The following is a 57671-nucleotide window of genomic DNA, read 5'->3' on the forward strand; positions in this document are numbered from 1 at the left end:
AAAGAGGACATTTTGATTAGTAAATACCCCGGGACATTTTGATTAATAATTTGCAAAATCTATTAAAATCCGAAACATAAAATGTGATAAAATAATTTAATAAGATATAGGAGTTATATGCAAAAAAAAGAAATACTAATAAAAAATGAAAAAATATTTTATATAGAAGAAAATAGTGGAAAGCCAAAGGTTCTTTTTCTTCATGGCTTTAATTCATCACATAGTTTTGCACAACAAGTTTACAAAATAACAGATAGAAATTATGATGTTGTTGCTTTTGATTTTCCTGGTTGTGGATTGAGTTCTAATAATGAAACTATAACCATTGAATATTATCAAGAAATTGCAGCGGAATTTGTTAAACAAACGGGAATTTCCTTTAATTTAGTAATTGGTCACTCTCTTGGTGGAGCAAGTGCTCTGCACTTATTAAATAATAATTTAATTCCTAAAGCATTACTTGCTGCTCCAATAAATTACAACATTTTAGGGACTATTGCTAAAGAAACTTTAAAACAATCAAAAGAAAGACTTAATAAATGACTTCTGCCAAAAAACTATGAAGAAGCATATGAAAGTTCAGATAACTTAGTTTATGAAAATAAAAATAATTACAAAAAAAATTTAGAAAAAATAGCAAATGTCTTCTTAACAGTTACCAAAAATAAATTCTCTGTTTTTAATAATTTGGTAAGAAAACAAATTATTAATTCTTCTTATTTACAAAAAAATATTAAAAATCTTTACTCTGTTAATAAAGATTATGAATTCATATCAGGAACCAAAGATATGTTTGTTCCTTTTATTTCTGTGGCTAAAATAGCTAGTGATTATAATAAAAATTTTATAGGACTAAAAAATTGTGGTCATGCTTTGTTTTTCGAAAAACCTTATGAAATAAACAAAAGAATTGAAGAAATTATTAAAACACAGACTAATTAATTTATGTCTGTGTTTTTTTATAATAATGCTATACATTAAAAATTATTATTTTATCTTTTACATAGATTTTCTTTTTAATTTCTTTATTATCAATATTTTTTATTATATTAGGTTCGTTTAAAGCTTTAGCAAAAAGAGAATCTTCTGTATCGCTTTCTTCTTTTTCTATTACCGCTCTAACTTTTCCATTAATTTGAATAGGTAATTTAATTTTCTTATTTAAAATTAAATTCTCTTGCAAAATTGGTCATGATTGCTTGCTTATTTCGTTTGCTTGTAGTCTGCTTAACAATTCTTCTGAAAGGTGTGGTGCTAAAACAGAAAGCATTATACAAAAATCAATTAACATTTGTTTATTGGAAATTTTTTCAGTTTTATATAAACCATTTATGAAAACCATAAGTTTACTAATAGCAATATTGAATTTTAAATTTTCAATTGCAATTGTAACTTCTTTAATAGTTTCTTGTCATAAAGAAATCATCTCTGAATCATCAAAGTTTGCATCAATTAAATCATTATTTGCGAATTTATCTAAAATAACTTCAACTCTATCTAATCATCTTCTTATACCTTGGATTGCATCTGTACTTCATTCTTTTGTATCAGTTAATGGTCCCATAAACATTTCATAAACTCTTAAAGTATCTGCACCATATTCGTTTACGATATCATCTGGGTTTATAACATTTCCTCTACTTTTAGACATTTTTTGCCCATCTGTACCTAAAATCATTCCTTGATTTACAACCTTAAAGAAAGGTTCATCATTAGGTAAAATCCCTATATCATAAAGGAATTTGTGTCAAAATCTAGAATAAATTAAATGTCCTACAGCGTGTTCTTGACCACCAATATATAAATCTACAGGAAGTCATTTTTTAAATCTCTCATATGCTTTGGGGCTATCTATATTTAAATATGTTCCATCTTCATTTTTGAGAATAAAAGCTAAAAAGTATCAAGAGCTACCAGCTCACTGTGGCATTGTATTAGTTTCTCTTCTGTATTTTTTGCCATTTTTTTCAAAGTATAATCACTCTTTGTTATTTGCTAAAGGAGACTCTCCTGTTTTAGAAGGTTTAATATTTTGCATATATGGTAATTCTACAATTCCTTCATCTATGTAAATATTATCTTCTTCATCAAAATAAACTGGGAATGGTTCACCTCAATATCTTTGTCTTGAAAAAATTCAATCTCTTAGTTTGTAACTTATTTCTTTTTCAGAAATTCCCTTTTCATTTAATAATTTATAAATTTCTTCTTTTGCTTTTAAAATTTCTAAACCATTAAACTCTTCTGAATTAATTAATTTATTATCTTGTACAACTTTAATTATCTCTAAATCATATTTTTTAGCAAAATCAAAATCTCTTTCATCTTCTCCAGGAACTCCCATAACAGCACCTGTTCCATAAGAATTTAAAACATAGTCAGCAATTCAGATTGGGATTTTCTTCTTATTTAAAGGATGGAGAGCATATAAACCTGTAAAAATACCGTGTTTTTCTTTATTATTGGAAATTCTATCTCTTTCACTTAAAGTTTTAGTAAAGTCAATAAATTCTTTTATTTTTGGATTATTAATAATTAAATCTACTAATTTATTTTCTGGAGAAATAGCAATAAAAGTAACACCAAATAATGTGTCAATTCTTGTTGTAAACACTTCTATAGTTTCACTATTATTTTCAATATGAAATTTAATTGTGTGACCTTCAGATTTTCCTATTCAGTTTTTTTGTAATTCTTTTAACGAATCAGAAAATTCTAAGTCATTTAAACCTTCTAACAATTTATCTGCATAATTAGTAATTTTTAAAACTCATTGTTTCATTGGTTTTCTAATAACTGGAAAACCACCTCTTTCACTAACTTTATTTCCTTCGTTATCAGTTATCACTTCTTCATTAGCAAGAACGGTCCCTAATTCTTCACACCAATTAACATCAACTTCTTTTATTTCTGCTAAATTATGTTCATATAATTTTTTAAATATTCATTGTGTTCATTTGTAAAATTTAGGATCAGTAGTATCCACCTCTTTAGATCAGTCATATGAAAAACCTAAACTTTTTAACTGTTTTTTAAAAGATTGAATATTACTTTGTGTAAAAGAAGCAGGGTGATTTCCTGTTTTTAGTGCATATTGCTCTGCTGGTAAACCAAAAGCATCTCATCCCATTGGATGAAGAACATCAAAATTATTTAGTCTTTTATATCTTGCTATTATATCTGTTGCTGTGTAACCTTCTGGATGTCCAACATGCAAACCTGAAGCGGATGGATATGGAAACATATCAAGAACATAAAATTTTTTTTCTTTATTTTCTGTTGTTTTAAATGAATTATTAATTTCTCAGTGTTTTTGTCATTTTTTTTCTATTTCTTTGTGATTATACATAATATTATTATTATATAAAAAAAACAATTTTGAAAAAATTTATTTTTGTGTTTTAAATCTTTTCAAAATCATTTCTTTTTCAATTGCACTTATTTCCATTTTTTTAATTTCAGATAACTCTTCTTCATATTTTTGTGCAAATTCTGAAGTTGGTTTTATAACTGGTTTTTTAGGAGCAAATAATTCACAAGCTTCATTTGCTTTTTCAATAGAAATTTCATAAGTACCTATTTTGTTAGCTAATTTAATAGTATCATTTTTGTTAAAAGTTAATAATGGTTTATATATTTGTAAACTTGTTTGACTACCAATAACATCCATTGATTCCATAGTTTGAGATGCAACTTGCCCTAAATTTTCTCCATTAGATATAGCTATGTAACCAAATTTTTTAGCTAAAATATCTGCTATTCTATAAAAACTTCTACGCATTAGATTTATTTTATAAGACTGGTCAGAAACTAAACCGATGTAATTCATTAAATCTGTATAGTTTATTTGAAATAATTTAGAACCACCTTGATAATTAGATAACAATTGAATAATTTTATCTACTTTTTGAACTGTTTTTTCATCAGTGTGTGGTGGTGTTATAAAAGACAAGAAATCAATATGCACACCTCTTTTCATCATTTCAAAAGCTGCAACTGGAGAATCAATTCCTCCAGAAATTAAATGTAAAACTTTACCAGAAATACCAACAGGTAAACCATCTAATCCTTTATAAAATTTAGAAAAAACATAAGAATATTTTTCTCTAACTTCAATATTGATTTGTTGATCAAAATTTTCCAAATCTACCTTTATTTCCTGTTTTTTTGCAAATAATTCGGTAGCAACTTCTTTTATAATTTCTTGTGAATTTAAAGGGAATTTTTTTCAGTTTCTATGACAATTTAATCTAAATTTTAAAAGATTATCATCAAATTGTCTTAAAACTTCTTCTTTTATGCTTTCTATATTAGTTTCTACTCTTTTTACAGGAGAAAAAGAAGAAATACCAAAAACTTTAGATAAATTTGCTAAAGTTTTTTCGCTATAAGGTAAATACATTCTATCAAAACTTACTTCTGGAATTTCCCCTGTAATTTTTATTATGTTTTGCTTCAAAGTGTTTATAAATTGTTTTCTATTACCACCTTTTAAAACTAATTCACCATATCTTATTAAAATTAAATCATACATATTATATTATTTCCTTTTCTAAAAATTTTACTATATTTTCTAATGCTTGTGGATAGTTTCCTTGTCTATGCATTTCTTCTGCTATTTTAAAACTGGCATCCAGTTTGTTTTTAGAACTCCTAAAAACATTCATATTTTTATATAAAAAATTTAATATTTCTTTGTATAAAAAATCAGTAAATATTTCTATATTATTTGTCAATAAATCATTTAACTTTTTAATATAAATTATTTTTTGGTCATTTTTTTCTTCATTTTCTATCAATAGAAACAAATTCAATATTTCTTTTTTGAAATTTTCATTTATATTTTCTTTATGTTTATTTACCAAAAAATCAGTAATTATTTCTTTTTGTAAAGAAAAATTGTTTAATAAATTCTTTTCTTTTAATTCAAAAAAATAAATATTTTTTAAAGCGATTAACTTAAAATCTATAATTATGAATTTTTCAAAAATACTTTTTATTTTTTCTATTTGTTCAAGATAAGTTTCTTTATTTAATAAAATATCTTCTAATAATAAATTTATATTATCTAATTCTTCTTTTGCTTGTATAAATGCTGTATTTTCTTTATTTTCTATGAAAAGAAGTAACTCATTTTTTTTCCTTGCTATTCTATTTTTTATAATCAAAATATTTTCTGTTACTATTTGTTTAGATCTTTTTTCTTTTTCTATTTTTTCTTTATTTTCTAATGTTAATTTATAAATAAATTTTAAATTAATATTAACTTTTTCAATATCAATTTCTTTATGTGCTTTCTTGACATTATTAAAAAGAATTTCTACTTGCTTTTTGTATTCTTCAAAAGAAAAAACTCTTTCCAATTGAAATTCTTCTTTGTTTTCAAAATAAAAATTTTTTAATGATTCAAAAATGTTTGTTAAATTGTTGTCTATTTCGTTAGTAAATTTAACTACATAATTTAAAATTTTAAATAAATGAATTATATTTTCTTTATTTTCAATTAGTTTTTTGATATTTTCTTCTTTTTTATAGTTTAAATAATAATTTTGAGAAATAAAAACATTGTTGTTTGATATTTTTTTAATTAGTTTGTCTATTTTTGCATGAATATATTTTATTTTGTCTTCATTATTTTTAACAAATGTATTAGCTTTATGAAGATCCTGAGTCATTTTATTATAGTATCCTAAAAAAAACTTATTATTTTCAAAAATATAGTTATATTTTTCTTTTAGTTCTTCTAATATTTGAACTCTATCTGTAAAATAACTATTAAGTTTTAACTCTATTGCTGCATAAGAATGATTTATAATATTTGCTTTTTCAATTCTGCTTAAAAATTTAGTTTCTTCTTCGTTTTTATCTTTATGTTTTTTAATTATTTCTTTTAATTCTACTTCTTTTTGTTTTTCTTCTTCGTTTTTTAAATGTTCATGCTTAAAATAAATTTTTATTTGATTTATTAAAATATCAATTTCGTTTTTTATAGAATTGTTTCTTTCGTTTTTTTTAACTTGTTCTTTTTTATTTCTTTCTTTTTCTTTTCTTCTTTTTTGTAAAACAAAAATAAGGATAATTAATCCAGTTATCAATAATAAAACTAAAAATCCCAATAAAAAAAATAAAAAATACTTCATTTGCTATTAAATTATACAAAAATGATGTAAAATATTAAAGCAATAAACACAGCTAAATAATATATATTAATATTTTTTAAATTTGTTTTAAATTTGGAAGTAAACTTTGCTGGATGTCGAAACCATTAAATTTAAAAAAATAATATGGAATTATTTCTTAACGTTTTTTGCAGAAAGAGGAAAAATGTCAAGATATACTGGTCCAATTTTCAAAAAATCAAGAAGATTAGGATTTTCAATTTTAGAAACTGGTAAAGAATTTGCAAAAGGTAAAAAAAGAACTTACGCTCCTGGACAACACGGACAAAAGAAAGTTAAATTATCTGATTATGGATTACACTTACACGAAAAACAAAAGGTTCGTTTTATGTATGGTTTAAATGAAAGACAATTCAAAAACACTTTCTTTAAATCTTCAAAACGTAAAGGTGTTGCTGGAACAAACTTCTTACAAATGTTAGAAACAAGGTTAGATAATATTGTTTACAGAGCAGGATTTGCTACAACAAGAAGACAAGCAAGACAATTAGTAAATCATGGTCACTTTACTTTAAATGGAAAAAAAGCAGATATTCCTTCAATGCAAGTTTCAATTAATGATGTAGTTGAACTAAAAGAAAAATCAAGAAAAAACGTTCAAATTACTGCAGCACTTGAATTAAAACAAAAAGCAGAATGAATTGAATATAAAGATTTTAAAGCTACTTTAAAAAGATTACCAGAAAGAAGAGAATTAAGTCAAGAAATCAATGATGCTTTAATTGTTGAGTTCTACAACAAATAATAATTTCAACACAGGAATTCTCCTGTGTTTTTTTTGTCAAAAACTTGCTTTTTTTTTTTTTTTGTAAAATCTAATTGGTATCTAATAATTAAATTAGATAGAAAGGAGGCAACCTATGATAAACTTCTTTTATCCAGGTGGTAAAGGGCAACCAGATAACGACCCTAAGGGCGCTGGTTTTCCTTCTTCTACAGGTAACCCTTCCGGTAGCGGAAGAGGAAACAACAATTCCAAAAAATAAAATTTCTACTTTGTTGCAATTAGCTAAGAGCAAAATTAGTTAATTGTTGTATTTATAATTATTAGATACCAGTAAATACTCCTAGTATATATTTTAGTAGAAAAATTAAAAAACGGTGTTTGAAAAGAAAAATGAAGAGGGACAAAATAATTATGTTCCTCTTTATTTTTCTTTTTTTTCTTTTTATTATTAATAGATCTATAATTAAAATATAAGGAATTGAAATGAAAAAAGATAAAAATCACATTGATACTATGAAACCATTTTTCCCGGAAGAATCAATAACATTTGATAGATTAGAAGATGATTTTCACAAACATCCAGTCATTATTTTTTATAACGAATGAGAAGAAATATATTATTATTTAAAATGTCGTAGTTCTATAAAACATAAAAATTTCAGACACGAACTTAATGGTGAATATCTAATTAAAAAAGCAAATAACGGATTACTAAATCATGATAGTTTTATAGATACTGCTCAAATTTATAAAATTTTTGAAAAAGATTTATTTAAAGTTTTTGATAAAAATAATTTACTTTATCTAGATACTAAATTTCTAGATTTAGATGATATTAAAAATATTTATTTTATGCTTTGAGATAATCTCAAACAAAATCCACCTTATGTTTCTTTAAGTGAAATTTCTATAAAAAATGACCAAATTACTGCTAAAACACTTTATTGTCATAAAGATTTTTTAACCAGAGATCTTAATCATTTTAAAAATTCAAATAACAGTGAAGAGTCAATTTTAGAAAAAGAAAAATTAGTTGTAGATATCATAAACAACAGAAATACATTAAAACAAACTTTATTAGAACTTAAAAACATTTATTTAGGTACAAATAGCGAATATAAAGAATTAATGGAAGAAATCGATTATTTTGAACAACACAAAAGTTCTATAATTAATAATCATAAATCTTTCATTGAAACTAACGGTTTTAATTGTCACCATTATTGTGCATCACAACTAAAACAAATTTTTCTTGGTTTAGAATCAAAAATAGATGTATCTAAATATGCAACAAATAATTTTAATTGCTTTCAAATGGAACAAATTCGTTTAGGTTTAGAAAAAAATTTAGATATTTCTCTTTATGCTAATCCAATTTATGATAATTGACAAATGAAAGAAATAAGAGAAGGATTATTATCTAATATAGATGTTCTAAAATATGCTGATCCAAAAAATTCATCTGAAGAAATGAAAAATATTCGCTTAATATTACAAAAAAATAAAAATCAACATTAGTTGATTTTTTGTTTAATGTTTTTTACTTAAAAATTTTACAAATTCGTCAAAATGTAAAAAATTATTGTTTATTTTTAAGGTTTGCAATTGTTCTGGATTAAATAGTTTTCTTGGAACTTCAAAAGCGATATAACTAAAAGATGGTTCTACATAATTTGCTGTTTCATCTGCTGGTTCACTTTCATTATTTGCTTTTAGTTTAGCATTTAATTCTAGATTAGTAGAATAAAAATTTAAAGTATTGTTTTCTTTTTGAATAATTGAATATAAAGGAAATTCCTTTTGTTTTGAATTTAAATCATTGTAATTTTAAATAGTGATTTAAATAAAGTATCTAATGTTTTTGTATGAACAAAGTTATTTAATACATAAAAATTTTCTTTTAAATTTATTTTACTTAAATAAAAAGCTAATTTTTGATAATTAAGCAAATTATTCATATGTTCTATTTCTTTAACGTTATCATTTTTTTCATATTTTATAACATAATCAAATAAAGTTTGTTTAAGATTATTTATATCTTTTTCTTCTTTTATTAGATAAAAATACTTAAGTTGTGTTTCGTTTGAACTAACATTTGAGTTGCTTAAAAAAGTAAAAGTTTCGTTAGATTTAATAATTTCTTTATCACCTAAATTGTTAAACTCAATTTTATAATTTTCATATTGAGTTTTTTCTTTGTCTTTTTCTGTTGTTGCACAAGAAACCACTGAAGTAGCAAAAATGGGAAAGCTAGCTAGTGAAGAAACTGAAAATAATAATTTATTTTTTAGCATAAGATTTCACCTACAAAAATAGTGTCTATAATTAATAAATTGAAATATTTTTTCTTCATTTTTCCGTCCTTACTTTTGTATTTACATAATAATTATATAATAATAATAATGTAATATATTCAAACATTTTTATAAAATAATCTAAATTTATTCAAATAAATTCAATAAATACTTTATAAAGTAAAAAAAGGAATAAAAAAAGCAGCAACTCCCTATTTTCCCATCTCTGGTATCTTCGGCGTAAAAGGTCTTAACTACTGAGTTCGGAATGGTATCAGGTGATCCCCTTTGCTATGGTCGCTTGTATATATATTACCATAAATTGTAAATTTGTCAAGATTTTTTTTAATTTTTTGTATAAATTTACAAAATTTAAAAATTAATTATAAAAAATTTTTTTTATTGTAAAATTTAAACAATTAATTAAATTTCTTTTTTTATTTTAACTTAAATTAATATATTAGGAGACATATGAAACCAACAAAATTATTTGCATTAGGTGGAATGCAAGAAATAGGTAAATCTACCCTTATAATAGAACACGAAAACGACATAGTAATAATTGATGCAGGAATTAAATTTGCTGATACTTTTGCTACTGGAATTAAAGGAATAATTCCTGATTACTCTTATTTAAAAGAAAATCAGCACAAAATTAGAGGTTTATTTATAACTCATGGACATGAAGATCACATTGGTGGTGTTACTTATCTACTACAAGAAGTTCATATTCCCAAAATTTTTGCACCAAGAATTGCTATTCAATATTTAAAAGCTAAATTTGAAGATAGAGGAATTAGAAAAAAAGTAGAATATGTAGAAATTGAAAGAGATGCTGTTCATACTTTCAATACACTAGAAGTAGATTTTTGAACTGCTCAACATTCAATTCCTGATGCTTTTGGAATAAGAGTTAAATCTCCAAATGGTTCCATTATGTGTACAGGAGACTTTAGATTTGACTATACACCTATTGGAAATCTAACTGATTTTAGCAAACTAGAACAAATAGGTAAGGAAGATTTAAGTGTGCTTCTTTCTGACTCTACAAATGCAATGAGACCTTTTCATTCACCAAGTGAAAAAGATATCTTAAAAGATATAGAAGCTCATATGATGGATGCTAAAAAGAAAATAATAATTACTGCTTTTGCTTCTAACTTAACCAGAGTTAAAGTTATTATTGAACTTGCTGCTAAACTTGGTAAAAAAGTTGTAACTTTTGGAAGATCAATGGTAAATGGAGTACAAATAGGAAGAAAAATGGGTTATATTGATGCTCCTAACGATGTTTTTATTGATAAGAAAAACATTTCAAAATACCAAGATAACGAACTTGTTATTTTAACCACAGGTTCACAAGGTGAACAGATGGCTGCTTTAACCAGAATGTCACAAGGAAAACATCCACAAATAACCTTAAAACACGGAGATATGATTATTTTTTCTTCTTCTCCAATCCCTGGAAACAGAATCAAAATTGAATTATTAGTTAATAAACTATACAAAACAGGTGCTATTATTAAAGAAAATGGAGTTGATGGTTATCTTCATACTTCAGGTCATGCTTATAAAGAAGAACACGAAAAAATCTTTAGATTAACCAAACCAACATATTTTGTTCCTTACCATGGAGAATTTAGGATGTCAGTAGTTCATGGGCAAACTGCTATTGAAAACGGAGTAAATCCCAATAACCTAATAATTCCAAGAATAGGTGAAGTATTACATTTAATAAACAAAAAACTCGTAACTACAAAGGAATTTATTAATCCAGGACCAATTTTTATTGATGGAGATGTTGTTTCAAAAGTTAATGTTTCTTTAATGAAAGAAAGAGTTGCTTTAGGTGAAAATGGTTTTGTTTATATTGCTATCGCAATAGATAGAAATAAAAACATTATAGTAGGAAAACCAAGAGTAGTTTCTAGAGGTTGCTTCTATGTTAAAACATCCACTGATTTTGTTGAAGAAATCAAGAGATTAGTTCATGGAGTTGTTTTATTTACAATAAAAAATAAAGAAGATTGAACAGTTCCAGAATTAAGACAGTTAATAAAAGATCGTTTAATTCCTTTCTTTTATAAAGAAAAAAGAAGAAATCCTATAATTATTTCTTCCTTCTTATTTACAGATGATAAGAAAAATCCTTTAGAAGGATTTGAAAGGCAAAAAGAAACAGAAGAAGATAATGAATTTGTTAATGAAGACGATTTAGATGAATAGAAAAATAACACTTTCTCAAGTGTTATTTTCTTTATTCTTCAATATCTATTTGTGCCAGTTCAACAACTAATTCATCTTTTGAAATTGTTAATGAATCATTTTTTAAATCTTGTTCAATTTGTTCTAAATATAAAGCTTTTTGCTTATTTGTTTCCCTTTTTTTAGAAAAAGCAAATAGTGTTGCTGCCGCTGTTAAAAATGCCATTATTGTAGTTATGATTGAAATGGTTACAAATAATCAAACTGCTGTTAAATTTGGGTTTTTAGCAATAGCATAAGCAGATAACAATCCATTAAATGCACTCATTAAAATTAAAGCAATACTTACAATTAAGAAAGTTCATTTGGATCTTAAATACTTAGTAGTTAAACTTTTCATACTTTTTTTAGTTCTGTTTATTTCATTTGAATAATCCATAATTATTCTTCTCCTTCGTTAAGTGAATATTTATTACCAAGTATTTCAGAAACTCTATCAAAAAATAATAAATCTTTATTTTTTGCTTCTGCATATTTTCCTTCATTTGCTTCAAAAAGAACTTTTTCTAAATAAATTAAATTATTAACTTTTTGATTTCTTATTCATTTTTTCTTTACAACAAATAAAGCTAATAATCCATTTAAAATAGCTAAAGAAATTCCTATTCACAATGTGAAAATTGGTCATTGATCTACTATTTTTCCATCAACTTCTGAAGTGAATAAAAGGGCAAATCCTTTAAATTCTTCTAATCTAGAAGAAGCTAGTTTTGCAACTCCCATTAAACCAGAAAAGAAAGTAAATAATAATGAAAATAGAGCAGCTACTCAAAAAATTATTTTATAAATTTTTGATTTTATATTAGTTTTTAAAGTTATATAATCAATAAATTCTTTTGTAGAATCAAATAATTTTACATTCATTATTTTCCACCTCCTAAAATAAATTTCTTGATTAATTGCCCTTTTGAAACTTGTTTTTTAGCTAAAAAATCTTTTTCAATTTGATTAAATTCTTTATCAAATTGTTCTTTTGAATAATTTTCATCTTCTCTTAATTTATATGTTATATATGTTATTTTTCTCATTGCTTGTTTATAATCTTTAAATTTCATTACTTCTCTATAAATAGATAAAAATAAATTAAATAAAAAGGTTAGAACAATAAAGGAAGCAAGTACAATTGTTAAACCTAATTCATCAAAAAATGATTTTCTTGTTTCTGCTGGAATAGAATTATAACGATTTACTTCTATAACAATAACTGTTATCGCAATTGCAATAATAGTTAAATTTAAAATTATTAAAGCTCATTTAATAAAATTATCTAAAATAGAAGAATATTTTGCTTCTTTTGCTAATTTTCTTTTTTTGCTTTCTACATATTCAAGCAATTGAATATTAATATTTTTCATTTTTCCTCCGACGGCACATATTATACTTTATTTTTTAAAAATAAAATAGTAAAATATATATGAGTTTTAAACTCAAATTAGGAGAAATTTTTTATAAATATGGATCAATTTATCAAAACAGTGAGTAACCAATCCCTATGGGGAGCAATAATTGCTTCTATCGGGATTATTACAATAGGTTACTTATTCGCAAAATTTAAAATTTTAAAACAAGAAGGTAAAGGAATTATAAATCAAATTGTTTTATTAATTGCTTTACCTGCTCTTGCACTAAACGGTTTTATGAAAACCATTACAATTAAAAGTTTAATTGAACAAGCTGTAATTCTTGGAGTCGCTTTTGCTTTTTACATAGTGCTGTGTATCATAGCACTAGTTTGAGTTAAATTTGTAAAAGTTCCCAAATTATCCAAATCTAAAGTTGTCAAAACTTTAGGTGGCGAAAATGTTACAGAATCAAGAGCTTTAGTTATTTGAATGATGTTAATTTTTGGTTCAACAACATTCTTTGGACTACCTATTATTCAAGCAGTTTATGACAAAAATGGGGTTTTAGCAGCTAACATCTGAAACATTCCATACAGAATTTTCCTTTATTCTCTATGTTTTATGTTGATGTCTGGTCTTAAATTCAATAAAGCAAACTTTTCAAAATCAATTAAAACCGCTTTATTAAATCCAATTGTTATCGCTACATTTATTGGTTTAATTTTATGATTAAGTCAATTAATTCCTGGTGGTACTTGAAATGTAGTAGATAAAAACGGTAACAAAACAGGAGTTATACTAGGGTGATTTGAATTAAGTAAAACTCTTCCTGCGTTACACAAAATAATTCAAACTCTTTCTGGTTTAGCTTCACCATTAATTTGAATAACAATTGGTATGACTATTGCTACAGTTCCTTTGAAAAACGCAATACAAGATATATGAGTTTGAATATTTGTAGCAATTAAATTAATAGCAATACCATCACTAGTTCTATTAATAATGTTACCTTTAAAATATACAGGAGTAGTTACTAGTCATGTTGCAAGTTCAATGGTTATTTTTGCTGCAGTTCCACCTTCAACAGTTGTTATTGCTTATTCAATGAAATATAAAATGCATGAAACTTATTCAGCACAATGTTCTGCTTTAGCAACTCTTTGTGCTATTGTAATGATGCCTGTTTGAATAGTTATTTTAGGATTGGTATTTTAATGGCAAATATAAAAGTTATTTGTTTTGGAGTAAGAGAAGTGGAAAAAGAAATTTTCCACAAATTTAATAAATACAATTATAAATTAGAACTTCGTTCTGACTCGTTAAATGAAAATACTGTTGATAGTGTTAAAGGTTTTGATGCAGTTATTACAAGAGCAAGCGATAAAGTTAATGCTGCTGTTGTAGAAAAAATTCATTCTTTTGGTATTAAATACATTTTAGCTAGAATTGTGGGTACAGATCATATGGATTTAGAAAAAATGAAAGAACTAGGAATCAAATCAGCAAGAGTTCCTTCATATTCTCCAACAGCTATTTCAGAATTAGCATTTTCACTTGGTGTAATGTTAAACAGAAAAAGTCTTCACTTTGCTCACAAAGGTTATAATAAAGATTTTACCGTTGATCCTTTTGGTTTTGCAAGAGAATTTAAAAACACAACAGTAGGAATTATTGGAACAGGAAAAATCGGATATTGAACTGCTCACTTTTTTAAATCAATAGGTGCAAAAGTTTTAGGATTTGATCCTTTTCCAAATGACAAGGCAAAAGAAGTACTGGAATACACCAATTTAGATGACCTATTAGCAAAATCAAATATTATTTCATTTCACATCCCTTATATTAAAGGTCAAAATGATAAAATGATAAATAAAGATTTTATTTCCAAAATGAAAGATAATGCTATTTTAATAAATACGGCTCGTGGTCAAATTCAAGATGAAAATGCTTTATTATGAGCTTTAGAAACTAACAAATTAAGTGCTATTGCTGCAGATGTATTTAACAACGAAGGTGAAATTTTCTTTAAAAAACACCAAAAAGAACTTCCAAATGAAACAGTTCAAAAATTAATGACTTATTATCCAAGATTTGTTGCAACTCCACACATAGGTTCATATACAGATGAAGCAGTTGCAAATATGGTTGAACAATCTTTTGATAACTTAAATGAATTTTTAACTACCGGAGATTGTAAAAATAAAGTTTACTAAAAACAAAAAGTTAACAATTATTTGTTAACTTTTTTTATTCTTTACTTATAAATAACCTTATTATCCTATACATAAGTCATAAATTATCTAAATATTTTGTTTCTTTTAGATAAAGATTTTCTTTTAAATTAGAAGGTAATATTAGCTGTGATTTTGCTTTCATTATTTCTTGATCAGAAATTCAAGCGTCTTCTGAAACAAAATCTATTAAATTAATTTTGTCTACCATTTTTTTATAATTATTTTTGTTTAAATATAAAGAATTAATGAGTAAACAAAGTAAAATATAAAATTTTAAGGTTTTAAAATTATTAATTTTTTGAATATCTATTTTATCAACAAAAAGTTCTTGTGTATTTGCCAAAACTATTTCAATATCTTTATATTTATAAATTTTATCTCGTTCTATTTCTATACAAAAATCCTTTATTTTTGCTTTTAAATCATAATTTTTATCATCAGAAATTAAAGTAATACTTTTTATTATAAAAAAATCATCAAAATATAATTCTAAACCTTTTTCTCCTATAAAAATTACTTTATCAAAATCTAAATTAGATTCTATGAAATTTAGATTTTTTCTGTTTTTAATAAATTTAAATCCATTAATTACTGAACCAATTCTTAAAGAAAATAAATTTATTAATAATATTAAAGCAAAACAAATTAAATTACTTCTATTTTCATAATAAAAATATAATAGTCCAAAAATCATAACTCTTCTTAATGCTGCAAATAAAAAGAATATAGAAAATATAAAACAAAAAACAATAATATATATAATCACTTCTTTATGTGGTGCTTCATTAATTTTGATTAAATAAAATATAGATAAAAATAAGGTTAAAATGAAAATAAAAGAATCTATAAAGGTAAAGAAAAATAATTTAAATCTCGAACTTAAATAAGTTAATTTTTCAACTTCATTTTTTAAACTAAAGAAGTTTGTCTTCATAATTTCCCCTCAATCTTTTTCAATTAAAATTCATTATAAAAAACATTTTTATTTTATTTTTATAGTCATTATAATCTATTTCTTTATTTTTTAAAATCTGTATTTTAATGGTTAAAATTAAAATGTATTTTATTAATATTCATAATATAAAAGGAAAAAATAAAATTGGTAACAAATAAAAAAGAAGTGAAGCAATTACACTACTTGCAGCTAACTTATTGTAAATCTCAGTTCTAAAAATTAAATCAATTATCAGTAAAATTAAAGGAAATATAAGGATTAAAAAATTAAAAGTTAAAAAGAATATAAGTCTAAAAAATGAATAATCATTATTTATTCATTTTAGTATTTTTTTAATTTCTTTATTTTCCATCATTTATTCTATTTTTATAAATTTCAGAGTAAGCATTTCTGGCTGTGTAATATTTAAAATCAAAAAGTGCTTTTTGCATATTCGACATCATTGTTTTTAAATCTAAATAACCTTTAAAAAAAGAAATAAAACTATTTTTTCCTAGTTCATTTTCTATTTCTTTCATTGTTTCTTCCATTATTTTTATATTAGGTATCACTTCTTGATATAAAGTTTCTATTAAATATCTGGATAAAGAAATAAATTTATCTGGAAGTATTCCTACTTGCAAAATTAATTGACTACTTAAAAGAGATAAACTACTAAGCAAAAATGATGAAGCTTTTAAAATTGTTGAAAGTGGTGTTTCGTTATCTAAAACATCCGCCGGATAACCTATAACTTCTGAAAAAGTTTCTAAATTACTTGAAATTTCTTTTTTTGTTTCGGTTAAAATATGATCTGATAAAATTTTTTCATAAAAAATGGTAACTTCTTTTAAAAGTTTTATTAAACTTTTTCCGTCTTTAAATTTTTGCAAATATTCTCATTTATTTTCATTCAAAAAGTCCATAATCCTATCTCATCCTGCATCAATATTTTTTCCTAATTTTGGATCTCACGGTTTATCATATAATAATTCCATAACAGGAATTACAGCTCTACTTTCTATTTTTATCGGTAAATCTATAATCATAATATTCCTTCTTTCCCTTCATTTTAAAATGAAGTTACATAATATATATAATTAAATTATAATACTTAAATAAAAGTGTACTATTTAAAAAAGCAAAAAATTATATTTTTTTATTTTTTTATTTCAAAATTCCTTTTTTTCATAATATATGTAAATATATTATATCACTTTTAAAAAAAGAAAAATACCTTTTTATATAGGTATTCTCTATATAAAATTAATTTTTGTTTTTTGAAAAATACAAATTTAGTGTGTATCAAAGTGTTATTTTATAAAAATCTTTTTCTCTTCTATTTATATAGTTTTTATCTTTAAAAATATATGTACTGTTTCCAAATAAATAAATAACAAAACAAGAAAAATAAATATTAATTAAGGAATTAAATAATTCAGCATCAGTCATTTTTTCTTTTTTAATTAACTCAATTTGTTTATTTAATCTTTTTATTATAAAATCTTTTCTACTTTTGTTTTTTCTATAAAAAGTTAAGTTTTTGTATTTTTCTAAGTCTTTATTTTGTTCTCAAAAATTAATTAATTCTTGGATTGGATTTTCTGTTTTTTCTTTGCTTTTTGTTTTTCTAGAAAGTTTTATCTTATAAATAACAAAAATTAATATGAAGTAAATTATGAACAAAATACTAAAAATAATCGATAAGATTCAATATACATTAGTGCTTTCTTGATTGTAAGATTCAATTGTAGACATTACTATAAAAAATATAAAAAAGGAAATATTAATAATGATTTCTCAAATATCTATAAATTCAATCAAACTATTTGTATTTTTTGTATTTTTTTGCGCTTTTCAAATTCTTTTGTCTATTTTTTCTAAAAAAGTTTTTTGTTTATAAGACACAAAGAAAAACAATGAATTTAATAATGAAAAAAGCATAAATGCTAATAATATTAATAAAAATGATTTCATGATTAAAACAATGGAGATAAAATTGATGTTATTGATAATACAGCATTAAAAGCCGCAGGAAATCAATATGTTGATGCAGAAATAGTTGCACCGCTAGCAATTAAAATTGGTTTTAATATATTAGAAATGCTATGTCCTAAAGTATAAATAGATGATAATGAATAAGTAGCTTTTTTAATATTAGCCATTTCTTCTTCGTATTTAACTAACGCTAATTTTATTCCTGCCACAATAGAAGCAGAAGCAGTTGCTCCAACAGAACCAGCTATTGCTATTGGTAAGGCTCCAACAAAACCGAAAGAAGCAAGAGCAAAACTTAAAGCGGAAGTTCCGGCTAACACACCAGTAAAAATAGATAATGTTTTTTTAGCAGTTTTTAATTTTTCTATTAATTCTAATAATTTTTCTTTTTCTTCTCTTAATTTTATATTTTCTGCATAATTTTTATAAAAATCATAGTCTGTTTGTGTATAACTTTTTATTTCTTTTAATTTTAATATTTTAAATAAAGTTTCTCTATCTCCAGCTAAAATTAAATTTGTTATTGTCAATAATTCTTCTTTATTTTTGCTGTGTAAATCATTATCTAGATTAGTGTGAGTGAGTCTTGAAATAAAATCAATATGTTCTTCAAGTTCTTCTAGTGTTAATGGTTGTGCTTCTAAATTTCTAAATAATTTATTAGCATGTTCTAAATATTCTTCTAAAGAAGGTTCTACTTCTTTAGACAAATCTTCTTCTTCTAATAATTTAATATTTTTTTCTATTCTTATTTCATCTTTTATTAAAAAATTTGTATCTATAACTATAAACTTTATGATTTTTTTCTCTATTCTATTCATTTCTCTCCTTAAAAGAATAAATTTTATTTAGTTTCTTTTTTCATTATTTTTTTAAAGAAAGTTCAATCTTGTTGTTCTTGGAAAACTTCTCTTGGTTTTCTAAATTTAATTTTAGGATTTTTATTTTTTTCATTAAAATTATCAAATTCTATAGAAGATAACAATACATAAATAAAATATGCTAAATAAGTAAGTAAAGGAACTAAAACTGATAAAGTTACTATATTTAAAGGTCATCTTGTTAGTTTTCCCAAAGTCCCTATTCCAGTTCTACCAAGGTATAACCAATTAGGATCTAATGCTATTTTTAATTTAGGGTTATCTATTTTTTGTAAAATTTCATACATTATTCAAGAAACAAAAAATATTACTATTCCTAAAATTAACATCATTACAAGTCCTTGTGTTATTACCGTAATGTTTATTTTTGCTTTTTCACCATATGCAATATGTGTTAGAACTGGGATAAAAATTACAAATCCATGAGTTAATATAAAATCTCAGTAAGCATAAGTGTCATATCCAGAGTCAAACCCTGCTCTTTCATATTCTATTGTCCCTGGTTGGAAAGAATTATAAATTCTGTCTTGATTAATAAATTCAGGAACAGGTCCTAAATTTACAAATAAAAATCCTACTATTCCACCTAAAAAAGCTAATATACTAATATATTTAATATTGTGTGCCTTTTTGAAAAGGAAAATAAATCCAAAATAAACTATATAAAATCTACATAAATGTAAAGGAATTAATTCTCATTTTCAAGGATAATCGCGAACCAAAAATAAAATTATTCTAAAAATATTAAATATTATTACAAAAGCACCTATCACCATAAATAATTGATCTTTGTTTAAATTTTTTAAATATTTTTTATCTGGGTTTGAATTAAAATGGTTATATATTTTTGATTTATAAATTCAAACAAAAGTAGTTGCTAAAAGAATTAATGCAAAAATTGAATAAAATAAAATCTTAGACTCTGCAAATGTAACTACATTTCTTCTTCAATTAAAAAAATCTAAAAATTGCATTTTTTCTCCTTTCAAATTTTTGTATATAAATTATAATACTATTTTTTGTTTTTAAAATCAAATATTAATATATAATATAAATGCCATTAAAACAAAAACCTTGTAACCTGGTCAGGACAGAAATGTAGCAGCCACATCGAGAAGTGTTGTGTTTAGTGGTTTTTTTATTTTACTTAAAAATCTTTTTCAGTAAAGAAAACTTTTTGTTATTAAAAGGTTTTTTTACCAAACTTAAAGGTTTAAATACAAATTTATTTATAAAAAAAGATTTTTGATGGCTAAAAGATTTAAAACCGCTATATCCCCTGTATTTCCCTAGTCCTGAATTTCCAATGCCACCAAAAGGTAAATATGAATTTGCCACATGTTCTGTTGTGTTATTTATAATGATTGCTCCTGCTTGTAATTTTTTTATTTTATTAATAATTGATTTTTGTTTACTAAAAAGATAAAGAGCAAGTGGTTTTTGTTGTCTTTTAACAATATCAATTGCTTCTTCAATAGTTTCAAAAGAAATAACAGGCAAAATTGGTCCAAAAATTTCTTCTTGCATTATCGTATCATTTAATGATGCTTTATAAATAAAAGGTTCTATTATTTTCATTTCATGATTAGTTTTTAACTCGGTTGAAATAACTAATTTCAATAGTCTATTATAATGTTTTTCACTAATGATTTTAGGTTCATTTTCGAGGTTATTTTTTAGTTGATTTTGTACATATTCTCTGTATTTTTGTATAAATTCATCTTCTATTTTTTTATCTATTAAAACATAATCATGAGTTGTACATGTTTGCCCTGAATTTAATGATTTACCATAATAAATTTTTTCAACAACTTTATCTAAATTTACATCAGAACAAATTATAGTTGGTGATTTACCACCTAATTCTAAAATAGTTGGAGTCAAAAATTTGGAAGTTTTTTCTAAAACAATTTTTCCTACATTTGTTGATCCAGTAAAGAATACTAGATCAAACTTTTGATCTAAAAGAAAATTAGATGTTTCTAAAGAAGAATCAGCACAATAAATGATTTTATGATCAAAATTTTCATTAAAAAATTTCATTAATCATTTAGATGAATATTCTGAAAATTCAGAAGGTTTTAATATTACCCTATTTCCTGCGCCAATAGCATTTATAATAGGTACAATAGAAAGCATAATCGGATAATTTCAAGGGCTAATAATCAAAGTTTGTCCATATGCTTCATATTTATAACTTGATTTAGATGGAAATAAATAAAAAGGTGTTTTTACTTTTTTAGAACGAGATCATTTTTTTATATTTTTTACATATAGATTTATTTCTTTATAAATTAATGCAATTTCAGAAACAAAGGATTCTAATTTATCTTTGTTTAAATCTTCTTTTAAAACTTTAAAAATTTCTTCTTCTTTTTCTTGAATGAATCTTTTAATTTTCTTTAAAATTTCAATTCTATCTTTAATACTTAAAGGACCAAAATAAAAAAAATCTTCCCTTTGTAAGTGATAGATTTTTTCTAATTCTTTTTGATTTATCAAATTTTTACCCTTTTTTCTTTTGATATAAACATTTTATCGGATGAAGAAATTTCATAAGTTTCTAAAAATAAATCATTATTTCCTAAAATAACATTAGCACGTACTTTTCCTGGTGAGTGAACATCTGATTCCAATTGTCTTTTTGCTGCACCTTCTTTTAAAATAATTCTTCAACTTGTTGCTCAGCTTTCAAAAAAGTTTTTGGCATCAAAATCTTTTTCTTGTTTTGCCGCTTCTAAAGCGCAGTCAAAACCACCTAAATCTGCAATGTTTTCAGAAACAGTCAACTCTCCATTAACTGGTCCAAAGTCTGTTTCTACTTTATCAAATAAATTAATTGTTGCTTGTGTTCTTTTTGCAAATTCTTCTCTATCTTTATCGGTTCATCAATTGTTTAATTTTCCTTTTTCATCAAATTGAGCACCGTGATTATCAAAACCATGAGAAATTTCATGAGCTATTACACAACCAATAGAACCATAATTATAAGATGATGGTCTATTTAAATTATAAAAAGGATCTGCTAAAATAGCTGCAGGAAAAACTATTTGATTTTTTAATGGATTATAATATGCATTAACTGTTGCAGGAGACATTGATCAATATCTTTTATCTTCTGTTTTACCAAATAAAGATAATGCATATTCAACTAAATATTTATTAAATTTAAGCGCATTTTCAAATAAATTTCCACCTTCTTCATAAGTTTTAACTTTAAATTTTGAATAATATGGTCTAATCACTTCTGGAAAACCAATCATAACTTGAATGGTAGATAATTTAGTTAATGCTTTTTGAATAGTTTCTTTACTTAATCAATTGTTATTATTTAGTCTTATTTTATAAACATCAATCATATTAGAAACCATATGTTCAATATTTTCTTTTGCTTTTTTACCAAAATAATTTTCAGCATAATACATGCCTAAAGGCATTCCAAAATATTCATTTGCCATATCAAAAGCAAAATTTTCTAAGTTTCTATAAGTTTCAATAGAATAAACTTTTCTACCAAATTCCCCTGCTTTAATTCTAATTTCTTCACTTAAAAATTTAGTTGTTTGTAATAAGTTTCTTATAAATAAAAATGATTTATAAAATTCAAAATTTTCATCGCTAAAAATTTTGTCAAAATTTTCATAAAGTTTTATATTAGAAACTGAAACAGCTTCTACTTTTTGTGAAACTAAGCTTTCTAATAAATCAGAAATAATAAACTGTTTGGTATATGAATTATATTCTTCTTTTGATTTTAGATTATATAAAGCAACATAATTTGCTTGTTCTATTGATGAAAGAATATAATCTTTATAAATGTCATCAAATTTAATAGCATTTGATATTAATTTATTTGCTTCTTCTTCTGTTTTACCATAGTCTTTTAATAAGAATAAAATCATTTCTTTTCAAGCATTCAATAATTTTTCTGACTCTTCTTTGTTTGAATAACTTTCTTTGTTTGGTAGTATTGTTTTAAAATCCCCAAATCAAAAAATTCTTTTTTCATTATCAATAAAATCTTCGTATAAATCTTTTTCTAAAGGTAAAAACCCATATAAAAGTCAAAATTCTTTATCTTGTGAAAATAAATCTTTAAAGGATTTTAAACTTTCTAATTTAGATAAATATTGTTTAACTGGTTCTCAACCAAGTTCTTTTCTTTTACTTTCATTCATTAACATTGAAAAGTATTTAACATATTCCAACATCATTGAATTACCATTTAAAGAACTTGTGTCTTTAAGTCATTTTTTTGTTAAATCTTTTAAAAGTTTTTCTAAGTTTAAATCCAGTTCAGAAAAAACACTAATGCTTGATTTATCTTCTGGTATTTTTGTATTTTCTAATCATTCTTTATTTATGTGACTGAAAAAGTCATCTTTTAGTAATGTTTTTTTCATTTTTTCTCTTTCCTTTATTTGTGATATTTTATATTATTTTTTATAGCAAATGCTCTATAAATTTGTTCTGCAAGTAAAACTCTAAATAACTGGTGTGGAAACGTTAGTAAAGAAAAATTTATTTTTTGAGCATCTATTCTGTCTTCAATAACCCCGTTGGAACCACCAATTATAAAAGTTATATTACTTTTGTCAATTAAATTAGAAAATTCAAAAGAATCCATTTGTTTTCCTTTTAAAGAACAAAGGAAAACTGTTGAGTTTTTTGGAATTAATTCTAATATTTTATTTGTTTCTTTTTCCTTTTTTATTTCTATATTTTCTTCTTGTAATTCCTTTATTTCTATTACTTCTATTTTTGAGAAAAAACTTATTTTTTTCTCATATTCTTGAAACAAAGTTAGATAATTTTTTTGAAGTTTTCCTACTGCAATAATAGTTATTTTCACTATTTATTTCTCATTTTTATATAGAACATTAACATTTGAATATCCGCTGGATTAATACCACTAATTCTAGATGCTTGCCCTATAGTTGTTGGTTTGATTTTAATTAATTTATCTCTTGCTTCATTTGCTAAATTATCAACTTTTTTATAATCTATATCAGTTGGAATTTTTAATTTTTCAAGTTTTAACATTTTTTCTGCATCATGCACTTGTTTTTGTATATAACCATCTAATCTTGCTAATACAACAAGTTCATAAGCAAATTTAAAGTCTTTCAATATTTCAAGATAATCCACATCAGGTCTTGAAACTAACTGGAATAAAGATTGTCCATTAATTGCGTTGTATTTAATTGCTAAATCACTTTTAGAAGAGACAAAAGTGTTTTTTAATTCTTCAATTTTTAACTCTATTTGTTTATATTTATCAATAACTAAATTATACTCTTCTTCGCTTATCATATTAGATTTTAAAGCGTAATCTTTCATTCTTCAATCAGCATTATCATTTCTTAACAATAACCTGTATTCTGCTCTTGAAGTTAACATTCTGTATGGTTCGTTAGTTCCTTTTGTAACTAAGTCATCAATCAAAACTCCTATATAACCATCACTTCTGAGAACTTCAATTGGTTCTTCTTGTTTTAAATATTGAGATGCATTTATCCCTGCTATTAATCCTTGTCCAGCTGCTTCTTCATAACCACTTGTTCCATTTATTTGACCACCAAAAAATAAACCATTAATATTTTTACTTTCAAGTGATTTTTTTAATTGTAAAGGATTTATGGCATCATATTCTATCGCATAAGCTCATTTAGCTACTCTTGCATTTTCTAAGCCAGGAATTGATTTAACCATTTCTTTTTGCACTTCAATAGGCATTGAAGTTGATAAACCATTTATATACATCAAATCACCTTTAGCAGTTTCTGGTTCAAAAAATATTTGATGTCTTTCTTTGTCTTTAAAACGAACTATTTTGTCTTCTACAGAAGGACAATACCTTGGTCCAACTCCGTCAATTAGACCAGAATACATACTGGATTTATTTAAGTTATTCAAAATGATTTCGTGTGTTTTTGGAGTTGTATATGTTAAAAAGCAATGAATTTGCTTTTCAAGAACTACTTCATTTTTAAAACTAAAATGAAGGTTGTTATTTTCTAAAATTTCTTCTTCTATTTTAGAAAAATCTATGGAATCAGTTCAAATTCTAGGTGGTGTTCCTGTTTTTAATCTAATGAGTTCAAATCCGTTATTTTTTAAAAACATTGAAAGTTTATTACTTGTTCTTTGTCCATCGGGACCACTTTTTTGAATTTCATCTCCCCTTAAAATTCTTGAGTCCATATAAGTTCCTGTTGTTAATACTACAGCATTAGCATAACAAACATTCCCTTTTTCCGTTTTAACTCCTTTTACCAAGTTGTTTTCAAGAATCAATTCTTCAACAATATCTTCTAAAATATCGATATTTTCTCTTTGTTCAATATCTTCTAATATTACTTTTGAATATTTGTCTTTATCAATTTGAGCCCTCATCGCTCTTACTGCTGGTCCTTTTGATTCATTTAGCATCTTAATTTGAATCATTGCTTTGTCAGCAAAAACACCTTGCACTCCACCAAGTGCATCTATTTCTCTTGTTATAATCCCTTTAGCAGGACCACCAATCGATGGATTACATGGCATTGAAGCTAGTTTATTTTTATCTAAAGTTACTAGCAAAACTTTGAAGTTTTGTTTTGCTAAAGCATATGTGGCTTCAATACCTGCATGACCACCACCAACTACTATCGCATCATATTTATTCATATTTTTATATTTTAAATTATTTAAGCAAATAAAAAAGAAGATTTTTTATTTTTTCTTCTTTTTATGCACTTACAATATGAAATAATTCATCATTTACTCAAACGATGTCTCCAACCTTAATTTTTGAACCTCTAGTTACTTCGCTATTGTCATTGATTTTAACTTGGTTTGTTGCTAAAAACTCTTTTGCTGCACCACCAGAATCAATAAAGTTCATTTTTTTTAATAGTTGGCTTAATTTTATAAATTCTCCTGTTATTTCTACTTTCATTTTTTTCCTTTCTATGTAGTTCCTATTAATTGTTTATTATTTTTATTAGAAGGTGAAACTATATAAACTTTTCTTATTTTTTTATCTACAAAAATATAAACCAAACCTTCATAAACTGAAATAGCATCTTTTAAATATCTATGATTTATAGAAAAGTTTAATTCATTATTAGAACTTTCAAACTTCATTTCTTTAGTTTTTACAGAAATAAACCCTGTTTCTTCTTTATTTCCACTCATAGTAAATTCTTCTTGGTTTACACTAACATTTAATTTGAAATATTGATCGTTCGATAAAATAGAAGCTTTAGATATTAATTCACTAAGTTCTTTTTTATCAATTTCAATTTTATAAACTAAATCATCTATATTCGGAAAAACATTAGAAATGTCTTTATAAGGAAAATCAATAACTTTACATTGTATTTTTGTATTTTCAACAATAGTTTCTATTTTATTATCTTCAACATAAATTTCTAACTCTCCTTCATAGTCGTTAGGAATGAAATTTTTCAAATTTCTAGCTATTATAGAAATATCGAATTCAATATGAGATTCAATAGAAAGTATTTCTGTTGATATTCTATATCTATCTGTTGCTGAAATTCTTAAATTACCATCCATAGCATTTATATTGATACAATCTAAAATAACTTCAGAACTATCGATTGTAGCAGCAAAACTAGTGTCCTTAATTGCTTTTTTGAAGTCTTTTGAATGAATTGATATTTTTTGACCTGATAAATCAAATCTAATGTTCGGGAAATCTTCGTCATTTTGAATATTAATTTTGTATAAATCATCTTTGTTTTTAATAGTTAAATTTGTATCTTCGATTTTAAATTCTAGAAACCCTTCGGTTTTTTTAATTATATTTTTTAACATTGAATAATTTATCAAAAAGGAACCTAATTCATTTATATTTTTTATGTTTTCAGAAGAAATGTGTCCAATTATAGAAATTTCTCCATCTGAACCATATAAATATAATCCTTCTTGTCTTAATTCAATTTTAACACTTCTTAAAGAAGGGATAAAATTCAAAGTATTTATAGAAACACCAATTCTTTCAAATTCTTTTTCAAAATATTTTTTTTCAATTGTAAAATTCATTTTATTTTTCCTTTTATATTTTATTATTTTATATTTATTTTATTTTCTAATATATTATTATTAGTAATGTTAGTTTTAGTTAGTTTTATCTTTTTAACCTAAAAATAGGCAAAAAAGATGTTGATTAATTAAGAAACAGTTTTTACTTTGTTTGTTAATGAATTAACTGCATTTTTGAGTTCATGGGATGTTTCTATATCTTTTTCTATTTTTTTATAAGAAGCCATAATCGTTGAGTGATCTTTACCACCTAAATAAATACCAATTCTTTCATAACTAAAAGAAAGCAGTTCTCTAATTAGGTAAATTATCATTGATCTAGCAATAACAATTTCTCTTTTTCTTGATTTACTTCTTACTTCTTCTTCTTTTACTCTGTAATATGAACAAACGCTTTCAATTATTCTATCGTGTGTTATTTCCCTTTCGAAATGAACGGTTTCGTGGAAAATATTATTAAGAAGGTTTTCATTGAAAGTTAAATCTTTAGGTGAGTTTTTTACAGAAAATTTAATTTGATTTAAGGCTCCTTCAATTTCTCTTATGGAGTGATAAAAATTTCTTGTTAAAAAGCTTAAAGCTTTGTTGTCTCACTTGTTTAAATCAAAGTTTTCTTGTTCAATTTTAAATTTTAAAATCTTGAGTAAATCTTCATTATTAGGTTTTTTTATTTCTAAAGTTAAACCACTTTGAAATCTTGTTATAAACCTATCTTCAAATCCACCTAAAAGTTCTGGTTTTTTATCAGAACAAATGATAATTTGCTTTTTATTATTTTTTAAATTATTAATAATATTGAATAAAAATTCTAAAGTTTTTACTCTTGAACCAAGCATTTGAACATCATCTATTAAAAAAATATCGACACTTTCTAAAAAAGAAGAAAAATTGTTTATTTTTTCTATATCTTTTTCTTTTAATATTAAAGAAATTTGGTTAGTAAAGGCATCAGGGTTTAGAAAATAAGATTTAAGTCCTACTTCTTTTGCTGCGTTTCCTAAAGCGTTTAAAAAGTGGGTTTTTCCTAATCCTGATTTTGAGTGTATGAATATAGGAGTAAATTCTACTTTTTTAGTTTTTAACAAATTATCAGCAATTTTTATTAAATCTTCGTTAAATTTACCTGTTACTAAATTTTTAAATGTTAAATCTGATAATAAATTATCTTTAAAATCTATGTTAGCGACAAAATTGTTAATATCTTTTGTGTTATTGTTGATAATTTGTTTTTCTTTTTCTTTATTCACAATAGTGTTTTCAAGAATAATTTCCACAGCTTTTTCACTTTTTAAAGTTTTAACAATAGCAGATGTTAAAAAACTCAAATAATTTTCTTTAATATCTTTAATAATTACGTTGTTTTTAGCGATAAAAACCACAGAAAAATCATTAATTTCTTTTAGTTTTAACTTAGAAAAATATGTGGAAAAAATAATAGAGTCATTAATCTCTTTTTCAATTTCTTTTAATATTTTTTTATTTGTTTTTAACAAATTTTCTTCATAGTTATTAACAATATTAGACATAGTTATTAAATAATAAAATAAAAAAATAAAAAATGTTAAAAAATAAAAAATAATTTTATAAATAATTTTAGAAATAACAAGATTGCCACATTTTTAAAACCTAAATAAAGGCAAAAAAAATATGATTTAACATATAAAATAATAAAAAAATTTCTTTTTTTCCTTTACAAAAAAAGTTGTGAAAAAAAGTTTTTTTATTTCCTTTTTAATCTTTATTTTGTTATAATTTTAATATTTAATTAAAATACATAAAAAATGTATCTTTTTATTTAAAAAAACTTTAAGGAGAGCATATGAAAAGAACTTATCAACCAAATAAAAGAAAACATGCTAAAACACATGGATTCAGAGCAAGAATGTCAACAGTTGGTGGAAGAAAAGTTTTAGCTTCAAGAAGAGCTAAAGGAAGAATGAGATTAACTGTTTCAGATTCAAGTAAATAATTATGAAAAAAGAAAATAGACTTAAGAAAAATTGAGAATTTCAAGAAGTAATAAGTTTAAAACAACAAATTATCACAAAAAACTTAATTTTATATTATAAAAAACATAAAAATTTTCAAATTGGTATTTCTGTTCCAAAAAAATTTGCAATTGCTGTAGAAAGAAATTTTTTTAGACGTCAAATTAAAGCGATAATTTCAAATAAAGTGAATTTTATTGATTTACCTTTTCAAAATGTTTTAATATTAAGAAAAAGTTTTTTATCTTTACCTTTTTCAGAAAAAGAAAAGGAAGTAATAAAAATATATGAGAGGTTAAGAAGTGGAAAAGAATAAGCAAAAACCAAAATCTTATGACTTCTTCACCGGTAATAATAATTCTGAAAAGAAAAATATTTGAAGAAAAATTTGAAAATGATTTAAAGTTTTAATTTATATATTTATTTTCGGAGTTACTTTAACTGGTTGTATTCAATCATTCGCAATTAAAACTTCATCACATGCAGGGTCTGGGGTGGAATTCTATAATTCAAAAGAAGGAATTGCTCCAAATGCTGTAGTTTTTGAAAAACAAACCAATAAAGAAGGAAAAGAAGTTTTAAATATCAAAAAAAATAACGACAACTTTTACGTTTCTAACCAAGATAAGGAAAGAAAAGATGTTATTGAAGCTTTAAAAAAACAAGCTGAAGGTAGTTATGGACAATGAGGTAATTACAATACTTTAATAGTTTATCAAAGTGATAAACCAGTTGAAGGGCAAAGTAGTTATCAATATCCAAAGGGAGATAATGGAGAATTATTATACTTCAATTCCACAACTGAAAACTACAATCAAAAATTTAATGATTGAAAAGAAATAAAATTATTAAGAGAGTTTAAGGATAATATAAAATTAACTCACAATGCAAAATATGTAAATGAAAAAGATCCTTTTATTTATTCATATTTTGAAACGGTTAAAGATTATATTGTTCCAAATGAAGATTTTATAGAAAATAATAATAAATTTGCAAGAGATGTAATTCATTATTTAAATAATCAACTTGTAAATTTTGACAAATATAATAATAACAAATTAGAAAACGCTATTAAAGAAATAGAAGAAAAAGGTACTGGTGCTTCTGAACAATCAATATCATTAGTTAATGATTATTCAGCAAACTTGCGTGAAATTTTAAAAGCAACACATTATACAAAGATTGGTGATGGAATTGTTGCTTTTGAACCAGGAACTGCAAAAAATGCATCAGATTTATTATCATATAAAGGGGCAGAACCTCAAAAAATAATTGTTACTTGAGGTGATGCTTGACAGCTTGGTCCTTTCTATGGATTATTTATATGACCGATGTCTAAATTAATGGCTGCTCTATTGGATTCTATGTCATTAGAAGGACTTCAAGGATGACCTGCTATTATCACTATAATAATTGCTGTTATTCTTACTAAATTACTTTCATTTGCATTTAGATTTAAAACTTTATTTAGTCAATCTAAACAACAAGAAGTGCAAGCTAAAAAAGCAAAAATTGATGCTAAATATGCACCTCATAAAGGTAATAAGCAAATGGAAGCAAGACAAAGACAAGAGATTGCAGAATTATATAAAAAGAATAATATAAGTCCTGCTGCTCAATTCCAAGCGTTACTTATAACAATGCCTATATTTGTTGCGATGTGAAGAATATTACAAGGATTACCGGGTATTAAAGCAACAACGTGATTAGGAATAAACCTTGCATCGACTTCTTATCAAGAATTATTTGCAGGACAATGGATTTACTTACCAATCCTTTTATTTACTGTTATAATTCAATTATTCCAACAGATTCTACCAAGAATTTTAAACAGAAAACAAAACAAACGACTTATCAATGCAGCAGAGTCGCAAGCGCTGAAAAAACAGCAAAAAACTCAGAATTACACTATCATTTTATTTGTTGTATTTGGAGTTATTTTCCAAGCATCCTTACAAGTTTATTGAATAGTTGGAGGGGTGTGAGAAATAGGACAAATTCTTTTTGTTCACTACTTCCAAAGAACTAAAGTATTCAAAGAAAAAGTTCGTCCTTGAATTAATAAACCAAAGAAAATTTAATAAGGTAGCAATACCTTATTTTTTCTTAATTAAAAAACCGTTTTTACCACAATATAGGGCAAAAACGGAATTTTATTTTAAAAAAGATATGTACTTTTACTAATTACCTTTTAATTTTCAAGTACCATCATTTAGTCTTTCAAAATCACTAGTAACAGTTAATAATCTGTATAACTCACCACGTTTTTTTTGTAAAACTAATTCTTTTTCTTCGTGTGTAAATTCACCTTTTTCAAATCATTTTTTTTGAAGTTTATTTTTTACAAAAGTAAAGATATCTTCAAATTGCATATAGCTTTTTGTTGATAAAACTTCTACTGATAAACTGATCATTGTGTCCATTTCTTGCTCCTTATTTTTTATTTTTTCTCATTTTACATTTTTTATAAAAAAATTACATTTTCCTACACTTTTCTTTAATTTATAATCTCAAACATAGTCAATACAACCTCAACCGATGTATTTTTGTATTAATTTCTTACCACAAATTATACATTGTTTATAGTCAAATATACATTTATTTAAAAAATATTTTCTTTTTCATTCTTTTAATTCTTTATCTTCTCTATTGTTTACAATGGCATTTTCAAGTCTTTCTTTTGCATTAATCAACTCTTCAAACACTAGAGTTTTATTATAAACTTCAAAAGTTATTATGCAATCTTTGAGTGCTCTGTGAATGCCTTGATTATCTACTGAAAATAAATTTGACAGAAAATTTAAAGAATAAGAATCTGTATTAAAGAAAACTTTATTAAATGATTGAAAGTAAAAACCAATATCTATCATTTTGTTAGGTAATTTTTCTAATTCACGAGATTTATAAGATTTCTTTATTGTACGGAAATCATAATGCATTCCATTAAAAGCATAAAGATTTAAATCCTCAATAAAAATTTTAAATTCGCTTAAAACCTTTATTGCATCTTCACCTTTTTCTTTTATTTCTTTGTTAGAAATATTATTGTATCAACTTATAAAGTTATTTACAAAATCAGGTGGTTGTTTAATTATTTTGGAAAATGTATCAACAATTTTGTTGTTTTTAACTTTGATAGCACCAATTTCAAGTAGAGTGCCAACATCATCACAACCTTCTAAATCAAAAATAACATAGCTATCTTTAAATAGATTTGGTAGTTTTTTGGATTTAAGAATATCTAAACGTTTTTCTTCAAATATTTGTTTATTTAAAGTTTCCATTACATTCTTTCTGGGGTAGAAACACCAATAAGTTTTAGTCCAGTTTCTAGAACAATCTTAACAGCTTTAGAAAGTGCTAATAAACTCTCTTCATTATCAGAATTTAAAATTTTAGAATTTGAATAAAAAGAGTTAAAGTCTTTAGCTAATTTAATTAAATATTCGGGCAGTAAGTGAATTTTGTAGTTACTGCTAATTTTTTTAATTAAATCTGGAAAATCTTTTAAAGTATTAACTAATTTAATTTCATTTTCATTACTAAAGTTTGAAGCAAATACTTCTTTATTATTTGCTTTACTAATTAATTTATTTGCTCTAGCATAAGCATATTGAATCATAAATACAGGGTTTTTTTGACTACTTTCTAATGCTAATTCTACATCAAAGTCTAATCCTGAATTTTCTGTTCTGTCAATCATAAAGAATCTTACTGCATCTTTACCGACCAATTCAATTAATTCTCTTGCTGTAAAGGTAATTCCTTTTCTTTTGGACATTTTTAACTCTTGTCCGTTTTTCATTAATCTAACAATTTGACAAGTTAAAATCTTTAACTGTTTTTGAGAATCAAATCCTAATTGATCAATTGCAATTTCCATTCTTTTTATATAACCAATATGATCAGCACCTCAAATATTAATTAATTTAGTAACGCCATCGTTTCTTGTTAATTTGTCATTATGGTATGCAATATCTGGTAAAAAATAGGTAAAAGAACCGTCTTTTTTGATAAGAACTCTGTCTTTATCATCTCCATATTTTGTGGTTTTTAACCAAAGGGCACCATCGTGTTTATAAGTATTTTTTAATTTCTGTAAAGCAAGTTTGATTTTGTTATCTTTATAAAGAGTTTTTTCACTAAAAAAGTTGTCAAATTTAATTCCAAAAAGACTTAAATCCCTTTTAATTTGACCAAGCATTATAGCTGTTGATGCTCTCTTAAAAAAATCTCTGGTTTCTAAATCATTAATAGAACTATTTACGTATTTATCTTTATAGTGTTTAATTATTACGTGAGCAGCCCATTTTATATCACTACCTTTATAATAATCTTCTTTAAATTCTACTTTTTTGCCAAAGTGTTGCAAATATCTTGCAAAAACAGATTCAGCAAGTAGATCAATTTGATTTCCAGCATCATTAATATAATATTCTTTTATAACTTTGTTACCAGCAAATTCTAAAATATTAGCTAATGTTGCACCAATTGCAGCCCCCCTTGCGTGCCCAAGGTGTAAAAAACCAGTAGGATTTACAGAAACAAATTCTAAGTTAATAAATTGATTTTCTTTTTGTTTTCCGTAATTTTGATTTAATTTTAAAATATTATTTACTTCTTCTACATAAATATTATTTTTTACGAAAAAATTAATAAATCCAGGTTTTGCTACTTCTATTTTAGAAATAGAATATTTTTCTTTGTTTATTTTGGAAACAATTAAATCAGCAATCTCTAAAGGATTTTTATTTAGATCTGATTTAAGAGTCATTGCTAAGTTTGTTGAATAATCACCAAATCCCTTGGATTCAGTTAATATAATATTTTTTTCAATTTTTAAATCATTTAAAACGTCTTTTAAAGATTGAATAATTTGTTCTTTTGTATTCATTCTATTTACCTACTACTACTGAAGCAGGTTTGATTACTCTATCATAAAGTTTATAACCATTGCTTTTAACACTAATAATTTTATCTTTTAGTTGTTGGTTACTTTCAAGTTCAAAAACTTCGTGGATTTCTGGATTGTAACTTTCACCAACAGAAGGTTCAATTTTTGTAATACCAAAATCTGCAAAAATTAATTCAATTTGTTTTAATAACATTGAAAAACCTTTAACATAGTTTTGAACTGCAGAGTTATCTTGTTTTTCTCCTGCTTTAATTGCTAATTCAAAGTTTTTTAATGGAATTAAGAATGATTCAAAGAATTTTTGAATTCCATATTTTTTTATATTAGTTAGTTCTAGTTCATATTTAGAAGATGTTTCATCTTTATGTTTTTGAATTTCTTCTTTTGCTTTTTGTTGAAGTTCAATTGCTTTTTGTTTTAATTCTTCGTTATTTTTATCTAATTCTAGTTTGAGTTTAGCAATTTCTAATTCTAAAAGAGAGGTTTTAATTTTGGTTTTTTCTTGTACAGAAACAGAGTCATCTTTTTTATTATTGTAATTTCTTTTATATCTAAAATTTCTTTTTGTTCTTTTGTGTTTAACGTTTTCAGTATTATTGTCTTTTGATTCAACTTTTTCTTGTTGTTTTTTAATATCTTTTTCCATTTCTCTCCTTAAAGTAATATAAAGTTATATTTCTTTTTTGAGAAATTTTTCCAATAGATTAAGTGCTGCTAAAACTTTAGAATAATCTAATCTTGTAGTTGGAGCTACAACACTAATTTCTTTATTTATATTCTCGTTTTCAAGTTTTTTAGAAATAAAAACAGCTTCTTGTGATTCAATTTGAATTTTTATGTTTTTTTCTTCATCCAATTTATTTTCAATAGTTTCTCAAATTGATTTTTTTTCTATTAAATCTAAAATTTCACTTAATTTTTCTCTCGATATATCTCTAGATAAAATTAAATTATTTTTATTATAAATTTTTGATTCAAATTCATTTTTAAAATTAAAAATATTTTGCATAAAGGTTTTTAAAACATTATCTAAGTTTTTTATTTCTTTAGTCAATATTGGAACTAAAATTTCTACAATTTTTTGGATTTCATTTAACGCCACATTAATTAATCTTTCTTTGAAAATCCTTATAGCTATTTTTATGTCTTCTTTTTCTACTTCATTTGAAAAAGAAACTATTTTGTTTTCTACTTTTCCTGTTGAAGTTACTAATACAATAACTCCCATAAAGTTATCAATTGCAGTGAATTGAATAGATCTTAATCTTTCAGATCCTAAGGGTTCTGATGTTATAACGGTAATACCGACAAATTCTGATATTAATTTTGCTGCTTCTTCAAGTGTTTTGTCAATAGATATTCTTCTTTTAGCAAAAATATCGTTTAGTTTTTGCTCTAGATCTGCATCGGTTTGTGAAGTTAAATTTTTAGCATAATATTCATATGCTTTTAAAGTAGGAATTCTCCCACTGGAAACATGAGATTTTTCAAGAAAACCATCTTTTTCAAGTTCAGCCATTATGCTTCTTATTGAAGAAGAAGAAGCATTAATTTTATATTTTTCTTTTAGTGATTCTGAACCGATTGGTTCCCCTGTTTCAATGTAACTTTCAATTATAAATTTTAAGTAAGATTTCTTTTTAGCGGCGCTCTTATGTTCCATAATAAAAATTATATTCTAATTTCTTTTTTTTACAAACTTTTATTAAGGATTTTTATTAAAACAGAAATAATTTGTCACCCCAATTACCAATATAAAATGTCACTTTTTATAATTATATGTTAATTGAATGATATCATAAATTATCAATTGTATAAATTTAATCATTTTACTTACAACATCATTTTTTTATTATAGAAGAGGGACATTTTGATTGATAATTTATAAAAAAATAATGTAAAAATTTAGTAAGTAAAATGTAATTAATTGGAGTATTCAAAAAACGTTTTACCGTATAAAATGGGCATAAACGGTTTTTTCACTATTTAAACTGGGAAAGAAAAAGAGTTTTATTTTTTGATAAATTATGAACAACTATTTTATAAAAAAATCTTTTAATAATTGTTATAGGTGAAAAATTATCTTTCTATTTTCCTTTAGCATATCTATTAAGTATTTATTAACGTTAATACTTTTGTTGTGTTTGACTTATTATTGCAAATAAGTATTATAAAAGTAATAAAAAAACACTATCTAATAGTGTTTAATTATCTTGTATGCACAAGCCGGTTTTCCTATATTAAATTTATTATAACACAATCTCCCAAAATATTTAAAAAATTTTTGTAAAAATTATAAAATATTATTATGAGTAAAAAATTTCTTACTTATAAAGACCAATTGAAAAAGTTAAAAAAATAAAAAAATATAATAATTGACATTGAAGAAAATAAAGCAATAGAAATTTTAAAAAAAGAAAATTATACAAACGTTTTCTCTTTTAATAAAGAATGGTTGACAGATTTTAATAGTAAAAATGAATTAAATATAACCAACAAAAAAGAATTAAATGTTAATTTTTTATTACAATTTATTAAAAAAACAATAAGAAATAAAGTTAAACATCTTTATCCAAAAAAAATTAATTTCTCTTATTTGGTTAAATATAGAGCAAAAGAGAAAAAATTGTATACTTTTTTATATAATAAAATTAGAGATATAGAACTTGAATTAAAAACAAAAGTATCTTATTTTATAGGTAAAAAGGTTAAAAATAATACAAATTGGATAGAATGACTTTATAAAATATCAGATAAAGAAACTGAAATTTCTTTTGAACAATGAAAATTTAAAAAATTTAATTCTTTTGAGATAAAAAATGAGACGTTTAATGCCAATATTTGATTTGCTATTAATGTTTTAACTTTAGGAACTATTACTGAAATTATAAAAACTATTTTATCATCAAAAGATGAAGAAATAACTTTTAATATTAAAAAAGAATTTTTATTTGAAATTTTTGATAAAGATAAAGTAGACAAAATAAGCAATGAAAAAGAATTAAAAACATTTTTATATAACCTTAACAATTTTTTCTTTCCAATATTCAAAAGATTAAGAAATTCAGTAATGCATTTTGAAAATATTAATGCTTTTTTTCAAAAAGAAAGAATACAAATAATAAGAAAATCAAAAAAAGAGAAAAAATACATTTTATTTAAAAATACAAATAATAATAAAAAAGCAGAATTTTTATGAGATTTAATGGAATTACAAGAAAATAAAAAACAAAAATTAAGAAAAAGTATTTTTAAATATGTTCATTTTGGTTTTTACATTTCAGAAGAAAACAAAGGAAGAAAAGAATATATAGAAGTTAAAATATTTGATGCTTTAATTTGATGATTTAATTAAAATGAAAAAAAGGTAGTGTAAGATATTTTGTGTAAAAATTTAGCAAGGAAAATGTAATTATATTAAGTATTAAAAAAACGTTTTTATGCATAAAACAGGCATAAATGCTTTTCAGTGAACTTAAACTGGGAAACAAAAAAATAAAAAAACTCCATTAATTATGGAATTTAAATTTACTGATTTTCTTTGTTTTCTTCAATAACATTTACTTTTAATTCTTTCACACGTTTAAATCCGAAAATGGTTAAAATAAATGAGAAAAATATTGATAAAATAAAGTAAAGTTTTGCTGTTTGAAATTTCTCATATTTAAATTTAGATAATCTTATTGATATTATTAATTTAAATACAAATGAAGTTATGCTAATAGCGATAAAAGTTAAATAAAGAAGAGTTATCAAGATGAATGATATTACCATTCCTATACTGTTATTTAAAGATGAAGCAATTATAAGCATTGCTACACCAAAACTAGAAAACACTAAAAAACCAAAAGAAATAAAATCTAAAATTAAGATAGTTCTACTCATTTTTTTGATTTTTGTAATGCTTTTATTTGTTTCTTGATTTACTTGTATATCTTCTTCTTCTTCTTTTTGTTCTTGCACTGCTTCTTCATATTTATCAATGTTGTTAAATGTTAAAAAAGTAAATAATAGACCAAAAAATATAGATAAAACAGCAAATAATTTAGCATTCTCTAATTTTTTAGATTTTAAAGTAGACAGTTCAACGCATAATATAACTTTAAAAATGAAGGTAGCATTTCCAATAAGTGTAGCTATCACAAACAGAAGTGAAGCAAAAATTCTATTTATTTTATTTACAGTTCCTATTGTAGAAACATCAAATAAGTCATATATTGAAGTACCTGAAAATATTTGAACGATACCTGCTGCAATGAAAAATCAAGCAACAGTATCAATGATTAAAGTGTTTCTACTTATTCTTTTTACTTTTTGAAGTTGATTCATTTAAATCCTTTCTTTTATAAAATTTATATATTTAAATTTTACTCTTTTATAATAAAAAGTATTTAACTATATTTATTTATTTTCAGTTATGTAATTTGGTTCTTCAAGTTTTTTTATATAAACAAAACCTAAGATTGTAAACAATAATCCAAAGAATATTGATAGTATAAAGAATATTAGAATTGTTTGAATTTTGTTCATTTCAAAATTAGATAATTCAACACAAATAATAATTTTGAAAACTAAGGTAGCAAGTCCAGTACCAGATGATACGACTATAAGCAAAATTGCTAAAATAAACGCAGCACCAAAACTAGCAATACTTGCTGACTGGTCTGGTTGTGCTTTGGATGGTGAATAATAACCAAAAGCATTTACAGCAAAAATACCGCCAGCTATAAATATGATAACACTTATTACAAATAAGGCAAAAGTTACAATTTCTAATATAAGAGCAGTTTTGCTAAAATTTTTTAATTTTTCTAGATTGTTTTTCATAAGTTCCTCCTATATTTATATTTTACTGTTTTTATTTAATAAAAAAGTAAATATTAGTGAATTAATATTAATTTAGATTTAAAAAACTTGTTTATACTAAACACAAACAAGTTTTTTATGATTTAATAGTTACTAGTCTTTGATCATTCTTTTTTGTGTTTTTTCACATATCTATAAGCTAATGCTGTAAATACGAGTCCAAAAAAGATGGATATAATGAAAAATATTCTTGATGTTTTTAGATGACTTGCTTTAAAGTTAGAAAGTTTAGTTGCAGAAATTATTTTGAAAACAAAAGTTGTTATACAAAGTCCTATATAAACAATGAATAATATTATCACAAAAACAAAACCTGCTCTTGCTTTTTGTGCAGTCAGTTCAAAAGATGAATAGTAAGTTGGATCATAAGATAAAGAATTTTTATTAGCATCAGAAACAATACTGTTAATAATTAAAACTATAGTAATAGATATAATTTGAATAACAACAATAGACATTATTTCAAATATTAAAGTTAGTCTGGTTGCGTTTTGTAATTTAAAAAGTTCAAAACCATATTCATAACCTTTTATACATTTTATACATTGACAATCTTTCTTTATTTTTTGAATATTTATTTTTTCTTCTTGTGCTACTTCGTGTGGATATTCAAAAGATTCAAGTTTTTTGTAACCCATGAAAGTAAATATTATTCCAAAGAAGATTGATAGTACATAATACAACTTAGCATCTGCTAATTTTTTACTATATAAACTTGGTATCCTTCTACTTATCATTATTTTGAAAACCAAAGCAACTAAACCTACAATTAAACTTATTAGTGCAAATAAACTTAAAAAACTCACTTTTATTATGTCTAAACTATTTTCAAATAATTCTTCATTTTTGTTAACAAGAGCTTCAAAAATGTAGTTTATTTGAAAATTTATGAGAATACCTGTTGTTATTCAAACTAAAACAAAACTAATTATATCCATAATTAAAGTTGTCTTTCCAAATTGTTTTATTTCCTTGATTTCACTCATTTTGTTCCTTTCTTATTCTTTTAATTTTATTACTTTTCCCAAAAAAAAAAAAAAAGTTGATATAGCAAACAACTTTTTGCAAAATTTTGTGTTTTTAAGGCAAAAATACAGGAATTGTGAGCTTTTTTTCAAAAAATACTTCTTATTTTTTTTAAAAAAAGAAACAAAAAACTTGTTTATATTAAATACAAACAAGTTAATTTTTTTAAGCTAAAGTTTCTTTTTGGTTATTTACTTTATAATAATTTTTTATATGCACAAATCCAATAATTGTAAAAATAATTCCAAAGAAGAAAGATAATATATAAAATAATTGTGTTGTTTTTAATTTATGTTCTTGGAAATGGGAAAGCTTTACACAAATAATTATTTTAAAAACAAATATTATAATTGAAAACGCTCCACTAATAGCAAACAATACTATAGCAAAAATAACTCCGCCTGCTAATTTTGTTAAATCCAATTTATGTGTTTCAAATGAGTTGTATCCGTATGGATTATAATAATTATGATTATCATTACTTGCGTTTAAAATAGTATTAGCAACAGAGATAACAACAATCAAAGTTGCAATAAAGATTAAAATTGCATTAACTATTTCAAAATTTAAAATGAATTTATTTATTCTTTTTATATTAGAAAGTTCTAAACTTTTACCATATGCTTCAAAAGTTTCCAAATTTATTTTTTCTTCTGTTTTTTGTTCTTCCTGGTATTGAAAATTGTCAAGCTTGTTGTAAGCTATTAAAGTTAATATTACTCCAAAGAAGACTGATAATACATAATACAATTTTGCATCTGCTAATTTTTCACTGCCTAAATTTGATATTTCTGAAATGATCATTATTTTAAAAATAATAGATATGAGAAAAATTATTGTATCTATTATAAATAATGTAAATATAATTAAATTCTTTGTCTTTAAATAAGACGGATAGTTTATTTCTCTATATGGTTGTCAATAACTTGTTTCCAAAATATTAGAAAGCAAAAGATTTAGAATAATTGCTATAAAAATTAAAGAAAAACCAATTATATCTATAATTAAAGTATTCTTTCCTAATTGCTTTATTTGTTTGATTTGATTCATTTAATTCCTTTCTTTTTACTTCAATTTTATTACTTTTTGCAAAAAAAAGTTGATATAGCAAACATTTTAGGGAAATAAAAATTCCTAATATAAAGGAATTTACTGTATTTTTAGGAATTTTCAAGTTTATACATATTTTTAATCTATTTCTGCTATTCATCTGTTTGTTAGAATAAATGCAGCTATTCAAACAAAGGGAATAACTGCAGCAAGAATTCAAGCAGTTTTAGCTTTTGCTGCACTTGGGTTATTAAATATAACTGATAGTTTTAATGTTAATAAAACTAAAAACACCAAATAAGTAATATAAATAGCAGAAGTTACCAATAAAAACAAACCTTTGAAAGCTAGTGCTCATAAATTAAAAAATAAGAAAGAAAATGTTATTAAAAACATTAAAACTATATTTACTATTGATAATATGAAACAAGTTAAATTATTTTTTCTAATTTGTTCTTTTTCAAATGACATTATTTTCTCCTTTCAAGATTTATATATCAATAAAAACATTATACAGTGAAACAAAAAAAAAAAAAAAACGAAGCAAAAAATAGAAAATTTTAAGCGTTTTTACGCTTTTTGCCTTGCTGATTGAACTTTTATGAACTTTTTTGAACAAATATGAACAAATTAGTATATAATAAGATTGCAAAGAATTGGAGGAAAAATGAAAAAATTTGCTAGAACAGTTCTTGGAGATATTGATCCAAAAGAACTTGGAGTGGTAGATTGCCATGATCACCTTATAAAAAATTATGGACCAGAAGCACATGAACATCCTGATTTTGTTATGATGTCAGTTGATGCATCATTAAAAGAAATGGATGAATTTGTTGCTAAAGGTGGAAAAACCATGGTAACAATGGATCCGCCTAATGTAGGACGTGATGTATATAAAATGTTAGAAATTGCTGAAAAATTAAAAGGCAAGGCAAACATTATTATGGCTACAGGATTTCATAAAGCAGCCTTTTATGACAAAGGAGCTTCATGATTATCACTAGCTCCAATTGATGATATTGTTGAAATGGTAAAAGCTGAAATTGAAGTTGGTATGGATGAAATGAATTACAGTGGACCTGTAGTTAAAAGATCTAAATCTAAAGCTGGAATTATTAAAGCTGGTACTGGATATGCAGCAATTGATAGACTAGAATTAAAATCTTTAGAAATTGCAGCAAGAAGCAGTATTGAAACAGGGGCTCCTATTTTAGTACATACACAATTAGGAACAATGGCTTATGAAGCAGCACAACACTTAATTGATTTTGGTGCTAACCCAAGAAAAATTCAATTATCACACTTAAATAAAAACCCAGATAAATATTACTATGAAAAAATAATCAAAGAATTGGGAGTTACTTTATGTTTTGATGGACCTGACAGAGTTAAATACTACACAGATGCAACTCTTGCAGAAAACATTAAATATTTAGTTGATAAAGGATACCAAAAACACATTACTATGGCTCTTGATGCAGGAAGAATTCTATATCAAAGACATTATGGAATTGAAAAAGGTAAACAAACATTTGGTTTAGGATATCTATTTGATAGATTCATCCCACTATTAAAACAAGTAGGTGTTAGTGATGAAGCAATTCAAGATATTCTTGTAAATAACCCAAGAGAAATTTTAACTTTTGATGAAAAAAGAACATATGATGTTTCAAAAGTTAATCCACGGGTATTAGAACTTAAAAAAGCTTTAAAAGTTAAATAATAAAAATAAAAGAAAGTAAAAAAATGATCGAAAAATTAAACAAAAAGAAAAAAACAGGTTTAATAGTAGGTTGAGTTGTTTTTGCAGTAATTAACTTAATAATTATTTTAACTACTTTATTAGTAAAAGCCGCAAATCACACAAATGCATGAAGTGGACAAGCATGATTAGATGCTTTCTTCTTCTTATTAAACAAAGTATATTTAGATAACTTCTTTAAACTTCCTGCCTTATTATTAGGTTCTCTAACTTTTGTTGGTTATCTAGTAATTGGTAGGGGTATTAGAGAATCCTTTATAGGTTTTCTAAAAACAGTTATAGGATTTATTTTATTACAAATAGGTTCTGGAACACTTGTTGGTTTAGCAAAACCTGTATTTAACGGAGTAAGTCACATTGGTGGAAATTCAGTAGGAATCGTTCCTTTAGACCCTTACTTCTCACTTGCTAGTCAGCAAGCCTTTTTCTCAGGAAAAGACTTTACTTCAAACTATGCATCTTTAATCTCATTTGCATTTATTTTAGGTTTTGTTGTAAATATTATTATGGTTGCTCTTAAAAAATGAACTAACACAAATAGTTTAATGATTACAGGGCACGTTATGTTACAACAAGCAGCCGTTGTTACAGCAATTTTCTATGCAATCTTATTTAGAGACTTTAGAATTTTTGATGGAACAATCACAGTTGGAGAACAAGTTGGATTAATAATTATGTCAGGGATTTTCCTTGGTGTTTATTGAGCTACTGCTTCAACTTCAACTGTAAAAGGAACAAATGTAGTAACACAAAATGCTGGATTTGCTGTTGGACACCAACAAATGTGAGCAATTGCTACTACATACAAACTAGGAAGATTTTTTGGAAACAAAAATGATTCAGCAGAAAATAAAAAATTACCTTCATATTTAAAAATATTTGAAGATAACATCTTTACACAAACAATAATTATTTTAGTATTATTTACAACATTATTTGTTATTTTAATTGCTGTAGATCATACAAAAGTTATTGAAAATGATTTAATTAAATTTACAAAAGATTATGCAATATGAAATAGTTCATTTGGTGGAGCTAACTTTGTATTAAATATCTTTGGTGGATCTCTAAAAATAGTTGCTTCATTATTAGCAATTATTACAGGGGTTAGAATGTTTATAACAGAGTTACAACAATCATTCCACGGAATTAGTGAAAAAATAATTCCAGGAGCAGTTGTTGCGGTTGATGTTGCAGCTGTTTATGGATTCTCAATCAACTCTGTAACATTTGGTTTTTTATCCGGAGTAATTGGACAATTTTTAGGAGTAGCAATTGTTATTGGATTAGCAGCTATTCCAGGACAATCAGTTGTTTTTGTTGCAATTCCATTATTTATTACATTATTCTTTAACTCAGGTTCATTGGGAGTATACGCAAATGCAAGTGGTGGTTGAAAAGCGGCTTTAATCCTTCCTGGACTAATTGGTTTCTTAGAAATAATAATTATTTCCTTCGCAACAAGAGCAATTTCAAATGGATTTGGAACACATATCTCTCCAGTAGCAACTGGATATATTGGAATGGCAGATTGAAACTTATTCTTTGGGTTATTAATTTGAATTTCTTCATATCATATTGTTGTTGCTTGAATTTTAGTTTCTATAGCAATAATTGCTATGGTTGTTATGGGAATGATAGTAGATAACGGTTCACAAACAAAACCAACAATATTACAAAAAGTTCTAAAATTAAAACCAGCATTAGTGACAAACTAATTCTGAAAGGTTAGTTTATGCTAACCTTTTTTTAAAAGAAAAGAGGCAAAAATGAATAATAAAACTTTAAAAATTATAGCAGCATGTGGTAACGGAATGGGAACCAGTATGATTATAAAATTAAAAGTACAAAAAATTACAAAAGAATTAGGAATCGATGCAACCGTAGATGCTTTATCTATGGGACAATCAGTAGGAATGACTAATTCAGTTGATATCATTATTTCATCAAAACACCTATCAAGTATGTTTAATCACGATCAAAAAGCAAAAATTGTAGGTGTAACTAATTTAATGGATGAAAACGAAATAAGAGAAGCTATTAAATCCGCCTTGGAGATTCAATAATGGCAAAAATAAACCTATTAAATATTTTAAAAGAAAACGAAACAATTAATTTAAATTTAAGTGCAAAAGACTGAAAAGAAGCAGTGTATTTATCAATAAAACCATTAATTGATAAAAAAATGGTTGAGAAAAAATACTATGAAGCTGTTATTGAAAGCACACAAAAACACGGTCCTTATTATATTATTGCAGATAACTTAGCAATGCCACACGCACAAAGCGATGCTGGAGTTAATGAAAACAGTTTTTCATTAGTTACTTTAAAAGAACCAGTTTATTTTGAAAACGATTCAAGACCAGTTAGAGTTTTAATTGCTTTAGCAGCAACAAGTGCAGAAGTACACACTTCTGAAGCATTACCACAAATAGTTGCTGTTTTTGAAGATGAAAACAATTTAAAAGCAATAATGAACGCACAGACAAAAGAAGAAGTTTTAGAAATTATTTCAAAAACTGATTTTCAAAAATATTTACAATAAAAGGAGAAAAATGGCATTACCATTATTACAAATAGCTCTTGATAATTTAACAATTGAAGATGCTATTAAATCAGCAAAAAAAGCAGAAAAGTATATTGATGTTATAGAAGTAGGAACTATTTTACTTGCTTCTGAAGGGAAAAAAGCAATTAGTGAATTAAGAAAAGCTTTTCCTGACAAAATAATAGTTGCAGATGGAAAAATTGCAGATGCAGGGAAAGTTTTTGCAAAAATGTTTTTTGAAAGTGGAGCAGACTATGTTACTGCAATTTGTGCTGCAGAAAATGCAACAATGGATGAATTAGTAAAACTTTCACAAACATATGGGAAAAATAAAGAATTACAAATCGAAATGACAACAAATTTCACTTGAGAACAAGTTGAAAATTGAAAAAAATCTTTAGTTCCACAAATTGTTTGACACCGTTCAAGAGATGCACAAGCTTCTGGTGTAAATTGAGGACAAAAAGATATTGATACAGTTGCTAAATTAGCATCAATGGGATTTAAGGTAACAGTTACTGGTGGAGTTACTGTGGAAGATATTAAATTATTTAAAGATATTCCTGTATTTATTTTTATAGCAGGTAGATCTATTAGAGATGCAGAAAACCCAGAACTTGCTGCAAAGGAATTTAAAGATGAGTTTAAAAAATACTGAAACTAAAAAAAGATTTGTAGGAATATATGAAAAAGCAATTAACAATAAATTTGATTGAAGCGACAAAATAGATATAGCTAAAGCAGCTGGTTTTGACTTTATCGAATTTAGCGTTGATGAATCTGATTTTAGACTTGAAAGATTAGAATGGGATAACCAAAAAATTAATGATTTAAGAAAATTATTAATTGAAAAAGACTTTTATTTTAATTCCATGTGTTTAAGTGCACACAGAAGATTCCCTTTTGGTTCACAAAATAAAGAAACCAGAGAAAAAGCTTTTGAAATAATGGAAAAAGCAATAATACTTGCAAAAAAACTAGGAATTAGAATTATTCAAATTGCAGCTTATGATGTATATTATGAAACTTCAAATTCTAAAACTAAAAAAATGTTTATTGAAGGAATGAAAAAATGTGCTAAATTAGCACAAAAATACAGCATAACTCTTGCTTTTGAAACAATGGATACTCCTTTTGCAGGAACTATTTCTAAATGTTTATCTTTTTTAAAAGAAATAAATGAACCTAATTTCTATATTTATCCTGATTTAGGTAATTTAAATCAATTTACAAAAGATATAGAAAATGAAATATTTTTAGGAAGAGAAAAAATAGTAGCTTTCCACTTTAAAGACACTTTACCTACTAAATTTAAAGAAGTAGGATGAGGGAAAGGAACTGTTAATTTTGCTAAATCATTAATAGAGATAAAAAGAAATGACCTTAATGTACCTATTTTAATTGAAATGTGATCAAAAAATTTTCCAGATGAATCAAAAGAAAAAAACATTTATAAAATAAAAGGCGCTTTAGAATTTTATAAAAAACAATGAAAGAGAGCAAAAGGTGAATAAAGAAGAAATTGAATTATTAAAAAAAGAAGTTTATGATGCTAATATGCTTCTATATAAGTACAAACTCGCAATTCATACTTGAGGAAATGTTTCTGGAATCACAAAAGACAGAAAATATATGGTAATAAAACCTTCTGGAGTTAGTTATGAAACAATGACACCAGATGATATGGTTATTGTTGATATGGAAAATAATGTTATTGATTCTAAATTAAAACCATCTAGTGATACTCCAACACATACACTTTTATATAAAGAAGATAAAAATATAAAAGGAATTGTTCATACCCACTCACCATTTGCTGTTGGTTTTGCTCAAGCAGGAAAAGAAATTCCTTGTTTTGGAACCACACATGCAGATAATTTTTTTGGAGCAGTTCCTTGTACTAGAGAATTGTCAGATGACGAAATTAATGGAGCATATGAACATAATACAGGTTTAGTTATTATTGAACATTTTAGAAAAAATAAAATTGATTTTGCTTCAACAGAAGCGACTTTAGTAAAAGAACACGGACCTTTTGTTTGATCAATGGATAGTCCAAAAAAAGCAGTAGATTTAGCTTTGACTCTTGAAGAAATTGCTAAAATGGCAATTAATACTTTAATTATTGATCCACATAAAAAAGAAGCTAATAAAACCTTACAATTAAAGCACCATTCAAGAAAACACGGTCCAAACGCATATTATGGACAAAATAAGTAAGTTAAAAATCGAAAACATATTTTTTGATTTAGATGGAACTCTTTTAAATTCACAAAAGAAAATAACTAACAAAAGTATAGAAATTATTGAAAAATTAAGACAAAATAAAGGAATAAAAGCATCAATAATAACAGGAAGACCATATTATTTTGCAAAAGAAGAATACTATAAAATAAATTCTGATTTCCCCATTGTTAGTTGTAACGGTTCTTTAATTTATGATTTTAAAAAAGACAAAGTTATTTTTGAAAATCCTATTAATAAAGAAAAAACAAAAGAAATTTTTGGTATTTTAATTAAAAATAATATAACTTTTTTAATTTACACAACAAAGAAAATTTTTGGTTTTTACAGTAAAAAAGAGTTCCCGGAATGATTTAACTGATTAAAAAATACAGTTGATTCTAAAGAAGAAAAATATAGGTTTGATATCGTTTTTTCACAATACAACAATTTAAAAGAAAACTATTTTAATATTCAAAATCACAGCATTATAAAATTTTTAATTATTAAATCAGATTCTGAACCTAACAATATAACTAACTTCAAAAAAGAAATAGAAAAAGTAACCAATATTTATTTAATTAACTCTCAAGAAAAAGTCATTGATATAATGCCTGAAAATTCTTCAAAAGGAAAAGCATTGGAAATCCTTTCTAAAATAGAAAAAATAGATTTAGAAAAAACCTTGGTTTTTGGAGACCAAGACAATGATGTTTCTATGTTTGAAGTAGCTAAATTTTCAGTAGCAATGGGGCAATCAAAAGAAGAAATAAAGGAAAAATCAACCTTTACCACGAATAGTAACGATGAAGAAGGAATATATAATTTTCTTAGAAATTTAATATAATTTTATTATGAAACAACAATCTTTAGAAAGAATAAAAGTGAATCAAACAGAGCAAGGTTTTTGACTTGTTCCTTCAATATTTAAATTATTTACTCCTAAATCTCGTAATTTTGTAATTAAATTTTCAAAATCATTAGAAGATTTAATTGAACAAAATAAATTACTAAATAGAGAAATAAAGTTTTCTTTTAATGGTGATAAGAATTTTATACTTTTTAATAAGTTAATAAAGCAGAGAGAATGGGATTTTGAACTCCCTGCTAATAAAATAAATAAAATGAAAGAAGATGACTATATAGATTATGAAGTTATACCCAATTTAAAAATAAGATTTAATTTTAAAACAATAAATAATATTTATAAAGGTAACATATTTTTTGTATCTAATGAATATTTTCAAGAATTTTATAATAAAAACAAAACAAGTGATAATGATATATTGATATTAGAATGGACGAATTGAGATTTTAATATAATAAAAAACCCAGATTAGTTTTCTGGGTTTTCTTTTTCTTCTGATTTGTTTGAATCTAAAGTTTGGTTTTCTCCACTATTACTATTGTTTGTAAAATCATTTTTATTATTAATATTTTTTTTCTTGTTAAAGTAAGGTTCAATTAAGCTTGTGTAAAGTAAAATTATAGTTGAACCTATGGAACCAATTACGATAAAGGTATCAGCAAAGTTGAATGTTCCGTTATCGTGTCATGGTAAGAATAAAATATCTTTAACTCCATTTTGATTTATAAAACGGTCAAGCATATTTCCAAAAGTTCCTGCTCATAAAAATCCTAAAAATACTAATGTGTAATATTTTTTAGAAAAAACCATAAAATAAGGAACAACAATAACAATTAATAAACTGAAAATATGGATTAACGTAAAACCTAAATATTTATTTAATCCTGAAGTTACACCTCTATGTAATAAAGGTCTAAAACCAATAAAACCATAATTATAAAGGGTTTTTCCATCAATTCATTCAGCTCTTTCTTGAAAATATTGATGTTCAAAAATAAGATTTTTAGTTAATTGATCAATTAGTGTTAAAACTAATAAAACACCAAAAGTAATAAGTGCATTAATTATTAATCTTTTTTTATTAAAACTCAAAATTTTTGTTTTTCAATTCTTGAAAAAAATGTTAATTTTGTCCATCTTTTAAAACCTCAAAACATCTTAAACATATGTCATCTTTAATTTGAGTCATTTCAAAGTGATTTCAACATCTTTGACATTTTAATGAATCAAAAGCAGTAACTTTAGTTTCATTTGCAAATTCCACTGTACCAACCATTAAGAGTTTAACTAAGTTAAGTTTTTTAATAAATTCACTGTCTGTTTTTATATAAACTTTAGCTTCATTTTGTCTTTTGATAGCTCCATTTTTAATTTGTTCTTCAATTAATTTATATATTTCATCTTTAAGTGTAAAGAACTCTTTTCACTCTTGATCTATTTGTTCATCAATTTTTTTCTCTTTTAAAAAGTTTTCTAAGTGAATTGAAATTTGTTTATTTTCTTTTTTAAAGAAAGAATAAGCTTCTTCGGTTGTTGTTGGTAAAATAGGAGCTAAAGAAATTAAAAGTAATTGAGTTAAGTTGTAAAGGTTTTTTTGAATCATTAATCTTTCTGGCGAATTTTTTTTATCTGCATATAAACTATCTTTAGTTATAGAAAGATAAAATCCAGAAAAATCAATAATGAAATTATTTATTTCTTTTACAACCAACAAGAATCTAAAGTCATTATAGTGCTTAATAATTTCATTATTTAACTTATTAATTTTATTAGCAATAAATTCATGTATTCCTTCAAGTTGAATATTGTCAATTTTTTCATAATCAAAATCATTAATATTTCCAAGTAAAAATCTAATTGTATTTCTTATTTTTCTGTATATTTCTATGTTTTGTTCAAAAATTTTAGTTGAATAAGAAATATCATCAGAATATTCGCTGTTGGAAACTCAAAGTCTTAAAACATCAGCTCCGTGTTTGTTAATTAGGTCAATTGGTTCAACTCCATTACCAAGAGATTTAGACATTTTTTGTCCTTTTTCATCAACAATAAATCCGTGTGAAAGCAGTTCTTTATATGGAGCAGTTCCTCTATAAACTACTGAATTAATTAAAGAAGAGTTAAATCAACCACGATATTGATCTGAACCTTCAAAGTATAAATCAAAAGGTTTTGTTGTTCCTTCTATTTCTACTCCTATAGAAGAAGAACCAGAATCAAATCAAACATCCATAATATCTTTTTCTTTTGTTCAACCTAAATTTCTATATTTTTCAGGTAAAAGATCATCAACTTCTTTTTCATATCAAACATCGCTTCCGTTTTGTTTGACTAAATTAATTACATAGTCAAAAATTTCTTCGTTAATCACAGGATCTCTGTTTTTATCATAGAAAATTGTGATTGGAACTCCTCAAGTTCTTTGTCTGGAAATTGTTCATTCAGCACGATTTTCAATCATTTTTGATAAACGTTTTTTACCTCATTCATTGAAGAATTTAACTTCATCAATAGCTTCTAAAATTTTATTTTTAAATTTATCAATTGAAACAAATCATTGTGGTGTTCCTCTAAATATAATAGGTTTTTTAGTTCTTCAATCATGTGGATATGAGTGTTTTATAAATTGTAATTTTAATAATTCACCTTTTGATTCTAAAAACATTCCTATTTCTTTATTAGCGTCTTCATAGAACATTCCTTCATATTGTTCTGCTTCTTTATTTAGAGTTCCATCATCAGCAACGTGCATTATCATATCTAGATTTTCTTTTTTACCAATTAAGAAGTCATCTTCACCAAATAAAGGAGCCATATGAACAAGACCAGTACCTGCTGTGATTTCTACGTGATGTCCTAAAACCACTTTACCAGTTAAATCTCTTTTTATAGGTCTTATGTATTCTGCTCCATATAATTCTTTCCCTTTTGTAGTTTCAAGAATTTTATATGATTCTCATTTAAACTCTGCTGCAAGTTTTTCAACCAATTCAGTTGCTACTATATAAATTTTTTCTTGTACTTGAACTCTAGAATAATCAAAATCTTGCCCAATAGCAACACCTGAGTTAGCAATTAAAGTTCAAGGAGTTGTTGTTCAAATAATTAGATTATCATTTTCTTTTATAAAGGAATTTCCCTTTGTAACAAGATAACTAACATAAATTGAAGGAGATCTGTGTTCTGCATATTCTACTTCAGCTTCAGCTAAAGCTGTTTGGCTTGAAGGTGATCAATATACTGGTTTTAATCCTTTTCTTAATAAACCATCTAAAGCCATTTTTTTAAGTAATTCAAGTTGTTTTGCTTCAAATTCAGGTCTTAATGTTATATAAATTTCTTTAAAATCACTAAGCATTTGTAATTTTTGCATTTGATTTTTTTGATTTTCTATTTGCTCTAAAGCATATTTTTTTGATTCTTTTCTAAGTTCTAAAATAGAAAAATCTTTTTGATTTTTATTCAAATTCTGTAGCATTTTTAACTCAATAGGTAGACCATGAGTATCTCAACCATTTACAAAAGGTGAGTAGAAACCACTCATACTTTTATATCTAACTATAATATCTTTAATAATTTTATTTAGAGCATGTCCTAAATGGATGCTTCCATTTGCATAAGGTGGACCATCGTGTAAAACATATTGTGGTTTACCTTTATTTTTCTTTAAAACTTGTTGGTAAATTTCTTTTTCGAGTCAGAATTGTCTGTATTTTTTTTCTTTTTCAACTAAATTTGCCTTCATTTCAAAATCTGTTTGAGGCATATTTAAAGTATCTTTATATTGTTTTTCCATAACTACTCCTTTTTAAATAAAATAAAAATCTGCATTCAAGGACTAACGTACCACCTTGAATCAGATTCTCTTTTTTGTTCGTTTCGTGAACCAAACGCCTTGTTAGGTCTCGGAAGTGATATTCAAAGGATCCAGATTGACTTGCACCAACCGTCAATTCTCTAGTGCTTTAACTCTTTGAACGTGTCTTCGTCATCGATATTCTATTATTTTTAAATTATATAAAAAAAATAGAAAAAATTCATTTTTTTGTTTTTAAATTATTGTTTATTTACAATTTTTATCCAAATATAAATTATTCAACAATAGTTTTGAGTTTTTTAGATGTATGTCTTTTAAAGTATAGTGTATTTACTAAAAGTAAAATATTGGAAAGAATCATTATAAGAGCAGCTATTCAAGGAAAAATTAATCCACTAATAGCTAAAGGAATTGCAAGTGAATTAAATAAGAAAGCTCAAATAAAATTCATTTTGATAACCATTAATGTTTTTTTAGCTAAATAAATTGCTTGATAAACAGCATATAATTCATTAGTCATTAATGAAATATCGGCTGTACTATTTACCAAATCAGACCCACTTGCAAAAGCAATTCCTAAATCTGCTTGTTTAATAGCTAAAATATCATTTAGGCCATCTCCAATAAAGATAGTTTCACCTTTTTCTTTGTATTCACTTATTAATTTGAGTTTATCTTCTGGTTGCAATTGTCCGTAAAATTCCTTTATATTCAACTCAGATGCAATTTGTTTTACAACTTCTTTATTATCTCCAGAAGCAATAACTACTTCTAATCCGAGTTTATGAAATTTTTCTATTATTTTTTTAGCATCTTGCTTGATTTGATCACCAAGAGCATAAACAAAAACTATTTTATTGTCCTTTGAAAGAGCAACATAACTATATGCTTCAAAAGAATTGATTTTTACTTTGTCAATAAAACCTTTTTCTAACATTTTTTTATAAGATCCAAGTTCGTATTGACTTTGTTCAAATTCACCTATGATTCCATATCCCGGAATCTCTTTTTCATTAGAAATAGAAACGGGATTAAATTTTTTATAATTAGTTATAACTTGAGATAAAGGGTGGTGAGATTTGCTAGCTAAACTTTGAGCAATTGTTTCAAAATTGCTATCTCCAAAAATTTTAACAATTTCAGGTTTTCCTTTTGTTAATGTTCTTGTTTTGTCAAAAATTAGGTATTTTGCTTTTTTAAGTTTTTCATAAACATCAGCAGAAGAAAAGAGAATTTTGTTTTTTGTTGCAAGTCCGCTTGCAGAATAAATAGCAGCAGGAGCCGCTATTCCAAAAGCACAAGGACAAGCTATAACAACAACAGTTACACCAATTTTTATTCCATAATAAATTGGTTGTAGATCTTTTTCTAAATAAGAAGGTCAATACTTGGAATCAATTAGATATAAAGAAATTGTTCAAGTAAGAAAACTTATAAGAGCAATTGATAAAATAACAGGAATAAAATATTTAACTATTACATCGGCTAATCTCTGTATTTTTGAAGTTGAATCAACTATATTTTCAAGCTTGTCAATGATTTTAGCAAGAGTAGATTCTCTTGCTGTTTTTTGCACTTGAATTTTTAGTGAAGCAGTTAAATTGATAGCACCAGAAACCACAAAATCCCCTGGTTGCACGGTTTTTGGTAAAGGTTCACCATTAATTGCTGCCATATCTAACTCAGAAGTATTTTCTAAAATTATTCCATCAATAGGCACGTTTTGCCCTTTTGGTAAAATGATGACATCACCTACTTTTAAAGTACTTGTTGATACTTTTTTAGTTGTTCCATCTTCTAAAACAAGCATTGAATAGCGATTTTGTAATTTTAATAATTCTTTAATTCCTATACTAGATTTCCTCATTAATTTATTTTCTAAATAGTGTCCAATGGACACAAAAAGAAGCAAAGCAGAAGGAACCTCTCAAAAATACATTTCTATTTTGTAGTATCCACCATCTTTAGAAAATAAAGTATATAAAGTCATTATTAATGAGTAAAAATAAGATATATGAACCCCGATTGCAATTAAAAGGTTCATATTCATTACACCTTTAAATAGTCTTACATAGTTTTTGAAGTATTCTACAGAAACTACAAAAACTATAAAGGTTGCAAGAATCCCTAAAACTATAAAAACTCAATTTTGTTGATTATTATAAATAATTTCGTGTTTATTGTTAATTGCACCAATTATATTAGTTAAAATAACTAAGAAAAAAGGGATAAAGATGATAATTTGAATTACCATATTGTTAAATGGGGTTCAAATTCATCTTAAAAATTTTGACCAAAATTTTTTAGTATGGTTCAGCATCATATCCAGCCTGTTTTGCTAATTTTATAATTAATTCATCTGGATAAAGTTCATCATCTGCATCTACTTTTAACATTTTATCCATTAAATTAAGTGAATATTTAATTTCAGGATATTGTTGAAACTGTTTATCAATATTTGATTTACATGATGCACATGAAACATTGATAGTAAAATATCTTGACATTTTTCCTCCTTGTTTTTATGAATAAATTTAAATTTATTTCGATTATATTATATAAACGCACTTAAAAATTTTTTATTTTTTTATGTTTTGAATAAAAAAAAGGCAAAATTTTGAGATTTTTTATTTTGTAGTGAATAATTTTATCTACAAAAAACAGAAAAAAATAAAAATAAATAATAAAAATGTTATAATTTTATATATTTAAATTAATGAGGTAATATGAAAAAAGAAATGACGTTAGAAGAAAAAGAAGTAAAACAAGAAAAATCTCCAAAAAAACCAAAAGAAAGTAGAAAAGCTAAAACAAGACAAGGAAGAAATAACAGATGACTTTGAGGAATTTTCTTAGGATTTGCATCTGCTGTATTTTTAGGTGCTTCTGTTTGACTAATTGTTCAAAAAGTGCAAAAAGATCATTCTGTAAATCCAGCTGTTCCTACAACTCAAAATATTCAAAAAGATAAAAATAATGATAATTCTAACAAAGAAGCAGAAACTTCAACTAACAATCCAAGCACTACTACAACAAACTAATTTTTAGAACCTTAAGAAAAGGTTCTTTTTTAATATTTGTTTTACAAAAATATTGTAAAATTTATAAATATGAAGAAAGAAAATATAAGAAATTTTTGTATAATTGCACACATTGATCATGGAAAATCAACATTAGCTGATAGAATACTAGAATTAACTGGTGCTGTTGCTAAAAGAGAATTAAAAACTCAACATTTAGATTCAATGGATTTGGAAAAAGAAAGAGGAATTACAATAAAATTAAACGCTGTACAATTAAAGTACAAGGATTTTATTTTTCATTTGATTGATACTCCTGGTCATGTTGATTTTACTTATGAAGTTTCTAGATCGTTAGCAGCAACAGAAGGTGCTTTGCTTCTTGTTGATGCTACGCAAGGAATAGAAGCTCAAACATTAGCTAATGTATATTTGGCAATTGATAATAATTTAGAAATAATTCCAATAATTAATAAGGTTGACTTACCTTCTGCTGATCCAGAAAGGGTTAAAAAAGAAATTGAAAATGTTATTGGAATTCCTGCTGACGAAAGTGTGCTTATTTCCGCTAAAACTGGTCAAAATATTGATCAAGTTTTAGAAGCAATAATTAGTAAAATTCCCGCACCTAAAGAAGCAGATGATAATAAACCTTTAAAAGCTTTAATTTTCGATTCTTATTTTGATCCATATAAAGGCGTTGTTCTTTTAGTAAGAATTGTAGAAGGAAAAATTAAAGTGGGAGATAATTTCTTTTTATTTTCTTCAGGAAAAAAATTTCACGTGGTTGAATTAGGGGTTAGAACTCCTGCTGAATTAAAAAAAGAAGAATTAGTTTCTGGTGAAGTTGGTTGAATTGCTGCTTCTATTAGAGATGCTAAGGATATTTCTGTAGGAGATACCATTACTTTAGTTGATAATCCAGCAGATAGTGCTTTACCAGGTTATAAAAAACTAAAACCTGTTGTTTATACAGGATTTTATCCAATAGATGGAAAGGATTATGATTTATTAAAAGAGTCTTTAGAAAAAATTTCTTTATCAGATTCTTCAATAACTTTTGAACCAGAATCCTCAAAAGCTCTTGGTTTTGGTTATAGAATTGGATTTCTTGGAATGTTTCATATGGAAATACTACAAGAAAGATTAGAAAGAGAATTCAATATTGATTTAATAGCTACTGCTCCTTCTGTAGAATTTCATGTATATAAAACTGATGGTTCAATGGAAATTATTGCTAATCCTTCTAATTTACCTGATCCAACATTTATTTCAAAAATTGAAGAACCTTATATTAAAGCATCAATTATAGTTCCTGAAAATTATGTAGGTTCTATTATGGAATTATCACAAAATAAAAGAGGAACTTATGTTGACATTGAATTTATAGATGCTAACAGAAGAAGGGTTATTTATGAATTACCTTTAGTAGAAATAATTTTTGATTTTTTTGATAAATTAAAATCTATTTCTAAAGGATATGCTTCTTTTGAATATGAATTAATAGGATATAGAGAATCTAATTTAGTTAAACTAGACATCCTTTTAAATGGAGATAAAGTCGACGCTCTTTCAATGATTGTACACAAAGATTTTGCTTATAATAAAGGAAGGGAACTAACTGAAAAGTTAAAAGAAGTTATTCCACGTCAATCATTTGAAGTTCCTGTTCAAGCGGTAATTGGTTCAAAGGTAATAGCAAGAGAAACAATAAAAGCTTATAGAAAAGATGTTACAGCAAAATTATATGGTGGAGATCCAACCAGAAGACAAAAACTCCTTAAAAAACAAAAAGAAGGAAAAAAACGTATGAAAGCAATAGGTTCTGTAGAAGTGCCACAAGAAGCATTCTTAGCAATTTTAAAAACTGACAACAATGGTGGTAAAAAATAATGAAAATAACACCACTAAATAACACGGAAACTGTTAGATTTACTCATTTTAAAGTTGCAGAAACAGACAAAAAACAACCAAAATATAAAAGTAGTTATAAAGATCCTGAAAATGTAATTCCCACAGGTGCTTATAAAATTTTTGCTCTTGAAAATAAAATCATACTATCTATGCTTTTGTTTTATTCAATAATGATATTAATAATTTCTATTTTAATAACGCTTATTGCAACAAATAGTTTTAAAGCAATGAAAATTGTTGATAGAGATTATAGTTGAAGTTGATTTATTATTCCTGTTGGTTTATTATCATATTCTTTTTTTAAATTTATAATGAAGTTAATTGAATTTTCTTCTATTAAAAAGGCTTTAAAGTTTTATAGAATAGAATTAGAAAAAAATACACAAGCTATTCCAACATTTATAGCTCAGTTGTATAAAAAGTTAATAAAACAACAAATTCATCATAACTGATTCTTAGTCTTTTCTATATTTTATATGGGTATTTTTACTTTATTTATATGATATTTTAAAAATAAAAATTATCACGATATATTTTTAAATTTTAAAGCTTGAATTAGTGCTTTAAGTCCTAATCCACAATTGCTTTCAATAATTCTTTCTTTAATTATTTTAGGAAATATTGTTATTTGAGCAATATTGACTATAGCAAGAAAAAAAAGAACAAATGATATACAAGATTATTTTGGTTATCAAATAGTTAAAGATACAGAAATTGATCAAATGAAGATTAAAATGAATAAAGGATATTTAAAATTATTTTTCTTA

At 24.7% G+C, this 57671-nt stretch carries 55 protein-coding genes, 1 rRNA gene and 1 other RNA gene (1 of these 57 running past the window's edge); 23 read left to right on the forward strand and 34 right to left on the reverse strand.

What is annotated here, in order from left to right:
• Positions 1-117 precede the first annotated feature (117 nt).
• Positions 118-942 carry an alpha/beta fold hydrolase gene (locus ACXX89_RS00370; RefSeq protein WP_458557248.1) on the forward strand — a complete coding sequence of 275 codons (825 nt, stop codon included), beginning with the start codon at positions 118-120 and terminating at the stop codon, positions 940-942.
• Positions 943-970: 28 nt separating this feature from the next.
• On the opposite strand, the gene leuS is transcribed toward ACXX89_RS00370, so the two are convergent.
• The 3 genes from leuS to ACXX89_RS00385 are packed head-to-tail and all read right to left on the reverse strand — an operon-like array spanning position 971 to position 6116.
• A complete protein-coding gene (gene leuS / locus ACXX89_RS00375) occupies positions 971-3349 on the reverse strand; it encodes a leucine--tRNA ligase (protein ID WP_458557249.1) in 2379 nt (792 codons plus the stop codon).
• Between the two features lie 39 nt (positions 3350-3388).
• Entirely contained in the window at positions 3389-4534 is a 1146-nt protein-coding gene (thiI, locus tag ACXX89_RS00380) for a tRNA uracil 4-sulfurtransferase ThiI (RefSeq protein WP_458557250.1), read from the reverse strand.
• Between the two features lies 1 nt (position 4535).
• Positions 4536-6116 (reverse strand): hypothetical protein, encoded by a 1581-nt coding sequence (locus tag ACXX89_RS00385; protein ID WP_458557251.1) that lies wholly within the window; start codon positions 6114-6116, stop codon positions 4536-4538.
• A gap of 208 nt (positions 6117-6324) precedes the next feature.
• On the opposite strand from ACXX89_RS00385, the gene rpsD reads away from it, so the two are divergent.
• A complete protein-coding gene (gene rpsD / locus ACXX89_RS00390; protein ID WP_436358760.1) occupies positions 6325-6924 on the forward strand; it encodes a 30S ribosomal protein S4 in 600 nt (199 codons plus the stop codon).
• A gap of 465 nt (positions 6925-7389) precedes the next feature.
• The gene (locus ACXX89_RS00395; protein WP_458557252.1) at positions 7390-8424 is read left to right on the forward strand and encodes an Mbov_0400 family ICE element protein; all 1035 of its coding nucleotides are present in this window, start codon (positions 7390-7392) and stop codon (positions 8422-8424) included.
• 293 nt (positions 8425-8717) lie between these two features.
• On the opposite strand, the gene ACXX89_RS00400 is transcribed toward ACXX89_RS00395, so the two are convergent.
• Entirely contained in the window at positions 8718-9200 is a 483-nt protein-coding gene (locus ACXX89_RS00400; protein WP_458557253.1) for a hypothetical protein, read from the reverse strand.
• A gap of 199 nt (positions 9201-9399) precedes the next feature.
• Positions 9400-9505: ribosomal RNA gene (gene rrf / locus ACXX89_RS00405) — 5S ribosomal RNA — on the reverse strand.
• Between the two features lie 166 nt (positions 9506-9671).
• Between rrf and ACXX89_RS00410 the strand changes: the two genes are divergently transcribed.
• Positions 9672-11426, forward strand: a complete 1755-nt coding sequence (locus ACXX89_RS00410; RefSeq protein WP_458557254.1) for a ribonuclease J — start codon at positions 9672-9674, stop codon at positions 11424-11426.
• Between the two features lie 31 nt (positions 11427-11457).
• Here ACXX89_RS00410 and ACXX89_RS00415 read toward each other — a convergent pair whose 3' ends face one another.
• The 3 genes from ACXX89_RS00415 to ACXX89_RS00425 are packed head-to-tail and all read right to left on the reverse strand — an operon-like array spanning position 11458 to position 12820.
• On the reverse strand, positions 11458-11844 hold the full coding sequence (locus tag ACXX89_RS00415; RefSeq protein ID WP_436358756.1) for a hypothetical protein: 387 nt from the start codon (positions 11842-11844) through the stop codon (positions 11458-11460).
• A gap of 2 nt (positions 11845-11846) precedes the next feature.
• A complete protein-coding gene (locus tag ACXX89_RS00420; RefSeq protein ID WP_458557255.1) occupies positions 11847-12329 on the reverse strand; it encodes a DUF4231 domain-containing protein in 483 nt (160 codons plus the stop codon).
• Entirely contained in the window at positions 12329-12820 is a 492-nt protein-coding gene (locus tag ACXX89_RS00425; protein WP_436358754.1) for a hypothetical protein, read from the reverse strand. The genes ACXX89_RS00420 and ACXX89_RS00425 overlap by 1 nt, the downstream gene beginning before the upstream one ends.
• A gap of 99 nt (positions 12821-12919) precedes the next feature.
• Between ACXX89_RS00425 and ACXX89_RS00430 the strand changes: the two genes are divergently transcribed.
• Positions 12920-14023, forward strand: a complete 1104-nt coding sequence (locus tag ACXX89_RS00430; protein WP_458557256.1) for an AEC family transporter — start codon at positions 12920-12922, stop codon at positions 14021-14023.
• On the forward strand, positions 14023-15021 hold the full coding sequence (locus tag ACXX89_RS00435) for an NAD(P)-dependent oxidoreductase (RefSeq protein WP_458557257.1): 999 nt from the start codon (positions 14023-14025) through the stop codon (positions 15019-15021). Before ACXX89_RS00430 ends, ACXX89_RS00435 begins: the two co-directional genes overlap by 1 nt.
• Before the next feature lie 34 nt (positions 15022-15055).
• Here ACXX89_RS00435 and ACXX89_RS00440 read toward each other — a convergent pair whose 3' ends face one another.
• From ACXX89_RS00440 to ACXX89_RS00465, 6 genes are all read right to left on the reverse strand, one after another.
• Positions 15056-15976 (reverse strand): hypothetical protein, encoded by a 921-nt coding sequence (locus tag ACXX89_RS00440; protein ID WP_436358751.1) that lies wholly within the window; start codon positions 15974-15976, stop codon positions 15056-15058.
• Positions 15957-16352 carry a hypothetical protein gene (locus ACXX89_RS00445; protein ID WP_458557258.1) on the reverse strand — a complete coding sequence of 132 codons (396 nt, stop codon included), beginning with the start codon at positions 16350-16352 and terminating at the stop codon, positions 15957-15959. The genes ACXX89_RS00440 and ACXX89_RS00445 overlap by 20 nt, the downstream gene beginning before the upstream one ends.
• Positions 16339-17025 (reverse strand): hypothetical protein, encoded by a 687-nt coding sequence (locus ACXX89_RS00450; RefSeq protein ID WP_436358749.1) that lies wholly within the window; start codon positions 17023-17025, stop codon positions 16339-16341. The genes ACXX89_RS00445 and ACXX89_RS00450 overlap by 14 nt, the downstream gene beginning before the upstream one ends.
• 217 nt (positions 17026-17242) lie before the next feature.
• The gene (locus tag ACXX89_RS00455) at positions 17243-17920 is read right to left on the reverse strand and encodes a hypothetical protein (protein ID WP_458557259.1); all 678 of its coding nucleotides are present in this window, start codon (positions 17918-17920) and stop codon (positions 17243-17245) included.
• A gap of 35 nt (positions 17921-17955) precedes the next feature.
• Complete coding sequence (locus tag ACXX89_RS00460) at positions 17956-18795, reverse strand: hypothetical protein (RefSeq protein WP_458557260.1); 840 nt, start codon at positions 18793-18795, stop codon at positions 17956-17958.
• Between the two features lie 23 nt (positions 18796-18818).
• Positions 18819-19829 carry a TMEM164 family acyltransferase gene (locus tag ACXX89_RS00465; RefSeq protein WP_436358744.1) on the reverse strand — a complete coding sequence of 337 codons (1011 nt, stop codon included), beginning with the start codon at positions 19827-19829 and terminating at the stop codon, positions 18819-18821.
• Between the two features lie 75 nt (positions 19830-19904).
• On the opposite strand from ACXX89_RS00465, the gene ffs reads away from it, so the two are divergent.
• Positions 19905-20001, forward strand: an RNA gene (gene ffs / locus ACXX89_RS00470) — signal recognition particle sRNA small type.
• On the opposite strand, the gene ACXX89_RS00475 is transcribed toward ffs, so the two are convergent.
• The 7 genes from ACXX89_RS00475 to dnaA form a co-directional block, all read right to left on the reverse strand.
• On the reverse strand, positions 19999-21357 hold the full coding sequence (locus tag ACXX89_RS00475) for an aldehyde dehydrogenase family protein (protein WP_436358743.1): 1359 nt from the start codon (positions 21355-21357) through the stop codon (positions 19999-20001). The genes ffs and ACXX89_RS00475 overlap by 3 nt on opposite strands.
• Entirely contained in the window at positions 21351-23258 is a 1908-nt protein-coding gene (locus ACXX89_RS00480; RefSeq protein WP_458557261.1) for a M13-type metalloendopeptidase, read from the reverse strand. Before ACXX89_RS00480 ends, ACXX89_RS00475 begins: the two co-directional genes overlap by 7 nt.
• 14 nt (positions 23259-23272) lie before the next feature.
• Positions 23273-23707 carry a 23S rRNA (pseudouridine(1915)-N(3))-methyltransferase RlmH gene (locus tag ACXX89_RS00485; RefSeq protein ID WP_458557262.1) on the reverse strand — a complete coding sequence of 145 codons (435 nt, stop codon included), beginning with the start codon at positions 23705-23707 and terminating at the stop codon, positions 23273-23275.
• Positions 23707-25524, reverse strand: a complete 1818-nt coding sequence (mnmG, locus tag ACXX89_RS00490; protein ID WP_458557263.1) for a tRNA uridine-5-carboxymethylaminomethyl(34) synthesis enzyme MnmG — start codon at positions 25522-25524, stop codon at positions 23707-23709. Before mnmG ends, ACXX89_RS00485 begins: the two co-directional genes overlap by 1 nt.
• Before the next feature lie 61 nt (positions 25525-25585).
• Entirely contained in the window at positions 25586-25795 is a 210-nt protein-coding gene (locus ACXX89_RS00495; RefSeq protein ID WP_436358739.1) for an RNA-binding S4 domain-containing protein, read from the reverse strand.
• An 11-nt stretch (positions 25796-25806) separates the two neighbouring features.
• The gene (locus ACXX89_RS00500) at positions 25807-26907 is read right to left on the reverse strand and encodes a DNA polymerase III subunit beta family protein (RefSeq protein ID WP_458557264.1); all 1101 of its coding nucleotides are present in this window, start codon (positions 26905-26907) and stop codon (positions 25807-25809) included.
• 128 nt (positions 26908-27035) lie between these two features.
• The gene (dnaA, locus tag ACXX89_RS00505) at positions 27036-28433 is read right to left on the reverse strand and encodes a chromosomal replication initiator protein DnaA (protein WP_458557265.1); all 1398 of its coding nucleotides are present in this window, start codon (positions 28431-28433) and stop codon (positions 27036-27038) included.
• Positions 28434-28726: 293 nt separating this feature from the next.
• Between dnaA and rpmH the strand changes: the two genes are divergently transcribed.
• Genes rpmH through yidC form a run of 3 tightly spaced genes read left to right on the forward strand, consistent with a single transcriptional unit; the run spans position 28727 to position 30976 of the window.
• Positions 28727-28876, forward strand: coding sequence for a 50S ribosomal protein L34 (gene rpmH / locus ACXX89_RS00510; RefSeq protein WP_458557266.1), 150 nt, complete (start codon positions 28727-28729; stop codon positions 28874-28876).
• Positions 28877-28878: 2 nt separating this feature from the next.
• On the forward strand, positions 28879-29211 hold the full coding sequence (rnpA, locus tag ACXX89_RS00515; RefSeq protein ID WP_458557267.1) for a ribonuclease P protein component: 333 nt from the start codon (positions 28879-28881) through the stop codon (positions 29209-29211).
• Positions 29198-30976 carry a membrane protein insertase YidC gene (yidC, locus tag ACXX89_RS00520; RefSeq protein WP_458557268.1) on the forward strand — a complete coding sequence of 593 codons (1779 nt, stop codon included), beginning with the start codon at positions 29198-29200 and terminating at the stop codon, positions 30974-30976. Before rnpA ends, yidC begins: the two co-directional genes overlap by 14 nt.
• Before the next feature lie 99 nt (positions 30977-31075).
• Here the strand turns inward: yidC and ACXX89_RS00525 are convergent, their stop codons facing one another.
• Genes ACXX89_RS00525 through hrcA form a run of 4 tightly spaced genes read right to left on the reverse strand, consistent with a single transcriptional unit; the run spans position 31076 to position 35473 of the window.
• Complete coding sequence (locus ACXX89_RS00525; RefSeq protein ID WP_458557269.1) at positions 31076-32179, reverse strand: 3'-5' exonuclease; 1104 nt, start codon at positions 32177-32179, stop codon at positions 31076-31078.
• Positions 32179-33789 carry an arginine--tRNA ligase gene (gene argS, locus ACXX89_RS00530; RefSeq protein ID WP_458557270.1) on the reverse strand — a complete coding sequence of 537 codons (1611 nt, stop codon included), beginning with the start codon at positions 33787-33789 and terminating at the stop codon, positions 32179-32181. The genes ACXX89_RS00525 and argS overlap by 1 nt, the downstream gene beginning before the upstream one ends.
• Before the next feature lies 1 nt (position 33790).
• Positions 33791-34456 carry a nucleotide exchange factor GrpE gene (locus tag ACXX89_RS00535; protein WP_436358731.1) on the reverse strand — a complete coding sequence of 222 codons (666 nt, stop codon included), beginning with the start codon at positions 34454-34456 and terminating at the stop codon, positions 33791-33793.
• A 24-nt stretch (positions 34457-34480) separates the two neighbouring features.
• Positions 34481-35473 (reverse strand): heat-inducible transcriptional repressor HrcA, encoded by a 993-nt coding sequence (gene hrcA, locus ACXX89_RS00540; protein ID WP_458557271.1) that lies wholly within the window; start codon positions 35471-35473, stop codon positions 34481-34483.
• Between the two features lie 792 nt (positions 35474-36265).
• Between hrcA and ACXX89_RS00545 the strand changes: the two genes are divergently transcribed.
• Positions 36266-37165, forward strand: a complete 900-nt coding sequence (locus ACXX89_RS00545; protein WP_458557272.1) for an Abi family protein — start codon at positions 36266-36268, stop codon at positions 37163-37165.
• 173 nt (positions 37166-37338) lie between these two features.
• Here the strand turns inward: ACXX89_RS00545 and ACXX89_RS00550 are convergent, their stop codons facing one another.
• The 5 genes from ACXX89_RS00550 to ACXX89_RS00570 form a co-directional block, all read right to left on the reverse strand.
• Positions 37339-38139 carry a hypothetical protein gene (locus ACXX89_RS00550; protein WP_458557273.1) on the reverse strand — a complete coding sequence of 267 codons (801 nt, stop codon included), beginning with the start codon at positions 38137-38139 and terminating at the stop codon, positions 37339-37341.
• Between the two features lie 72 nt (positions 38140-38211).
• Positions 38212-38637: a hypothetical protein gene (locus ACXX89_RS00555; protein ID WP_458557274.1), complete on the reverse strand. Its 426-nt coding sequence runs from the start codon at positions 38635-38637 to the stop codon at positions 38212-38214.
• Positions 38638-38759: 122 nt separating this feature from the next.
• Positions 38760-39662 carry a hypothetical protein gene (locus tag ACXX89_RS00560; RefSeq protein ID WP_458557275.1) on the reverse strand — a complete coding sequence of 301 codons (903 nt, stop codon included), beginning with the start codon at positions 39660-39662 and terminating at the stop codon, positions 38760-38762.
• A 205-nt stretch (positions 39663-39867) separates the two neighbouring features.
• Positions 39868-40752: a hypothetical protein gene (locus tag ACXX89_RS00565; RefSeq protein WP_458557276.1), complete on the reverse strand. Its 885-nt coding sequence runs from the start codon at positions 40750-40752 to the stop codon at positions 39868-39870.
• Between the two features lie 138 nt (positions 40753-40890).
• Positions 40891-41223 (reverse strand): hypothetical protein, encoded by a 333-nt coding sequence (locus ACXX89_RS00570; RefSeq protein WP_436358721.1) that lies wholly within the window; start codon positions 41221-41223, stop codon positions 40891-40893.
• Between the two features lie 196 nt (positions 41224-41419).
• Between ACXX89_RS00570 and ACXX89_RS00575 the strand changes: the two genes are divergently transcribed.
• From ACXX89_RS00575 to ACXX89_RS00615, 9 genes are read left to right on the forward strand one after another with little or no spacing between them, the layout of a single operon-like run.
• Entirely contained in the window at positions 41420-42475 is a 1056-nt protein-coding gene (locus ACXX89_RS00575; protein WP_458557277.1) for a phospho-furanose lactonase, read from the forward strand.
• A gap of 23 nt (positions 42476-42498) precedes the next feature.
• A complete protein-coding gene (locus ACXX89_RS00580) occupies positions 42499-44232 on the forward strand; it encodes a PTS ascorbate transporter subunit IIC (RefSeq protein ID WP_436358719.1) in 1734 nt (577 codons plus the stop codon).
• A 51-nt stretch (positions 44233-44283) separates the two neighbouring features.
• On the forward strand, positions 44284-44580 hold the full coding sequence (locus ACXX89_RS00585) for a PTS sugar transporter subunit IIB (RefSeq protein WP_436358718.1): 297 nt from the start codon (positions 44284-44286) through the stop codon (positions 44578-44580).
• Positions 44580-45059 (forward strand): PTS sugar transporter subunit IIA, encoded by a 480-nt coding sequence (locus ACXX89_RS00590; protein WP_436358717.1) that lies wholly within the window; start codon positions 44580-44582, stop codon positions 45057-45059. The genes ACXX89_RS00585 and ACXX89_RS00590 overlap by 1 nt, the downstream gene beginning before the upstream one ends.
• A gap of 10 nt (positions 45060-45069) precedes the next feature.
• A complete protein-coding gene (locus ACXX89_RS00595; RefSeq protein WP_436358716.1) occupies positions 45070-45726 on the forward strand; it encodes a 3-keto-L-gulonate-6-phosphate decarboxylase UlaD in 657 nt (218 codons plus the stop codon).
• Complete coding sequence (locus tag ACXX89_RS00600; protein WP_436358715.1) at positions 45701-46576, forward strand: L-ribulose-5-phosphate 3-epimerase; 876 nt, start codon at positions 45701-45703, stop codon at positions 46574-46576. Before ACXX89_RS00595 ends, ACXX89_RS00600 begins: the two co-directional genes overlap by 26 nt.
• Positions 46569-47282: an L-ribulose-5-phosphate 4-epimerase gene (locus ACXX89_RS00605; RefSeq protein WP_436358714.1), complete on the forward strand. Its 714-nt coding sequence runs from the start codon at positions 46569-46571 to the stop codon at positions 47280-47282. Before ACXX89_RS00600 ends, ACXX89_RS00605 begins: the two co-directional genes overlap by 8 nt.
• The gene (locus ACXX89_RS00610) at positions 47266-48132 is read left to right on the forward strand and encodes an HAD family hydrolase (RefSeq protein ID WP_436358713.1); all 867 of its coding nucleotides are present in this window, start codon (positions 47266-47268) and stop codon (positions 48130-48132) included. The genes ACXX89_RS00605 and ACXX89_RS00610 overlap by 17 nt, the downstream gene beginning before the upstream one ends.
• A gap of 7 nt (positions 48133-48139) precedes the next feature.
• Positions 48140-48625: an MPN499 family protein gene (locus ACXX89_RS00615; protein ID WP_436358712.1), complete on the forward strand. Its 486-nt coding sequence runs from the start codon at positions 48140-48142 to the stop codon at positions 48623-48625.
• On the opposite strand, the gene ACXX89_RS00620 is transcribed toward ACXX89_RS00615, so the two are convergent.
• The 4 genes from ACXX89_RS00620 to ACXX89_RS00635 all read right to left on the reverse strand — a co-directional run bounded on the left by ACXX89_RS00620 (position 48622) and on the right by ACXX89_RS00635 (position 54477).
• Positions 48622-49290 carry a signal peptidase II gene (locus ACXX89_RS00620; protein ID WP_436358711.1) on the reverse strand — a complete coding sequence of 223 codons (669 nt, stop codon included), beginning with the start codon at positions 49288-49290 and terminating at the stop codon, positions 48622-48624. The two genes, ACXX89_RS00615 and ACXX89_RS00620, sit on opposite strands and share 4 nt — an antisense overlap.
• Positions 49277-51949 carry an isoleucine--tRNA ligase gene (gene ileS, locus ACXX89_RS00625; RefSeq protein WP_458557278.1) on the reverse strand — a complete coding sequence of 891 codons (2673 nt, stop codon included), beginning with the start codon at positions 51947-51949 and terminating at the stop codon, positions 49277-49279. Before ileS ends, ACXX89_RS00620 begins: the two co-directional genes overlap by 14 nt.
• Positions 51950-52244: 295 nt before the next feature.
• Positions 52245-54293 (reverse strand): heavy metal translocating P-type ATPase, encoded by a 2049-nt coding sequence (locus ACXX89_RS00630; RefSeq protein WP_458557279.1) that lies wholly within the window; start codon positions 54291-54293, stop codon positions 52245-52247.
• On the reverse strand, positions 54274-54477 hold the full coding sequence (locus ACXX89_RS00635; RefSeq protein WP_436358708.1) for a heavy-metal-associated domain-containing protein: 204 nt from the start codon (positions 54475-54477) through the stop codon (positions 54274-54276). Before ACXX89_RS00635 ends, ACXX89_RS00630 begins: the two co-directional genes overlap by 20 nt.
• 219 nt (positions 54478-54696) lie before the next feature.
• Between ACXX89_RS00635 and ACXX89_RS00640 the strand changes: the two genes are divergently transcribed.
• The 3 genes from ACXX89_RS00640 to ACXX89_RS00650 form a co-directional block, all read left to right on the forward strand.
• Positions 54697-55011 carry a hypothetical protein gene (locus ACXX89_RS00640; protein WP_458557280.1) on the forward strand — a complete coding sequence of 105 codons (315 nt, stop codon included), beginning with the start codon at positions 54697-54699 and terminating at the stop codon, positions 55009-55011.
• 69 nt (positions 55012-55080) lie between these two features.
• Positions 55081-56883 carry a translation elongation factor 4 gene (lepA, locus tag ACXX89_RS00645; protein ID WP_458557281.1) on the forward strand — a complete coding sequence of 601 codons (1803 nt, stop codon included), beginning with the start codon at positions 55081-55083 and terminating at the stop codon, positions 56881-56883.
• Positions 56883-57671, forward strand: the 5' portion of a protein-coding gene (locus ACXX89_RS00650) for an MSC_0882 family membrane protein (RefSeq protein WP_458557282.1). It continues 78 nt past the right edge of the window; 789 of the gene's 867 nt are visible here — the first part of the coding sequence; its start codon is at positions 56883-56885; its stop codon lies off the right edge, out of view. The genes lepA and ACXX89_RS00650 overlap by 1 nt, the downstream gene beginning before the upstream one ends.

Source organism: Mycoplasma sp. 1012 (assembly GCF_054343455.1).